Origin of the sequence: Paenibacillus sp. Soil766 (assembly GCF_001428105.1) — a bacterium.
Taxonomy (GTDB): Bacteria; Bacillota; Bacilli; order Paenibacillales; family NBRC-103111; genus Paenibacillus_E.
This window is the reverse complement of record NZ_LMSJ01000002.1, coordinates 115,344-173,014: the sequence shown is the minus strand read 5'-3', so window position 1 is coordinate 173,014 and position 57,671 is coordinate 115,344. Positions and strand designations below refer to the sequence as shown.

Below are 57,671 nucleotides of genomic sequence, written 5' to 3'. Positions count from 1 at the left end.
CCAAACGCTTGATTCTTATGTAGGCTGGGTGAACGATACGAAGCTTGAGAAGAAGCTGAAAGTCGATCTTTATTGAGCAGTCTTCAATCGATGTGATGTTCGATGTTTAAAACGAGGGCCCCTGCATGGTGAATGCAGAGGCCCTTGTTTTATCTGCCATGCTTTCCTGTACACATCAAAAGCCCAGGAGCTATTAAGGCTCCTGGGCTCTATTATTACTTAATTCGGGTATGCTAGTACGGATACATGTTGTCTAAGTTAACGGAAGTTTGACCCAGACTGCCCCGCTAGCGTTTGCTCAGCGATTTGCACCAAGCGGCGAGTAATCGCACCACCAATGGAACCAGTGTCTCGGGTTGCCATGTTTCCATAGTAACCGTCTTGAGGAATTTGAATGCCCAGCTCTTGAGCTACCTCATATTTCAATTGATCTAAAGCTTGATTGGCTTGCGGAACTACCAGTGTGTTACTACGAGATTGTGCCATCAGGATCGTACTCCTTTCAGTCAGCTATAATCTTTGATGTATTTGCAAGCTTGCAAAGATAGTATGTGGAGGAAATGAATTTATATGCACGGCGCTCAAAAAAGTTTAATATAAGAAGGTATCATGAACTTCAAGAAAGTAGGTCGCCCAAATGAGTAAACCACTTGCTCTTCTATTCGCAGTTGTTGGAACGCTGCTGCTCGCTAGCATTTCCCTATTCATTGCTCTACGCGAGCCTTGGATGGCACTCCTCTTCACCCTTATTTCGTTAGGATTTATCGGTTACGGTTTTGCAATGAAAGCCAAAATGCGTCGAAAAAACAAACCTACCGAATGAACAAAAAGCTCAAATCCCCAATCATTGGGATTTGAGCTTTTCGTATGTGTAGCGTTATACTTAGCGAACAATAAAGCCCATCCGCTTCTTTACCTCAAGCAACGTTTGATTCGCCACTTCGGCAGCTTCGTCCGCACCTTTTTTCAAAATGTCAAAAATGGCGCCCGAACTGCGAATCTCACGATAACGCTGCTGGATAGGCTCCAGAACGGCAACAATGTGTTCCGCCAGTTCCTTTTTGAAAGGACCATATCCTTGCCCCTCATACCGAGCCTCAATCTCCGCTAAACTCATCTCTGCAAAGTGGGAGTAAATCGACATTAAATTACTCACCTCAGGTTTATTCTGAGGATCATACTTCACCTCACGCCCAGAGTCCGTAACAGCACGACTTAGCTTCTTACGGATGACATCTGGCTCGTCAAGCATCGCGATGTAACTGCCGGCATTCGGACTGCTTTTGCTCATCTTCTTGGAAGCATCATCTAGTGACATAATGCGTGCGCCCACTTCAGGCATATAAGGCTGTGGCATGACAAACATATCGCCAAAACGGTTATTAAATCGGTTAGCCAAATCACGCGTCAGCTCCAAATGCTGTTTCTGATCGTCTCCAACTGGAATAAGATCTGCGTTATATAACAAAATGTCAGCTGCCATCAGAGATGGATACGTGAATAAGCCTGCACCCACAGATTCTTTGCCTTCGGACTTATCTTTAAATTGGGTCATGCGCTCAAGTTCGCCCATGTGTGTCAGCGTCGTCATAATCCAGCCTAGCTCTGCATGTGCGTGAACATGGGACTGCAGGAAGACAGAAGCCTTATTCGGATCTAGGCCCGAAGCAATGTATAACGAAGCGATAGACTCCGTTTGTTCCCGAAGCGCGGCTGGATCCTGCGGCACTGTGATCGCATGCATATCGACCACCATGAAATAACAGCGATGAAGTTCTTGCAGTTTCACAAAGTTACGAAGTGCGCCAATATAATTACCAATCGTCAGCTGACCGCTGGATTGCATGCCGGATAGTACACGTTTCATCCGAAAAAACCTCCTATGATCTTCACTTTGTCATTCGTTTTGGTAAAAAAGACAACAAAAAGGCCTCCCTCCGCAAGGGACGAGAGACCGTGGTACCACCCTAATTTGTCTACTTACATAACCGTAGTTATGTGCATGTAAACCTTCAGGCTCTGATAACGGAGAGCTACCGTTTAGCATAATTTACTGTGGTTGGAATCCGGCCTAGGTTCCGGTGATTCTACACAGTGTTCAGCTTCAAGCTCAAGGATCCATTCGGTCTGCTTGTTTCACCGGTTCGCACCAACCACCGGCTCTCTGAGAAACGGGAGACAAACGTACTTGTTCCTATCATCGCAATTGATTTCCTATTATTATACACGCTTAAGTATCAATGTCAATCCAGGACATTGTCCTAGATAGCCCAGCATGTACATAAGATAGTTACATACCAATTCCTTCTGCAAAGGGGTGTCACTGTATTGTCCTCAACTCTATACCGCTGGAGCCTTCCTGCCTCCACGGTGATTTGCGTGTTTCTATTGTTTCTGATCGTAACAACTAGACAACTTCCCCCAATGGGGACAGTCATGGAACCTATCAGCCATGTCTTTATGGCTTTTATGGACATCTTCTTGGATGCCCTACCGTTCATGATTCTCGGTGTCCTGTTATCTACGATCGTCGAAAACTTCATTCCTGAGGGTGTCATCAAACGACTGACCCCCAAACACCCACTCGGTGGTGTGTTATTCGCCTGTGTGTTGGGAATTATGTTCCCACTGTGCGAGTGCGGCATGATCCCTTTCGTACGCAGGCTGATGCGCAAAGGCATGCCGGTCTACATCGCCGTCATTTTCATTCTTGTGGGACCTATTCTAAACCCCATTGTCTTCGCCTCCACCTGGATGGCATTCCGCGGCAATCCAGCAATGGCCTATTCACGCATGGGACTAACCTTCGGTGTCGCGCTAGTCATTGGCTTGCTGCTCACGCGTTTCCTTAAGAGCAACCCTTTGCGGCATCCTATTGAGCCTGCAGTAACAAGCCTGACACACCAACATAACCATGCGCATGGAGACCATCACATTGACCACCATGATCATCATCACAGCCACGATCATGATCACAAGCATGACCACGATCATCCTCATGATCATAGTCATAAGCATCACGATCATGGACATGACCACCATGGCCACAACCACGCCCACGGAGGCAGTCGGCTCATGACGATGGTCAGCCACGGCTCCTCCGAGCTGTTCGAGATGAGCAAGTATTTGATGCTAGGCGCCTTGCTGACAGCCCTAATACAGACATTCGTGGCACAAGACAGCCTGAGCACGATCGGCCAGGGAGCCTTCACCTCTCATGTATTCATGATGGGTTTCGCCTACCTACTCTCCTTATGCTCAACGACAGACGCCTTCGTAGCTGCCTCCTTCGCCAAGTCATTCTCACCTGGCTCTCTGCTCGCTTTCCTCGTATTCGGGCCTATGATCGATGTGAAGAGTACATTAATGATGCTATCGATTTTCAAAGCTCGCTTTGTATTAACGCTTTCCGTTGTTGTTGCAATAACCGTTTTGAGCGGATCGCTTCTGTTTATGCATTTATTTCTGACTTGAATAGACTCACTACCAAGTTACGTGGAGAGTCATGATAACTGAATCTATGGCCACTATCCCTTTTGCTCAGGATGTCGTTCCCCATGTGCTGAACTGAGCTTAAGGGATAGTGATGATAAGATGGATGCGTCGGTGACCTTTATCATTCCCTCACAGGTTCTCGTTCAAAAAAAACTGACTGAACTGAGCTCAAGGGTTAGTGATAATAGTATATCTTTTGAACTTGCATCCAATAATTGTACAAAAGGCCCTACCCGAACAAGTCGGATAGGGCCTTTATCTTGTAATAAATTAGATTTTCAAAATCGCACCAGCACTTGCGTTGGTTACCATTTTCGTATAACGAGCTAAGTAGCCAGAAGTAATCTTCTGTTGGAATCCTGCCCATGACTCACGACGTTTGGCAAACTCTTCATCGCTAATTTGCAATTCGATTTTGCGTCCATCCATGTCAACGTCGATGATATCGCCATCATGTACGAAAGCAAGTGGTCCACCTTCAGCAGCTTCAGGTGACATATGACCAAGCGAGATGCCGCGGGAAGCTCCGGAGAAACGTCCATCTGTAATCAAGGCTACTTTCGCGCCTAGACCCATACCAACGATTTGGGACGTTGGTGCCAACATTTCTGGCATACCAGGTCCACCCTTCGGTCCTTCGTAACGAATGACAACAACGTGTCCTTCTTTTACTTTACCGTTTGCGATACCGTACAAAGCTTCGTCTTGGGAATCGAAGCAGATCGCTGGACCAACGTGACGTCCGCCAACGGACTTATCAACGGCACCAACTTTTACGATACTTCCTTCAGGCGCTAAGTTACCGAACAGAACAGCTAGACCGCCGCGCTCACTATGCGGGTTCGTCAATGGACGAATAACGTCCGTGTTCTGAATCTCACGGCCAGCCACGTTCTCGCGAAGTGTTTGCGCTGTAACGGATAGACAGTCACCATTGAAAGCACCTGGTTTTTTGAGCAACTCATTGATTACCGCACTCACACCGCCCGCCAAATGCACATCTTCGATGTGGTAATCGGAAGCTGGAGCAATTTTGGCAAGGTGAGGAACACGCTCTGCTACTTCGTTAATACGAGAGATCGGATACTCGATACCCGCTTCAGCCGCGATAGCCAATGTGTGAAGAACGGTGTTCGTGGAACCGCCCATCGCCATATCCAAAGCAAATGCGTTATCAATCGCATCAATCGTTACGATATCACGCGGCTTGATGTCTTTCTCAATTAGAACCATCAATTGCTTCGCGCAATCTTTAACGAATTGCTTACGCTCTTCCGCAACAGCAAGAATAGTTCCGTTACCTGGCATAGCAAGTCCAAGACCTTCAGCTAGACAGTTCATGGAGTTCGCTGTGAACATACCAGAGCATGATCCACATGTAGGACAACCGTATTGTTCCAACTCTTCCAGACCTGCTTCATCCAATTTACCCGCTTGGAAAGCACCAACGCCTTCGAATACGGAAGAAAGGGAAATGGATTTACCGTTTTTATCTTTACCGGCTTTCATCGGTCCACCGCTAACTAACATCGTTGGGATGTTAACGCGTAGAGCACCCATGATCATACCCGGTGTAATTTTGTCACAGTTAGGAATACAAACCATACCATCAAACCAGTGTGCATTTACTACGGTTTCCAAGGAATCCGCAATAATCTCACGGCTTGGCAAGGAATAACGCATACCGATATGACCCATCGCAATACCATCGTCAACACCGATTGTGTTGAACTCGAACGGAACACCGCCGGCTTCGCGAATCGCTTCTTTCACAAGCTTACCGAATTCTTGCAAATGAACATGTCCAGGAATAATGTCTATATAAGAGTTACAAACCGCAATAAACGGCTTGCCGAAATCTTCCTCTTTAACGCCGGCTGCACGTAGTAAGCTACGGTGTGGAGCGCGGTCGAAACCTTTTTTAATCATGTCACTGCGCTGTTTTGGATGTGCCATACTTTATTCCTCCTAGAATTCATATCTGTTATGAAAACAATGAAACTATCATACCACACTTCTCGCAATATTTCTCCCTTTAGTGTGATAACGCATCAAAGTAAGTGCGAACCAACTTATACACGAAACGGCACGTTACGTTTGTCGACTTATTTTCTGCCGAAATCGGCCTTAATCTCGCCCCATTTTTTGGTATCCCACTTGACGATCTTATTGGTATACGTATTCGTATGCAGCCATTTCAGCGCACGATCCACCAAGGTCCATATTTCCGCAGTAGACGCATCTCGAGCTAAATTCGTAGATACTTCCTTCTTTCGAATCCAACTTAGTGCTGTAACCGAATCGGTATAAATGGTTTGTTTACTTCCTTTTTTCTGCAAGTAAGCTAGTCCATGTACAATGGCTAGAAACTCGCCTAGATTATTCGTTCCCTTTGAAATCGGTCCTTGGTAGAAAATGATTTCACCAGTCCGCGTATCCACGCCCTTGTACTCCACGATCCCTGGATTTCCGGAACAGCCAACATCCACTGAAATACTATCATAATCAACCTCAGGCGCAGACTCTGGAGTCGCCGACTTTTTAGCAGCACCTTGAGCTCCTCCGGTTCCTTTTGCCGCAAAATTAAGTGACTTCTGCCACCCCTTCTCAAGTGCTTGCCGCGCTTCACCTTCGGATTCATAAGACTTGAACTTCGCTTGTGGATAGCCATTGGTCTGGGCCTGGCATTCCGCCCACGAACGATACACACCTGGCTTGTGCCCGACCCAAACCACATAAAATTTCGATGCAGCCATATTATTCACTCCGTAATGTTAGTTGTAATTGTTTTACCAGCTCTTCGACGACCTTCACCGTATCTTGAAAATACGGCCGGTAATCCAAATCTGCAACAAATCGCAAATAGGTTTCCCCAATGTCGACAAGTTGTTCGCGATATTCGCGAATCGGGATGACATGCGTCTCCAGTTCGCGATACGAACCGTTCGACCGTTCTTCTACAGAAGAAAGTTCAAGCTGTTCCTCTGCAAGATGTCGTACAACGAATGAGAACCCCCTGCACTCCGGGTCACCACATCCACATACGAAGAACGGCATCCGCTCCCACTGATCGGCAGGGGCGAAGCGATTCGGAGCTGTATCATGCAGCGCACTGTATAATAAAGCAGGCAGACCAACATCAATGCATAGAGGTTCTTCAATAATTAGACTATCTTCTACAGACAAATGAACATCTGCTTGAATAATTTGCAAATCTTTATCTAAGGACCAGCCCTTAATCGCTAGTTCAAACATGCTTTCTCCCCGCTTTCCCGACGTCCATTATTCCATTATAACAAAGTCGAAACATTCCTGCTTTTACGCTTTTTATAAAAGGTTAAAATTCCCAATAAAAAAATGAGTAATATTAACAAAACTGTTCATACTACCTATTACTGGAGGTGATATCAGATGGCTACAGGACAATCTCGCAACAGTAACAGTAACAACAATAGTAGCAGTAACTCCTTACTAGTTCCGCAAGCATCATCAGCCCTAGACCAATTGAAGTATGAAGTAGCTCAAGAATTGGGCATCCAAATTCCTCAAGATGGCTACTATGGTTACATGACGTCTTATGACACAGGATCTATCGGGGGCAGCATCACTCGTCGTCTCGTTCAAATTGCTGAGCAACAACTTGCTGGTTCAAGCAATAACTTCAGCAGATAATGTGGATCCAAAATACTTAAGCAACAAAAGGGCCTTCTTCCGGGTAGATACTCGGAGAAAGCCCTTTTTTCACCCTATTTAATGTCGTAGATTTTGTACAAATCATCCAACATGATGTTAGCCGATCGAACTCCGCCGCCTGTATTCCAAGTAGCATCGTTAACCTTGACTAATTTATTTTCTTTCACCACTTTTAGATTTTTCCAAAGCGGATCATTCATCCATTCTTGTTCTTGTTTATTCCCTTTGCCATCGCCGATTTCATACGTAAAGTAGAATACGCGATCTGCGGTATCCAGCTCAGTTAAACGTTCTTTCGTAATATCTTCGAACGATTTCTCACTACTTTTTGCATCAGAACGAGGGAAGCCTAGCTGTTTGAAGACAACTCCTGAGAACATATCATCAAAATAAAATCTCGTTTTACCACCCATAAACCGGATGACAGCTATTTTTTCTTTTAGCTTATCGCCTGCTTTTGCTTTGAAATCATTAATACGTTTATCGAAATCAGCGATCACTTTGTCGCCTTCTGCCTTCTTATTCACTGCATCTGCATACAGACTGAAGTTGTTTTTCCATTCACCACGCAGCGTTTCCGAGAAAACCGTCGGCGCAATGGCTTTCAGTTGCTCATACACTTTCTCTTGGCGAAGCTTATTACCAATAATTAAATCCGGCTTAAGCGATGCAATGACTTCCAGGTTCGGTTGGCCCTCAACTCCCAGGGTGGTCACGCCTTGCATATCCGCTTTAAAATGGTCGTACCACGGATTGCCATAGAAGGATTCTACAGCCCCTACGGGCTTAATCCCAAGTGCAAGAAGGGCTTCTGTTCCTTCATTGGTCAATATAACGACACGTTTCGGATTCGCCGATACAACGGTCTCCCCCATTGCGTGCTTAATTGTGCGTGGAGCTTCTGCTTTCGCAGTTTCTTGCGGTGCTGCAGATGCAGACGACTTCGTTTCTGCTTTTTCTCCACATGCCGTTAAGACCATACTAAAAACAAAGAGACATGCTACAAGAGCCCACGCTCTTCCAAACGTGCGGGATTTTTGACTAAACATAATAATGGTGTTCCCCCTATGTTGTTCGTTATTGTGATAACGATTCTCATTTATTAGCACATATTACTAGAATTCCACCTTACTTGTCAACTTTTTTTTGATAATGATTCTCATATTCATTGACTTCAATACCTGATATCTTTAGAATAAATGAAGCAAGAAGGTAGGAAGGAAGAGGGTAAACAGCGTGCATACACGAACAACAGAACGTCTCTCTCATATTTACAAAAGTATAGGGCTACTAGCAGCCATTTGTGTTCTTCTTATACTCATACTTAGCAGTGTCAGATTCGGCCTCAAAACATACTCCTGGGATCAAATCCTTACATCCTTTGATCCTTCTGACAAACCAACGAATGAATCGATTATTATTCAAACCGTCCGAATACCAAGAGCTTTGATTGCTGCACTAGTTGGCGGCAGTTTAGCCGTTGCTGGTGCACTTATGCAAGCAATGACTCGAAATCCACTGGCTTCGCCGAGTATTTTCGGGATTAATTCTGGGGCTGCTTTTGCTATTGTTGTAGCTGTTAGCTTTTTCAACATATCCAGCCTAACGCAATTTACATGGATTGCTTTTATGGGAGCTGCCGTGAGCGCTTCATTGGTTTATGGGCTTGGATCGCTAGGTCGCGACGGCTTAACGCCGATGAAGATCACACTCGCGGGCGCTGCGATGACGGCTTTTTTCGCTTCACTCACACAGGGAATATTATTAGGTAATGGCAAAGCCTTCGAGCAAGTACTCTATTGGCTTGTAGGTTCTGTCGAAGGGCGTACGATGGCTATGCTGCAATCCGTGTACCCTTATATGCTGCTCGCTTGGATCGGAGCGATCCTGCTATCCCCCCATATCAATGTCTTGTCCATGGGTGATGATATTGCCAAAGGATTAGGACAACAAACGGTGTACATTAAACTTATTACTGCACTCATGATTATTATTCTTGCTGGTGGATCTGTAGCCGTTGCGGGCCCGATTGTGTTCGTCGGCCTAATGATCCCTCATATTGTTCGCTTTCTTATCGGGATTGACTATCGTTGGGTTATTCCCTATTGCGCTGTACTAGGCGGTATTTTATTGGTAAGCGCTGATATAGGGGCTCGCTTCATTATTATGCCGAAAGAAGTCCATGTCGGTGTTATGACGGCTATTCTTGGTGTTCCTTTCTTCATTTACATCGCACGCAAAGGGGGACTCTTGAGATGAGTACTTCTAAGCGAGATATTATGATTCGAAGCAAAAGTTACTCTTTTTTAATAAGCAAAAAAGCCATTATCGTTACGCTATCTCTATTACTTGCCCTCATCCTCATGATGATTATAAGCACAGGTGTCGGCAGTATTACGATCAAACCTTTGAATGTCATAAAGGCCGTATTCGGCTATGGATCGGATTCAAGTACGATGATCGTTCGAACATTACGTTTACCTCGTGTTATTGTAGCTGTTCTAATCGGCGCATCTTTAGGTGTAGCCGGCGCTATTCTACAAGGGATCGTGCGCAACCCGCTCACATCACCAGACACGATTGGAACAACAGGCGGTGCAACACTAGGCGCTGTATCTTTCTTCTTCTTTTTCTCAGATAAACTCAGTATTCATTGGCTGCCTGTAGCAGCTATACTAGGGGCATTCCTTGCAACGTTGCTGGTGTACCTCTTTTCTTGGAGAAATGGCATTACACCGTTGCGTCTCGTCCTCATTGGGACAGGGCTCACAGCTGCAATGAGCGCAGTATCCTATCTCATGATGCTTACCGGTCCTATCGTACTCGCCCAACAATCACTAACTTTTATGACTGGCAGTATCTATGGCGTATCTTGGGCCAAAGCTGTTTACCCCTTACTCCCTTGGGTGGCTGTGCTGATACCTGTTATTTTCTTCTATGCGCGGCACATTACCATCCAGTCACTTGGAGAGGATATTGCCCAAAGTGTTGGAAGCCATGTACAGCGTCAGCGGTTTCTGTTAATTATGCTTAGTGTTGCCTTGGCTGGTGCTGCTGTCGCTTTTGGCGGTGCGATAAGCTTCATTGGGCTTATGGCCCCGCACATTTCACGTAAACTTGTCGGTCCTAGCTTCGGCTCCTTGATTCCTGTCTCTGCACTCACTGGCTCTCTACTATTGCTGCTTGCAGACTTATGTGGTCGTTTCCTGTTCAAACCGCTCGATATCCCAGCAGGTGTATTCACGGCAGCCATTGGTGCACCTATTTTCATCTACGTCCTATATCGCAGTAGGAATCGCGGATAACCCTATGTCTACGAAAAAGGAGAACTAACTTATGACAACCTCAGACCAAGCACTTGAAGCCCAATCGCTTCAATTGACATATGGAGATACAACGATTTTCCAAAGTTTACATGTGCAAATCCCTAAGGGCAAAATTACCGTCTTTATCGGCAGTAACGGCTGCGGAAAATCCACACTGCTGCGCTCACTTGCTCGGCTTATGAAACCAACCTCAGGCAGCATTCTATTGGACGGTCATGAGATCGCGAAGCTCTCGACCAAAGAGATCGCAAGGCGAATGGCGATATTGCCCCAAGGCCCTACAGCTCCAGAAGGACTCACGGTCAGACAACTCGTCAAACAAGGGCGCTATCCTTATCAAAGTTGGCTGCAGCAATGGAGTCAAGAAGATGAAAACAAGGTCATGAAGGCACTCGAACTTACCGATATGCTAGAGGTTGCTGATCGCACTGTAGATTCACTCTCTGGCGGACAACGCCAGCGCGCATGGATCGCGATGACTTTAGCGCAAGACACACCTACATTACTCCTAGATGAACCAACCACCTATCTCGATCTTACCCATCAGATTGAAGTGTTGGACTTATTATTCGATCTGAACGAGCGAGAACAGCGCACAATTGTCATGGTTCTACATGACATTAATCTAGCTTGTCGTTACGCGCACCACATTGTTAGCATCAAGAAAGGTTCTATTTATGCGGAAGGAAAGCCAGAGGACATTGTCAATACACCTTTGTTACGTGAGGTGTTTGATTTGGATTGTCAGGTAACAACCGACCCGATCTTCGGGACACCGATGTGCATTCCGTATGGCAAAGGCCGCATAGTATTAGCGAAAGAACCCCAATCACAATTGTGATCGGGGTTCTTTCAATAGGATTAGGTATGAGTGCTAAATCGTACGTGCATATGTAGCCATATTATAATTACTTTCGAACATAACACTTATGGAAATAACATTCTTTCTTATCGTAAAGTCGAACATGATTTCTCCATGTGTCCAGCTCTTCTTGCGCTTGAGTGATTCGATCGCCATTTGACGAAAAGTTTGAAATTGCAATTCAGTCAACCCCGCGTTAGCAACTGCAGGCAATACACCCTCTGAGCTTTCAAATGGCAAATGTTTAATGCCAAATTTGCCAATATCATTGTTGCGAATATGTACAAAAACTGTGCCTGAATTCACATGAGAAAGCTCATCTTTAATCTTACGAAATACCACATCAATTTGTCTCGCGAGTGTCAACTGTTCCAATTTTGTATTACTCCTCCTTAAATTATGTTTATTTACTAATTATGTTAAATTCGTGACTGTAGACCTATTATACCTAGACAATTTACATAATTCAACAGTTTATTTCCAATATTTGAATAATTCACTAAATTCTTTGTATTCAACTTATATGATTTCCAAAATTCTTGTAAATACCGAACGATTGTTGTCGAATAACTGTAGAATGTTTCCATGTTCAGTGATATAATTTTCAAATACACCTATTATTTTTCTCCATAAGTAAACAAATTTTGCAGAGGGGTCGATCGGATTGGAACAAATCTCATCGTTATCGTTTAGAAAGAAACTACAACTTGGTTGTTTTGCACTAATTGGTTTAAACTCGCTTTTCATGTTAATTGTAACTTTCGCCTCAGACTGGAACCGCTTACTTGGCATTATTTTCCTGGTTATTATCCTAGCTGGAAGCTTCCCTTTCATCCGTTGGTTTGAAGGACAACTTACTGAACCTATCGATGGTATCTCCCGGATTGCCCTTAACATTTCCAAAGGGGACTTTTCTCAAAAGGTGGAAATCACGTCTGACGATTCACTCGGTCAACTAGGCCAATCCTTCAATAAAATGATTGATAAACTCCGCGATATTTTACGCGATACAGGATCTATTTCGAAGCAAGTTTTCCAGACAAGCCGTGATATCTATGTAAAGAATGAAAGCTTCCGTAACGTTCTTGAGCAAGTGAGTATTTCGGCCCATGAGTTGGCTGCTGGTGCAGGACAAATCTCCGAGGAGATTTCTGGCGTATCGATCACTTCCAAAGATATTGAAGTAAAAATCGTGAATTATGCCGGATCGGCTAAAGAAATGAAAAACCGTTCCGATCTGATGATGACCCTCGTTGAAAAAGGACGCACGTCGGTTGAAAGTCAAGGCGTCGGTATGAAACGAAATGTAGAAGTAACGAGACAAGTATCTGATACAATTGATATGCTCGCTCGCCAAGCCGCAGGAATTAATAGCGTTACACGTTCCATTTCCGAAATTGCTGAGCAAACGAATCTATTGTCACTTAACGCATCCATTGAAGCCGCAAGAGCTGGTGAACACGGCCGAGGCTTCGCTGTCGTAGCGCAAGAAGTACGTAAGCTTGCTGAAGAATCAACTTCCTTAACACGTGAAGTGTTCGGCTTCGTAAAGAGCATTGAGCAAGGCATTCAAGATGCGATTCGCAGCATTCAAGTCAATGAAGATGTCGTTAAGAAACAAACGGTCTTAATCGATCAAACTGAAATTGTATTTGCTGAGATTGTTGGCAGCGTTGGCTTCATTTCAGAGGAAATTACAAGGTTCGCTGAAGAGAGTGAAAGTATGCTTCAAAGCTCCGGACAAATCGCTGCAGCGATGGAAAATATTTCAGCTATCACAGAAGAGTCTGCGGCTGGTACACAAGAAGTGTCGGCTTCCATGAATGAGCAAATTTCAACCGTACAAGGCATCGTAACACAAGCGGAAGAAATGACGCGGGTTGTGACTCAGTTGCAGCAAACGATTCAAATATTTAAGCTGTAAATTTTGAAGTGGAATTGAAAAAGGACCGTCAGGATGTTCATCCTGACGGTCCTTTTTTTGCTTGTCTGCATATAGCATTACCTATATTCAAACCCGGAATGTCTTTGTAGGCGCCGAATTCTATCGAGATAGTCGAATTTTTCGACTATCTCCCCCCTCGGACGACGTTTTCATCGAGATAGTCGAATCTTTCGACTATCTCACCCCGCGTGTACGCCGTTTTCATCGAGATAGTCGAATYTTTCGACTATCTCCCCCCGCGGACGCCGTTTTCTATCGAGATAGTCGAATCTTTCGACTATCTCGCCCCCGTGGACGCCGTTTTCATCGAGATAGTCGAATTTTTCGACTATCTCCCCCCGCGGACCCCCACGTGCTGCCCACTCAGTCCCTCATCCTACACACGTACCTTCGATTCGGTTAGCTCCATGAACTCCTTTACGTCTTGCGCTGCCATGTCGACAGCACTTTGCCAGAAATCTGGCTCCGTGAGATCCACACCTAAATGTTTCTGCGCCAGCTCTTCAACATTCATGCTTCCTGTATCTCGAAGCAAAGAAATATACTTGTCTTCGAAGGTTGCACCTTCCTGCACAGCTCTTGCATAAATACCGGCACTGAACATGTACCCGAACGTATAAGGGAAATTGTAGAATGGAACATCTGTTGCATAGAAGTGCAGCTTCGCTGCCCAGAAATGCGGATGGTAGCTGCTCAAAGCATCCTTGTAGGCAAGCTTTTGCGCATCAACCATGAGTTCATTAAGGCGCTCCACACTAACTAAGCCTTGACTGCGTTCCCCATAGAAGTTCGTCTCAAAAATAAACCGCGCATGAATGTTCATGAAGAACGCGATTGCTCTTTGAATTTTATCCTCGAGCAGCACAATGCGCTCTTCATCTGTTGAAGCCTGCTTCACGACAGCGTCAGCGACGATCATCTCAGCAAACGTAGAGGCCGTTTCCGCCACGTTCATCGCATACTCCTGCGCGAGTGCCGGCATATCCGTCATCACATGCTGGTGGTAGCCATGGCCCAACTCATGAGCAAGCGTAGAGACGTTATTCAGCGTCCCACCATACGTCATGAAGATACGTGTCTCACCTGCTAGCGGGAATGAGGTACAGAAGCCGCCAGGGCGCTTACCAGGGCGATCCTCTGCTTCAATCCAGCGCTTCTGGAAAGCTTCCTCCGAGAACGCAGCAAGCTTCGGACTAAACCGCTTGAACTGGTCAATGATGAGACTAGCACCCTCGTCGTAGGAAATCTTCTTGGAGGAATCGCCAAGCGGCGCATCCACGTCAACCCATGCAAGCTTGTCAACGCCAAGCAGTTTCGCTTTCCGATTTAGATATTCCACAAAAAGTCCCTTATTGCGGTCAATGACGTCCCACATCACGTTCAAGGTTTTTTCTTCCATACGGTTAATGGCAAGTGGTTCTTTATGTATACTTTTCCAGCCTCTAGCCTTGTACACTTGAAGACGGAAGCCAGCCAAGTGATTTAAGGCTTCTGCACAGTATTCTTCTTTATCCGTCCATGCTTGTTCCCATTTATCAAAGAGGTCTAGACGTTCTTCACGATTCTCGGTATGCAGCTTATTGAAAGCTTGGCCTGCGGATAATTCAATGGGCTTACCGTCAACTTCCACAGCCATGCTAAATTGACCTACGGTCGAATTATACAAATCGCTCCACCCATGATAGCCATCAACGGCCAAATCATTAATTAGTGCCTCTTGCGCCGGTGGCAGCTTTTCATTCGCAAGCGAACGACGTTCATTCAATGAAAAGGCGATAGCTTGAAACGGCTCTTGTTGAAGCACCGCTGCCCAAACCTGATCAGGGACACCTGTTAGAATCTGATCAAAATGAGTAAGTGAAGATAAATGCTCAGCATATAAACTTTTGACTTGTCCACTTAATACAGGCGCTTTCTTATCCTTCTGATTGTCAGCTTGCAAACAACCGACGAAGGAGTCTGCCTCGTGAATATGCATCACATTATGCTGAAGCAATTCAATCAACTGTGCTAGCGCTGAGGCATCCTCTACGCTTTGCGGAGGAGCTGTACGTCGAACTTGCTCTTGAAAAGATGCAATGGACTCCTGAAGCTTCTTCAGGTGTGCAGCGAATGCAGGAGAATCACTTCCTCCAGGGAAAAATGTTTCAAGATTCCATGTTTGATTAAGAGGTAATGTTAACAATGCGATCACCTTTCCTTTCCACTTTTAATTAAATCATATCCAGTAGCCATTCGCCAACTATCCGCATCTTCCTCATTGCTTCTCTTCACAAAGTATGATTCAATTATATATAGTTCCTTCGGACTAAATCGGAACAGGATGGGTGATTTCTCAATAATGAAACCGTTACAAATTTCTCCTGAAACCGCTGTTAAGTTAGCTGAGCAGCTTAAAGTACCTTTAGAACATCTCATGCATATGCCACAACATATTCTTCTTCAGAAATTAGCAGAGCTCGCGAAAAGCACATCGTCCGACACGAGCGAACCGGAATCGAAGTAGCCCTTTGATCCCTTTTGCTAACACCTGGCCTTACGACATCATCATGAAGGACATTTATGTGGCCCAATGTCCATTCTGTCTAAGCTCAAATGTCTTGCTGCCGCTCAAAATTCATGAGCTCGATTCCATCCACGAAGGTAAGAAGAAACTGCTTGTCTTCCCTTGTTGTCATAACAAGTTAACACTTGTGGATACAGATCGAGATTATTTACTAGCGGACACCGCGGTACGAAATAAACATAATTCGTAGTTCATTGCAAGGAGCAAACGACCCTTTATGAATGAGTACCTCATTCCTTTGACAAGCGCATGTACATTAGTGACCTTAAATTATTTAGCCTTGAAAGTTCATAGCAAGATGTTAATTGTTTCGCACGAAAATCTATTTGCATCATTGCTTACAGGGTTAGCCAGCATCATCATGATGCTGGTTCCGCTTCCAGAGACATTCGGCTTAATCGATCTTCGCTCGTTACCTATCATCATGGCCGGATTGCGATATGGATTACCTGTTGCCCTCTTCGCGACCATATTGCCTGCTGGTTCAAGTCTTATCTCTCAAGAAAATCAAGCCTGGTTCATCATCGCACAAGACCTCATTGCCCCAGCCTTCATTAGCTCCTTTTTCCATAACAAAGAATACCGGAATGGCTTTTTGGACATACCTATTCGCCTTGCCCTACAAATATGTGGATTCGTATTCATTATGCGTTTACTTACCCACAGCTTCCTAGAACGCGGCTTATCTTGGTCATATACCCTTGATCAATTGTTCATGTTTGCCATTACATCCGCCACCCTGTTCATGATCATCATTATGGTGAATGACGAGAACAACAATTGGCGCCTCCAACGCAAGCTCGAAATGCAAGCGAACCAAGATGGTTTAACCAAGTTGCCTAACTTAAGAAGTTTTATGCCCATCGCGCAAAGTACCCTACATAAGCGTAACGTATCCATCATGATGATTGATCTCGATAATTTCAAACTATATAACGATCGATTCGGACATTTAGAAGGCGATCAATTACTCCAAGAAGTAAGCTCTGTTCTACGCCATTTGATTCATGAGCAAGATTACCTCGCGAGGTACGGGGGAGAAGAGTTTATTCTTCTCTGTACAGAAACAGATCCTGAGCGTGTCCTTAGCTATGGCCAAACCTTATGTACCTCCATAGCGGAATTATTTCTCTACAAAAAGAACGGCATGGAAGCGGCCCCCATCTCTATTTCCATCGGGATCTCAACAGCAGACTCTTCTCACATGGATCTCAAAACACTGATTGCGGAAGCCGATCACGCCCTTTACCAATCCAAGCATACCGGCAAAAACCGTCCCACACTATTCAAACATTCACAAGGAATCGTACAAAAAATGAACGCTTAACCATCCGGTTGGATACCGTACCCTGGCTAAGCGTTCATTTTATTTTCTTACCGATCTATTCTGCCTTTAGGTAGCTTGTTTCATCTCATCCGGCAATTCTAGACGCATAGCGAGCATATCTTCACGCGTTGTCACCCATTGTTCGCGACTAGCCCTAATCATCCCGGCGTCCATAATCTTACGATCGTTAATGATCCGTGAAAACCATTTAACAGCATCTGAAAAACGTTTCAATCTCCGGTTCAGCTCACCCATAAGATACATGAGCTTCGCATTATTCAAATCCATGCCTTCAGTTTCAAAAACATTCACATACGCATCTAATGCAAATGAGAGGAAACGTTCTTCTTGCTCCCGGTCGCCTTTGATTCGGTAAAGCCAAGCCAAATGATGCAATAGTCCAGCCACCAGACGTGACTTCTCGTTTTTGATTTGAGCACTCAGAAGCGCTAGCTTAAAGCAATGAAGGGAATCTTCCCACGTTCTCTCCTTGCAATAATCGCGTAACGACCAGTTCTTAGCCACTTTTTCATGGAACAAATCTCGTTCCGCAGATGTCCATTTATCCGAGAAGTTCTCCGTATGTGCATACCCACAAAAAGGACAGATTCGTACAACGTAGAAATCAGGATTAATATCTTTGTAGTGAATACAAAAATCTGAATCTGATTTACTAGCCTTCTTGAAGCTTGGTCGAACCTTCTTCGACTTAAACGTATTGGTACAGTAGGTGCATGTCACTGATATCTCATACAAGGGTTCGACCACTTAGAATCCCGCCTTTTCCCAAAATTATAGTGTATAGGAAGAACGAACTAGTCTTCCTCAGGTGTGTTGATGAAATGGTAGGCAGATCCTTTAAGCCGTTCTATGAGAAAAACCTTTAAATCATCCGGCATGCCTATGTCAATCATTGCTTCTGTCATACAAGCTAACCATGCATCCGCATGCTCTCTTGTAATCGGAAAAGGCATATGCCTAGCTCGCATCATCGGATGACCATGGCGATCGGAGTACAAGGTTGGCCCACCGAAAAATTGGGTCAGAAACAACGTCTGTTTCTCAATAACTGGGGCTATATTAGCTGGGAAAAGCGGCGAAAGTAACGGGTGCTGTTGTACTTTCGGATAGAAGGCCTCAACCAACCGACTTACCGTCTCCGCCCCTCCCATTAACTCAAATATGGTTCTGTTTTTGCTCTCTGACATACCAAGGAACCTCGCATTTCGTATTCAATAGTTCTCTAAATCCTCGTCCCCTGCGTGCATGAGCGTTTCTCGAATGACAAACACGAACATACAGACAACCAATCCGGCAATGACACCTGTCATTTGAATCACTCCCGATGCATAGGATTAAGTTTTACTAGTTCTATTTTACCATAAAAACAAGGACTGAACAGTCCCATAAAGCAAATAAACGACTACATAGACCTACTTGTACATAGGCCTTCAACTAGACAGCCTACATTTTCAAGAAACTTGAAGACGGTATGTATGTCCAAGCTTATTCATATAGTTGAATAAGAGGAGGTATCTACCCGTTATGCCGAAACAAAACTTCACCCCTGCCTTACTTATGTCATTCGTTATCATAGCCATCATTGTATGCCTGGTCCTGTTCCCGCATGACGGGTTTCAAGCCGCATTACGCGGCGTTTCCATTTGGTGGGATGTCCTCTTCCCAGCCCTATTCCCATTCTTCGTTATCTCCGAAATTATGCTTGGCTTCGGGATCGTTCATTTCTTCGGCACACTGCTTGACCCGATGATGCGTCCCGTCTTCCGTATTCCTGGGATTGGCGGATTCGTGATGGCAATGGGGTTTGCTGCTGGCTATCCTGTCGGTGCCAAGCTAACGGCGCAGCTCTGGGAACAGAAGCTGGTCAACCGGGAAGAAGGTGAACGGCTTGTTGCCTTCACAACAAGTTCGGACCCCATATTTCTGATCGGAGCTGTTGCGATCGGATTTTTCCATGACGCGTCATTAGCTTTTATTTTAGCCATCGCCCATTATGGAGGTTCTTTCATTATTGGTCTCGTCATGCGGTTTCATGGCAGGAAGGCGATACCCACACCTCAACCAGTAAAGGAGAGAGGTCCCGTATGGAAGCAAGCCTTTGAGACCATGCACAACGCGAGATTACAAGATGGAAGACCCCTAGGGACATTGTTAAGCCAATCTATTTTGCAATCTCTGCGTTTAATGTTCGTTGTAGGAGGCCTTGTTGTCTTCTTCTCGGTCGTTCTTGAGGTTCTCACATCTGCTCAGGTGATGAATGTGTTCTACATGCTGATTACGTCCCTCTTAACCATCACAGGCTTACCGCATGAGCTCTCTCAAGCCATCATGAATGGATTGTTCGAAGTGACACTCGGCGCGAAAGCTGCAGGCAGTGCCCCGGCTGCGATTGCTCTTTCCAGTAAAGTCGCGATAGGCGCCTTCATCCTCTCCTGGGCCGGCATGTCTGTTCATGCCCAAATTGTCAGCTTGTTAAGCCACACGAACATGCGCTATCTCCCTTTCCTTTTTGCCCGCCTCCTTCATGGCATTCTATCTTCTGCTATTGTTCTCCTGATTTGGGAGCCTATGCAACGATTTCAAAGTCCTCAGGCCGTATTCTTGCCGCACTATGAGGCGAATTCACCCGTATTGAGCTATCTAAAACTTATTTTCCCGATAAGTGCGATGGTCTTTGTTGGTGCTTTTGCTGTCATCATGAGTCTCTTCCTCGCATATTCCTTACTTAGACTGGTGTATGAAAAGGTTGGTGGAACAAGATAATATGGGTAACTACGATCATGTTTATAAAGGGAGAGATTATTCAGATATGATAGCAGCCGACCCCCAAGAGGCAAAAGGTTTACCGCCGGCGATTGCACGACTTCGCGAGCTGGCTTTTAATTTATGGTTCAGTTGGAACCATGATGCGCTGCAGCTTTTTGAAAGCATGGACCCTGGACGTTGGAAAGATCTCGGTCACAATCCTGTTCGACTGCTTCACGAGCTAGAGACTCCCCAGCTTGAAACGTTAAGCCAGAACACTGATTTTGTTGAGCGATATCACCAAGTTATGCTTAGATTCGATACGTATATGAATGAACCTAGCTGGTATTCAAATAACTATGCCACCGAAGATAATGTGCAAATTGCTTATTTCTCTGCTGAATTTGGATTCCATGAATCGCTTCCGATTTATTCAGGCGGCCTTGGCATTCTGGCCGGTGATCACATCAAATCTTCCAGTGACCTAGGAATTCCGCTTGCTGGCGTGGGCCTACTCTATAAAAAAGGCTATTTCACGCAAAAAATTGATGCGAGCGGCAGTCAGCAAAGTGAATTATTCCCCTATGATTTTGAGCAATTACCGATTCGTCCTGTACCTCAAAATGACCAACAGCTCACGGTCTCGCTCGATATCTCGGGTCGCACTATCACTCTCTTGGTTTGGGCTGTTAAGGTCGGACGCAATCTGGTCTTCTTGCTGGATACCGACCACGAAACGAATAATGACGGGGATAAAGCGCTAACTGCTCAGCTGTATGGCGGCAATCAAGATATGCGGATCGCCCAGGAAATGGTACTGGGAATCGGTGGTGTCAAAGTACTCCGTGCACTCGGCATTTACCCGAATGTGTACCACATTAATGAAGGTCACGCAGCTTTCCTGACATTAGAACGGTTGAAGGAACTGCTTCACTTAGGCCTTCCTTTTCATGTTGCGGTTGAGACCGTACGCTCCGCCACCGTTTTTACGACCCATACACCTGTTCCAGCAGGTCATGATACGTTCTCTGTCGAGATGGTGGAACACTATCTCAGTCACCTTTTCAGCGTGCTGCCTAAGCATAAACAAAGCATTCTTTCACTGGGGCTTGATCATAAGTCCGGTCAATTCAATATGACACATTTGGCGATGAATACGGCGGGACTGCGAAATGGTGTCAGCAAGCTGCATGGGCAGGTTTCACGCGAAATGTTCAAAGAATTCCATGGTCATATCGATGCCAGTGAGGTCCCGATCAGCTCTATCACGAACGGTGTTCACTTGGATACTTGGACCGCCCCTGCTTGGAAGGAGCTCTTCGATCGATTCCTCCCAGGCACATGGCGAGCGGAGCAGTCCAACGAGCATCAATGGGCACAAATCGAGGTTATTCCGGGCGAATCCATTTGGAAAGTTCATCAGCATTTGAAGGAAGATTTAGTACGTTACGCTCGAAATAGTCTTATGGAGCAACGCAAACGTAACGGGGAATCCGAAGAACGGATTGAAGAAGTTAGGCACTATTTAAACCCTAAAGCCCTTACAATTGGGTTCGCCAGACGCTTTGCTACCTACAAACGGGCCAATTTGATTTTCAATGATCTGTATCGCCTCAAGAAACTAATCAACGATCCCGATCGACCAGTGCAATTTATTTTTGCAGGTAAAGCCCATCCTGCTGATTACCCTGGTCAAGATCTCATCCGAGAAATTTACCGCATCTCACAGCTAAAAGAATTTCTCGGTAAAATCGTTATTCTCGAGAATTATGATATCAACATGGCTCGCTACCTCGTTCAAGGCGTCGACGTATGGTTAAACAACCCGCGCCGCCCCCTTGAGGCTAGCGGAACCAGCGGCCAGAAAGCCGCCATGAACGGCGTTCTTAATTTCAGCGTGCTGGACGGATGGTGGGAGGAAGGCTACAACGGTATGAATGGTTGGGCCATCGGATCCACAGGAGCCGCAGACTGGGCCGCGCAGGAGAAAGAAAATACCAAAGCGATTTATCACCTTTTAGAGAATGAGATTATTCCTCTTTACTACAATCAAGGTGAAATCCCTTATCAATGGATTGAACGCATGAAGCGATCCGTTCAGTCACTCAGCCCGGTCTATAATACGCACCGAATGGTGCAGGACTACACGAATCTTTCGTATGTACCTACAGCCAAACGCGCTCGACTTTTTGTCGCGGACAATTATGATGTGGCTACCAAAGTTGCCGATTATAAGCAATTCATCCGCAGCAATTGGCATCAGGTCCGAATTATGAATATTGATGATCACGCGAGTAAATCGACTTCCGAAGTCCCTCTAGCTGAGATTCCGCCGGGGACGAAAGAAATTTCGGCTCAAATCCAATTCGGGCCCATTTGGCCGCAGGATACGGCAGTAGAAGTCATATACTATGCAGAAAATGGCGAAACGTGGGAGCAGAAAATCATTCTCATGGCCCCCATTGGGGAACTTATTGAGCAATCGCAACGTTTCCAAGCTACCATTCCATCCCATCTTGTTCATGGGCCTCACTTCTCGATTCGTGTGCGTCCCATCTCAACCAACTTTGCGCATTCGTTTGAACTCTCCCTCGTTACGAGCACCTTGTCTTCATAATAAAATGTGATAACCTGAGAGAAAGCCCCGTTTGGGGCTTTTCTTATTGACTTAGATAAATTATGATGAGAAGAGAATTTACAGGATGTACAGGCAGATGTGAATGTAAATCTAACGACTTGGTGATGCTATGGATTGGAATAAGGTACTAGAATTGGCTTCCTTTTCGCCAAATCAGGATTGTCATATTATCATTGTTGGTGAATGTAAAGATGGTCAGCCTTTCTGTTTTGAAGATAGCTTTGCTATCGACAAAATAGGCGAAGATTCGATAACCGTATGTCTTGAACAATTGGGTGTATATCCCTTCGACAAGCTCGAACATGTTTCTCTCGTTGAATTTTCTTTCAAAGATGGTGCCATTTTATATTACGCTTATGTCGATTTGATTGGGCTTGAACTCAAAAAGACGATCTGTTCCCTGACATTATCTCTTCCTGAGGAAGTTTTTCAACATCAAAACCGAAGACATCCACGTGCAAAGCTTACACTGCGCACACCGATTACACTGCGTGTCGCTGGTATACGAAGCTTATCTGCTCAGAAGGGTGTCGCTTTTACCGGACAACTCCTCGATATCAGTGTTGGCGGATTATCCTTTGTCACATCCAATCGACTTTTCTTTCCGTTGATTCTGGAGTTCAGCTTCATTCTCCCGAATGTATCTCAGCCTATGACTGTCTATGGTGAAATTGTAAGAGTTACGCATTTCAGCAACGATAGCTATCGAGTTGCCGCCGAATTCCGGCATACACCTGAATCCATTCTCCAAGAGATTGATGCCTACTGCTCTAATTCTTAAGAAGACAATTCTACGAAAACTCAGTCCACGCTTACGAAGCAAGTTTTGCTAAAAGCAAAACTCTTAGGAGGAACAAGATTGAAATATAACGTCATTGAACGAGGCGATGACATCTCCAAGGGGCTGACCGAACGCTTCCACTCTCTCGCCGCTAAGCAAGGCATGCCAAGGGATGAAGATCATCCCGATATCGTCCTGTCCATTGGCGGGGATGGCACGATGCTCCAAGCTTTTCATAAATATGTGGACAAGTTAGATCATATTGCATTTGTTGGGATCCATACGGGGCATCTTGGCTTTTTTGCAGATTGGAAGCCAGACGAGTTAGATCATCTAGCTTCATTAATGTTTAGTGTTGCAACTCCAGAAGAGTTACAAGTCGTGCGCTACCCCGTTGTCGAAATCGAAATCACGACGGACAAGGGTGTTGAAACACATCTCGCACTTAACGAGTTTACGATTCGCGGGATCGAAGTTTCACTTGTCGCAAGGCTTCACGTGAACGATGAAATGTTCGAGATGTTCCGTGGTGACGGTATCTGTATATCTTCTCCCGCAGGCAGTACCGCTTATAATAAGAGCTTGGGCGGCGCCATGGTTCATCCATCGCTTGAAGCTATACAGATTGCTGAGATTGCATCAATTAACAATCGCGTGTACCGTACATTGGGCTCATCAATGATTTTACCGAAGCATCATCACTGTGACATTTATCCCAAAGCACAGCAGAATATGCTGTTGTCGCTGGACCACTTATATATGCAGCGCGCCGATGTCGTTTCCATTCGCTGCCGTGTCGCTTCCAATGTGAAAGTAAAATTCGCACGGTTCCGTCCGTTTCCTTTCTGGAATCGTGTTCGCGAGGCCTTCGTTGGCCTTGAAGTAAAATAAGCTTAAAACCAAGCATAACAAAACGCCATCTGCTCTCCACATTTGCTGGAGTTCAGATGGCGTTATTTGATTCACGCTGATTAAACCGTTGTTGAACTAATAACTTCAGTCGGTATTTGTTGCTTAGGCGCGTTTACTTTCTCGATAATAAAGTAAGCACACCCGAAGTTGCAGTACTCATTCAAATAATCTTGAAGAGCTGCGATGGAGGATTCTTTGGTCGCTTTTGGGTGGATTTCTTTGAAAAACCCTCTCAGTCGTAATTGACTATATCCCCAATCGCCCACAATATAATCGTACCGCTCCAATACTTCGCTGAAGCGTTCTTTGAACACTTCGAAATTCCAACCATTTTTGTGATCGGTAACAAGCTCGTATGTTTTATTGGCAATATGAATCATGGTGGTAGGAAGCTCTCCTTTCTATGATCCGTTCATTGAATTCTAAACGCTTGATGCTGCTTTGACCTGTTCATGCGCATGATAGGAACTGCGTACCAGCGGGCCCGACTCTACGTGCTTAAAGCCGCGTTTCATGCCCTCTTCCTTCAACATAGCAAACTGTTCAGGTGTATAATACTTGGATACTGATAAATGCGTCGTGGACGGCTGTAAGTATTGACCGATCGTCATAATATCACAATCCACTTCACGCAGGTCTTCCATCGTTTGAAGCAGCTCGTCCCACTCTTCCCCTACACCAATCATGACACTAGATTTCGTTGGGATGTTAGGGGCTATCTGCTTAGAACGTTGCAACAGTTCAAGTGAACGACGGTATTTCGCTTTAGAACGAACGCGATCTGACATCCGCTCGACCGTTTCCATATTGTGATTCAGAATATCTGGTTTTGCCTCAAGCACGGTAGCTAATGATTCTTCTCGACCCAAGAAGTCAGGAATCAATACTTCAACTGTGCACATTGGCAGTTTACGACGGATCGCTTTAATCGTCTCTGCGAAAATCATGGCACCGCCATCTGTTAAATCATCACGTGCCACCGAGGTAACAACACAATGACGAAGCCCCATTTGTAGCGCTGCGTCTGCAACACGTTCCGGCTCTTCCAAATCAAGCTCAGTAGGGAGACCAGTTTTAACTGCACAAAAGCGACAAGCCCGTGTACAAATATCTCCTAATATCATAAAAGTCGCTGTCCGATTCGCCCAGCATTCATGAATGTTCGGACATTTGGCTTCTTCACAAACTGTATGCAACGTCTTGGAACGCATCATGGATTTAATTTCTTTGAAATTCTCATCGGTCTTAAGATTGATCTTTAACCAGTCTGGTTTTCTCTCTAATACTTTTCTAGGCATTGTAATTCCCGCCTTTTTATTTGGTTTCTCAATGATGTTATTATAACATGAATGACTGACAAAACAATCCACTTTGGGGGTCAGTTGTGATACACTTGTTTAGATAGACCAAAACAGCTCAGCTTACTACATAAAGGCTGTATGGGAGGATAGAAACATGAGCATACAAGAAGTAACTCGCGAGAAAGATCGCAAGCTTGGTGAAATTTTGAGAAACATGGGCCGTGTCATTGTCGCCTTCTCCGGAGGAGTTGACAGTACATTCGTCCTCAAACGTGCACAGCAAGAGCTTGGGGATCAAGTCCTTGCCGTAACCGCAGCATCTGAAACGTTTCCCACGAGGGAGTTTGATGCCGCAGCACAACTAGCCGAACAATTTGGCGTTCGCTTGCACGTAACAGAGGTAAAGGAATTGGAAAATGCGAATTTCGTTGCCAATAATCCTGACCGTTGTTATCACTGCAAGACGGGGCTTTATTCCCATTTGCAAGATATCGCGAAGGAACTGGGATATCCTTTTCTCTTGGATGGTTCCAATGTCGACGATCTAGGCGACTATAGACCAGGACTACAAGCGAAAAATGAGCAAGGCGTCCGCAGTACGCTGCAAGAAGCCGGCTTAACCAAAGACGAGATCCGAGCGCTTTCCAAAGAACTTGGTCTGAGCACATGGAACAAACCTTCCTTTGCCTGCTTATCCTCTCGTATACCATATGGTACACAAATCGAGAAGTGGAAGATTGACCAATTGGACGAAGGTGAATATTTCCTCTCCCAGCTTGGCCTCTATCAAGTACGTGTGCGTCATCACGAGAAGATTGCTCGAATCGAAGTCATGCCAGATGAGATTCACAAAGTTGTTGAACACCGCGATGCGATTTACGAAAAATTCAGCAAGCTTGGCTTTACGTATGTCACGTTAGACCTGCAAGGCTACCGCACGGGCAGCATGAATGAAGTGCTATCTCAAGAAACGAAAGATAAGGTGAAAGAAGCTTCCTTATGATGGACTTAGAGAAGATCTTAAAACTCGTCCAGGCCGGCGATCTGGATATAGACGAAGCCAAGAAGCAAATCATCAAGGAAGGCGGATCAGGTCCCGCCAACCTTGATCTTGGATTTGCGCAGCTCGACATCGATCGCGAGAAGCGTACGGGCTTCCCCGAGGTCATTTTCGGGGAAGGCAAGACACCCGAGCAGATCGAAGCCATTTTCCGGCGGCTGATGGAGCATACCGACCGCGTGCTCGCCACACGCGTCGACGCGGCCAAAGCCGCCTATGTCGTAGCCAACGTGGCAGGTGTCACCTACCACGAAACCGCACGGGCGCTCACTTGGTTTAAGCGCCCGCTGCTCAACGTCCACGATGGTTATATCGCTGTCGTGTGCGCAGGCACTTCCGACCTCCCCGTGGCGGAGGAAGCTGCCCTAACAGCTGAATGCCTAGGCAGCCACGTTGAACGTGTGTACGACGTGGGTGTCGCTGGCATTCATCGGCTCTTCCGCCGGCTCGAGCTCATTCGCGGTGCGAACGCGATTGTGGTTGTTGCCGGCATGGAGGGCGCGCTCGCCAGCGTCATGGGCGGGCTTGTCTCTAAACCCATCGTCGCTGTGCCGACGAGTATTGGGTACGGCGCGAACCTTGCCGGGATCGCACCTCTGCTGTCCATGCTCAATAGCTGCTCGCCGGGCATCTCCGTCGTTAACATCGACAATGGCTTTGGCGCTGGTTATTATGCGGGACTTATTAACAAAAATATGTCGAAACGAGCGTGAATTACGACCATGCGCATTTTATATTTGGACTGCTTCTCTGGAATTAGCGGCGATATGACTCTTGGTGCTTTGGTTGATGCGGGAGCAGATCGTGCTTATATTGAGGATGAGCTTTCCAAAATCAAACTAGAGCCCTACACCTTGGAATGGAAGCGTGTTGTGAAACGCGGCATTTCCGCCCTCAAGCTGGATGTCATACTCGATCCTGAACATCCTCCGAAGCAGCACAGACATTATTCAGACATTGTCAGTGCCATTCAAAAAGCAGAATTCAATGAGCGTGTTACAGCACTTAGCTTAGCAATTTTCAAAAAAATTGCGATTGCTGAAGCTAAGATTCACGGGATCGCTATTGAAAAAGTACATTTTCATGAAGTCGGTGCCATTGATTCCATCGTTGATATCGTAGGTGTTGCATTAGCCATCGACTCCTTACAAATCGAGCGTATTTTCTCCTCTCCAGTACCATTAGGATCCGGAACCATACATATTGATCATGGTATTTACCCAGTACCCGCTCCTGCCACACTGGAGATGATGAGAGGCTTACCAATCGCTTCAACTCCGTATAGCTTAGAAATGACTACACCAACAGGTGCCGGAATTATATCTGGCATTGTTGATGAATTCTCCAAAAGCTTCCCACCCATGGTAGTTGATCACATTGGCTATGGTGCAGGCACTAGGGACTTACCTAAGCAACCCAATGTGCTCCGCGTAGTAGTTGGTAAAATTGATCCGTTTATTGGTAAATGGCAAGTTAGTCATGAGCATCTGGCGCATGAGCATAATCATGAACATACGCATACGCACGATGACCATCACCACCATCACGATCATAAGCATACACACGATGACCATACACACAGCCATGATCATGAAGTCGATCATAAACACGATCATCATCACCATCATGATCACTCACATACTCACACGCATCATGGCGATGCCACCCCTGGCACCCCACAATAGCCTATATAAGACAAACGCCCTTCCATCACAATGGAAGAGCGTTTTTTTGTCTCTGTTGTTGAATAAATAATAACCTAACTTCCTCATAAACCATCTTCAAAGGTACTTCATGCATCCTTGCTACTTGTTCACATTCCTTAAATTCAGGAGCATATTGCACCAATTTCCCTGCGTGATAACCAACTTTTACCGTTAAGGGGCCCCAAGGTGTTTCCACACGCTCAAATTCTCTAGCTAATCGATGACAAGACGCATGCAGATATCGAATCCCAAGTGTGGTTGTTTCACTGAATATAATCTCCTCAATGGCAGACAACCGTCCCTCGTCCACTAATACATTCAACATGATACCAGGACGCCCTCGTTTCATGATAATTGGTACCATATATACATCATTTGCACCCGCATCAAAAAGCTTATCCATCACATAAGTCATCCACTCTGGATTCATATCATCCAAATTCGCTTGAACTAATAACATATGGTCGTCAACATGCTCTTCTCTATGGTTAAAAGTCACTATTCCCACCTCATATTGGCATCATAGCAAATATTCCGTGGCAACGAAAGATCTAAGGATAAACAACAAGACATCCGTACATCCTAAGAACTAACATTTCAGGAAGGATGATAGAGATGCAAAGCAGGGCATTTTGGTCAAAAGTTCTCGTCCTTAGCCTCCTCCTATCAACAATCTCATTACCACCTATTTCAAATATTGATGTATCACCAGCTATGGCAAATGGCCCAATTACCCTAACACCAAGCTCCCAACCGACCAAACCTTCACACGCGGAGCGAAAAGAGCTTTTTGAAAAAATAAGCTTACTCTCGGGTATCCCCTGGACGTACCTAGCCGCTGTAGATCAATATGAGAAATCTATGAACACAGCCAAAAAAAGAACCGTTCAACAAAGCATCACGAATATATATTTTTCTGAGCTTGTTTGGGCGGGCATGCTTAATCCAGATCCACTAGATTCCAATTTAAAAAGTGTTTCCTTTTTCCACGGCTTAGGGCGGGATGGATCGGGGGATGGCATTGCTGACCGCACCAACGATTTAGATGTATTAGCGGCTATGGCTGATATATTAGGTAAAAATGGAACTAAAGTTGATAATTTACAAATTAATCTTTGGAATTATTACCACAACGCACGTAGCGTAGAACGTATACGTCAATTCGCTGCAATTTATGAGTCTTTGGGTACATTAGAGGCAAATACTCACGCATTCCCGCTACCTATTTCGTCCAACTACTCTTATCGCAGCACATGGGGAGATAGTCGAGGCTGGGGTGGGCATCGTACCCATGAAGGGACTGATCTTTTTGCTGGCTACGGTGTTCCTGTTAGAAGCACATGTTATGGCATCGTTGAAATCAAAGGATGGAACCCCTACGGCGGCTGGCGTATTGGCATTCGTGATTTAAACAACATTTATCACTACTTCGCCCATCTTTCCGGCTTTCAAAAAACGCTCAAAATAAACGATATCGTCAAACCCGGACAAACCATCGGTTGGGTCGGCAGCTCCGGCTATGGAAAACCAGGTACATCTGGCAAATTTCCTCCTCATCTTCATTTTGGGCTATATCGCGATAATGGCACTACAGAGTGGAGCTACGATCCTTATCCATCTTTACGCAGATGGGAGCGCGAAGATCGTGGTAAAAAGAAATAAACCCGCCTACTCACGGTGGGTTATTTCTTTTTAGGCTATTATTTGGTAACGCCTTCCTTGGGAGTAGGACTCGTTGCCCCTGCGTGCGGAATTGTTGGTAAAGTTATACTTGGCGGCGGACTGCCATCCTTCGAACTCCCCACTGGATTTCCCTTATTGTCATAATAATAAGTAGGAACATCCCCCACAACAAGCGAATAGGAAATAGGAATTTCTGTTTCTACAATTTCTGTCTCTGAATCAAAAGGGATAATAACAGAAACTTCTGCAACAATGTGCACGTATACTTCGAACATGACCATATTAATACCTACATTTTGAGTACGTGTATTTATATCCACCTTCACACTTCCAACTGGAAGTAATCTTATCGGGATATCTGGTCCAAAAGAGGCGAGAATAGCACTATTCATAGCCTGCCCAAGGGGGATATGATCTGCAGTACTTTCCAGATTATTCAACTCACCTTGAACCGTTTTAATAGCCTCCGAAGTAATTCTCATATGCTCATTATAATTCAACATAAAACCTGTAATTTTATTGTTTTTATCCATTTTCCAATCAATTAATTCCTCAGCATTTGTTCCTCCTGCCACATGATCGGCAATTGCACTATTTATCGCTTGGGTTGCGATCTGTTTAACCCTAACCTTCGCCAGATTCATCAAAGGCGGTCTAAGGTTTCGCTCTAAAAAAATAAAAAACTGTATGCAAAACAGGACTAAGATGAGCAGACCAATCCACAGTACCTTTTTACGGCTTGTTTTCACAGTTGGCCTGCTTCTCCATCGTCGACTCTGCAGCATGCTTCTCCCCCTTCCTCCGTGACCAAATCCTACTTATTCGCCATAATTTCATTAGTACTACCTTATGCGGACATGTTTTGAAAAAGACGATCCAATCCTCGACCCGTCTCTATTTACATTCCCCCATTTAAATCGACTACATCATCCTAATTTCACACACTCCCCTTCCCAGCCCCACTATCCCCTATTCCACCTACAATCCCCCTATCTACCCCTGGCCCACACTACTTCCTCTCGTCAAACCTATCCCAGCTATCCCCTATTTCACCTACATTTCCCCTGCCTACCCTGGCCCACACTACTTCCTCTCCCCGTTCGTCAAACCTATCCCAGCTATCCCTATTTTACCTCCACTTCCCCTGCCTACCCTGCCCCCACTACTTCCTCTCCCCGTTCGTCAAACCTATCCCAGCTATCCCTATTTTACCTACACTTCCCCTGCCTACCCTGGCCCCCACTACTTCCTCTCGTCAAACCTATCCCAGCTATCCCCTATTTCACCTACACTTCCTCTGCCTACCCTGCCCCCACTACTTCCTCTCGTCTAATCTATCCCCACTATCCCCTTCACTCAGGCAAAAGAACGAACATTTTATCCAAATTATTGAAAATAGATCATATGTTTGGTATAATAAAAGAAAGAACAAACGTTTCCATCTCGCTATATTGAGGAGAAAAATCATGGACCTTTCAAGTTTGTCATACGAGCAATTTCATACTTATTTTTCCTCCGAAGATATCTGCATCAACTTTCTATACCAAGCGAAATGGCCTGAAGGCTTCCTCTGCCCACGTTGTGAACATCGTCATGCCTATGTAACTACAACTCGACGGTTACCCTTATATGAATGTTCCCGTTGCCGTTTTCAGGTCTCTTTACTCTCAGGTACGATTATGGAAGGCTCCCGAACTGAGCTTCGCAAGTGGTTATTGGCAATTTTCCTGATTTCACGTACTCATATTGGTACAACCGCCATGGAGCTTTCAAGACTGATTAAAGTTACTTACAAAACAGCCTGGTTAATTCTCCACAAAATTCGCACTTCCATTCTACAGGCGGATAATCAAAGTCTGCTTACAGGATCTGTTCAAATTAACTCCGCTATCTATGGAAAACCCTTCAATCCAACTGTCCACAAACATCATCAAGAACATCTCTTACTCGCAGGCTCTTCGATCAATGATTCAGGTGAACCTACGTATATCAAAATTAAGCATGTTATCCCCGCATATCCTAGGAGTAGACATATTTCTAAAAGCGACATATCCACCTTTCAGGAGCAACATATCGAACCGACAGTGAATGAGATTCACAAAATTACCGGATTTTATACACCAAAACGACAGCGCCCATTACTTGAAATCGCTAAACAAGCAAGCACTTGGATTAATACCACCTTCCATGGCATCGGCGCCCGTCATCTTCAAAGCTATTTAGACGAGTTCTGCTACCGAATTAATCTCATTGCCTCTAAAATGCCTGTATTTGATAACTTGTTTAAACTCTGCATTGGTAATATTAATGCGGTCACTTAACCTATACTTTCTAAATATACTATTCGTTTTTTAGACTTGATTGTTCTTCAGAGTACCTTTAATTTATACACTTCTCATCAACTCACCCTGATTTTTAAGCACGTACAATTCGGATGGACGGATCCATGTGGTCTAGTTTTATATTTCGATTTATTTTGGGTTGGATTGTTCTGGTACTTCAATTCTGAACTGTTGCAAAAACCTGTTACATCGATCTATTACATTGATCCGTTACATCAATCTGTTACTTTGATTTGTTACATCAATCTGTTACTTTGATTTGTTACATCAATCTGTTACTTTGATCCGTTACATCGATCTGTTACTTTGATCCGTTACATCGGTCTGTTACTTGATCCGTTACATCGATCTGTTACTTGATCCGTTACATCGGTCTGTTACTATGACCCGTTACATCGGTATGTTACTATGATCCGTTACATCGGTATGTTACTTTGATCCGTTACATCGATTTGTTACTATGACCCGTTACATCGGTATGTTACTATGATCCGTTACATCGGTATGTTACTTTGATCCGTTACATCGATTTGTTGCTTTGATTTGTATGCCCAATTCGTTAGTTCAATCAAAATCGGTCTGGGGTTCCCAGTTCGATATAATTCAGTAAGGGGTCAAGTTTAGTCTAATTGGTCATGATTTATAAGTAGCGAAGTACTTGCACCTTTCTGAGCTGAGGGGATAGTGGGGATAGAGAAGTGGGAGTGGATATGGATGTGAAGTAGATGTTGTTGTTGTTGTTGTTGTAGATATAGTTGTGGATGTGAAAGGAAACGTATGGTGAATGGTGAGGTGTCTTGAAGCTTTTTCGCACTAGGACACAGCGAGATAAATAAAAAACTTTCATCCCCATCACTTGGATGGTTTTGAAAGTTTAGAATTCAAATTCTATTTTAACTCTTCATAAGCTCATCTAGCTCATCCCAAGACGTAATCCGCGGCAACTCCAGATGTCGATTATAGGATCTGTCCTTCACACAAATACGGACTGGCAAATGGGCTAACGTCTCCAGAACAGCCGGTTTATCATCAAAATAATAATCCAGCTCTAGTGCTTCTATGATATGTACTTTCTCGGAATCACTCATCCCACAGAAGAAATGCCCATCTGCGACAGGAAATCCATGGTTGAGCAACCATTGTCGTGTGCGTTCTGTATGCTCTTTGGCTCGGGCGGTAATGTAGTACACCTCATGGCCCTGCTCCACCAACCTGTTCAACACCTCGCGCGCATGGGGGAATGTCGCACAGTCCGAATAGTAAATCTCATCGCGGAGGCTGTACCACAGCTTTCCTCCTTCTTCCTTGGATAATCCAAACGCACTGTGAATTTCCATTGTAGGGAGGGCGTGGAACACCTCTAACTCAATGTTCTTCTGCAGCGTCTGATTATAAATATGAAATGCATGCTCTCTTAGATTAATGAGGGTATCATCAATATCAAATCCAAGTTTCACCGTCTAACCCTCCATTCACTTTGCCTCTATTCTTTTAATTTGATCCCAAAAAGGCTTACAAATACCGAAGCCTGTCCTCTAGAAATGATGCATCCGCGCAAATCTTCAATACTAACTCCTAAGTTTGCAAATTCACATGTGCTGAGGTCGATTCCTTCTAGTTTCACACCTGTAAATTGTGCTTGTTCTAACTGACAAACCTCAAATTGTAGCTTTTGCAAAGTCGCTTCATAAAAATCAGAACTGTTTAAAGAACACGTGTGAAACGTGATTTGTTTGAGATTTGCCATCCGGAATGTCGTAAAATCCCCTAAGCAATCTTGAAAAAGTATATTTCGTAGTGTGGCGCCGGTGAGATCCATGCCGATAATTTTGCAATTCCGAAATTCCGTTCTATGTATCGTTGCTTCTGTAAAGTCGACGTTCGACAAATCACATCGATCAAATATAACATCTGTGAACTCAATTTCTTTCATCGCAATTCGTGTAAAGGTCACGTTGCGAAAAATAATTTTATCAAACGCGACTTTATAAGCAGACTGATTATCAATAACGCAATCACTTATGATACCAGTATGAAAGCTGTCCTCAGGCTCAAATTTCCCCTCTTGCAAGGTAATAACGGGCAATTCTTTAGGAATTTTGGGTACATCTAATTTAGGAATACTCATGAGAAGCTCCTTTATCATAAGGTAATGGGCAAAAAAATAAGCCTTAACGGCTTACCTTTATAAAATGATCATAGTAGATAAGCTATGAAGCATGAAGAATAAGGATCCCCATTTTCTTTTGATATAATTCCGGCCACGGAAAAGCCTAGTTTTAATCGTAGAAACAGGTAAATTAACTTCGCGGCTGATGTCTTCTAAGGACATATCCAAATAATATTTATAAACAATGAGGTCTTTATATTTATCTGGCAGATCTTGAATCATTTGTTCCACCTGGCTGTAGGTTTCTTGTTCAATGAGTTGAAGTTCAGGTGTCTTCTCATGACTCACTAACTTCTCAATCAAGGGGCGTTCATCTTGGGATGGGAACCCGCTTGTATCCATGGAGAGTTCTTTTTTCTTCTTCCTCATCAGATCAATCGTGACATTTTTGCCAATGCTAAAGATCCAACTGGAGAAGTTTTTAGTAGCGTCAAAGCGATGAGAATTCAAATGTGCACGCAAAAAAGTCTCCTGAACAACATCTTCGGAATCTGATTTATTTCGAAGCATACGAAAAGCTAATCGATAAATTCTGTCTTTATACAGCTCCAGAAGTCGATTAAACGCATTCGCATCTCCTTGACTCCACATTGTTGCAAGTTGACTATCGCTTAATTGCAGCATGTTAAATCTCCTTCACTTATAAAACTACCTATCTTCTATTCTACCAAATCAAAGCAAAAAAAAGAAACCTTTTCAGGCTTCAAAGATGACTATTTATCGATAAAATTGGACACATATTCCGCTTTCTCTGCACTTGCTATGACGATTACCGTTACAATAATTCCGAATAAGATAAACCCGCCTACGATCATAACCGCGCACCCTCTTTGCTGATTGATACGAATGATCATCTCTTATCAAAGATATGATGCGCGGCACTTATTATTCACCAAGATTCATAATAACATATTGCTCAATATGGCTTGCCAATAAGCCGAAGGTCGGCTTTTGGACCTCTACGTGCTCTCCAAGCAGTGATTTCACAGCTAAATACGGGAAGTTAATGCCCGATAAACAAGTGACATGTAACCCGCCTGACATGCGAGGATTAATCTCCAACAGCTTCGGTACACCCTGATTATATTTGACTTGAATATTATAATTATAAGGAATGCGGTAGGTAGCCGCTACCTGATTAGCAAGCTCAATTAACTCTGGCACTTCTTCCAACAACCTCAACCGTCCATCTGCCTTACGACGCGGGACTGCGGCAAGGAGTTCGCCTGAAGCAGAAGCTAAACAATCTATGCTGTATTCATGACCATTTAACAACTCCATGACCATAAGATCTTCAAACCGCTCTACACTTGATAAATTCTGAACCACTTGCTCTTTCGTGAGATACGGCATGACCGGTCCAAACATATCAGTGAGCGCATTCCTCTTATTGCTGACAATCCGAAATCCATTGCCACCCTCACCATTCGTTGGCTTCATGCAGACGCCATGACCAGCTGCCGTGAGCGCATCATGCGCCCCAAGAAACTCCTCAGCGGTATTCACCACATGATAATCGGGAATCGCGACAATCCCTTTAGGCCTAATGGATTCGTAGAATTTTTGCTTCTCCATGAGATTTTCTAAGAGCTCCAGATCACGACAAACCGTTACACGTGTACCTATTTTCTCAAACTCATCGATATGCTTGGCAATCGCGTACATATGCAGCCTAGGAATAAACACATCAATCCCATGCTGTTTACAAAAATTCAATGCATATTCCACATAGTCGTCATCGCCGAGAACAGGTTCTGTGTCTGCAAAGTCCGCCGCTTGTAGCGCCATATGGCTACGATCTGGATGTGTAGCGTACATTTTAAACTTAGCGCCATCCTCATTATTACGAATGCTGTTCATGTAATGATAAGCGACTGAGAACCAACGGTTAAACCATACTTTTTTCATGAGGGCTCCTTTATGAGCAGCTTTCGGTGCTCGCTATGTGTGGAATGTACAAATGACGTGATATCATCAGCTGCAAAAATGCCGGATTCCTCAGTAAATCTATATTTCCCCGTCTGTCCTATCTGCTCTTGGCGGAATAGCTCTCCATGACCTGGAGCAATGGCGTAATCAGCGATGTCTAACAAGCTCTGATCCAGTAGTGAGTCACCGGAAGCAATGACTTTCCGTCCACCAAGTACTTGCTTCAGATGTGCAACCGCTGCTCCCTTGCTCACGGCCTCAGGGACGATGTAGACCTTTCTTCCTTGCACGGAAGTGCGCCAACCCATCCCACTCAAATGAACGCTGAGATCAGCTATTTCCTGCAACGGCATGCGGTCACGCTCAATGATATGAGAATAGAAGAGATCATCACACCAACTTGAGCTGGTTACCCAGTCCTGACGAAGTACACTATCCATCACGGGTAAAATGTCCTCGACAGGGACACTCGTCTCACTAAGACGGGTCCTGACGAGATTTCTCCACTCCGTATCCACCTTTCCATCGATCAGCATATTACCCCCATTGCTTGTCACGGCATATTGGGGTTTCAGAATTTGACTGATGAGATGAATTCGCTCATATTGTGCAATCGTTCGCGTTGTCACAGGGATGAATGTAAGTTCATTCATCAGCTCTTGTAATCGTTGATACGTGCTTGAGGACATATAGGATCTCACTTTACCATCTATCAGCTCGGCAACCATGATACGATCTCCCCAGTGCTCTGCTCGCTCTGCAGGCTGGGAGTAAATTAATGTCTGATCTAGATCACTGGCATAAATCATTCGGCATCCCCTTTCACAGATTGTATGAGGCCGCAACACGAGTATGTGAGACCTGGATACACCTCAACAGGTACACCACGCGCCTCAGCTAACAGCAAAATATGCCGAATATGCGGATTATCCATGCGATCTACCAAGATCCGCCAAGGTACTCTCCTAAGCAGCACACGAGTCGTTTCTCCCACTCCGGGCTTAATCAAATTGATATCAGCCATCTGATAGGATGTCTGAATCGCTTGAATATCTCGTAAGCCGTGCCAGGAAATCTCAGGCGGATGAGTCACTAAAGTTTGCGCCTTCGCCTGAGCATCTTTGGAAACTTTGTTGAAGAAAGGCACAATCGATTCAATAAAATGATTAGACTGATCGTGATCCAGCCATTCCTTGTAATATTTGGAGCCATGAAAATCATGGGGCCCAATTAAATCGTCGCGCAGCACTGTACGACTCATTAAACCAGAGACCGTCGAGTTCAGGCATGCACTCGGTATGAGAAAGTCCTCACGGGTTCCGAACATATCCGTACAATACCCCGGATCGGCAAGCACAGCTATATCATCGTCCAGGATGATCCCGTAATCCCTTGCCATTTTGCCACAAGCCTGGGTAAGCACTTTACGAATGGCCCCCTTGCCTGTCCACCCATCCATAAATTGCAGCCTTGCTCCAGGATGTTTCTGCAAAATATACAAGAGAGCGTTCTCATCAATTCCCTTGCCTCGAATAATCGAGATACTATAGTGCGGCAGGTTCATCTGGTGGATATCTTGCAAGTATCGCTTGATCAAAATGCCAACAGGCGTACCCGCCCTAGCCAAAGAAACGAGGATCGTATTTGGCCCCTTCTTTGTTCGAATGATCTCAGCTACCACACCTACGGATACGGCTACTTTCTCAGCAGACAGCTCGAGGGTTTCTTGATACAGGTTCAAATAATCCGAGGAAGGCAAATGCTCTTGCGGAAGCATTTCGGAATAGTGTGTTCCGGATTGAATAGCCCGCTCTCTGGCATCTAAGGCGACTTCCAACTGTATATTGCTGATATTCTTCAGTAGAAATGTCACATCACCAGGTGGATAACTCCCCATTGGTTCGGGTTCATCTATTCGTCTGGATTGCCAAGATTCCATATCTCAGTCTCCTTCCAATCAACCGTTTGGGGAGAGAAGAAGACAATATGCAGTGCGTGCAGTCCCTTCGCTTGGAGAATTCGCAAAATTGGCTCCATAGATGAAGGTGAAGCTTCTCTCTCCATAAAAAGGAAGAGATCCTGATACATGCCGTACGGAATATTGTAGAAGAAGTGCACGACTTGTTCATCCTCTGGAGAAGGAAAAGCATGTCCATATTTCACCGCGTAGTCACCTTGTTCAATGACATGAATAGGACTGCGTGTCGTCGATTGATAAGACACCCCTGTACCCATTTCAGCAGCAATTCGCATAGGGATATACATAAACTCACCCGTGCCCACACAGAGCGTCTTGCTCCCAGTACGCTTACGCTTGAGCAGCTCTGCCGTTTGCGTGATGGAATGATCCAATTGTTCCGTATTGGAGGGAGTAAGTCCGAACCTTCCGCTATGTTGTAAATAAGGGCGGTTGCCTGCATAAGGAGCATGCGAGAATAGTCGATTCACATAGCAAATTTGCAGCAGTTCCGTGCGCTCCTCAGGCAATGGGCTAGGGGCTTGCAATGACAAGCTCTCACTAGAGCCAACTACCTTCGTTTGCCCGCGAATTAATGAGATGACGTGAATCGTAATGTGCAGTTCCTTCTCTAGCTGAGCAAATTGCACAATATCTTCCTCTGTACGCCAATCCAGCAGTGCTAACACGTAGTAAATTTTCTTTGGAAATTTCCCTTGCAGGTCGCGAATGATATTAAGCGATGTTCGGCCAGTCGTAATTTCATCATCGACGAGAACGAGAATCTCAGGCAGCGCAAGAATTGCAGGGTCGTCGGAATACCCATAGTGAGCCGTTGCATGCGAATGTTCTTCTTCGAATTGCAGGATGGACGGTGATTCTTCAATCACCTCGCGTGTCGTGTGCAAATAATGGCTTCCTTGCCCAAAAGCTTCATATACCGCATGACCAATGGCCGTAGCTGTTTCCGCAAATCCAATAAAAGCAATAGGCTGCTTTAATGGTAACCGCTCAGACATGATCGCTTTATAAGCCGTTTCCGCTTTCTCCGGGTGTACAAGCCCCTCAACAGCCTGCCGTACCTTCTCTTCTGAATCCTTTCCTTGTAATGCTTGTTGCAATAATAATGCTAGAGTAGTTCCACTTAAGAGTGACGTATACGGATTCACCGGGATATGTTTGCCTAATACCTTACTTACAAATAAAAAAGATCGTTTCTTATTAATTCTCGCTGCCATTGCGAATAACGCATCTAGCGGGATGTTATAAGGATTAGAGGTCACATGGACGTGAAGCTCCAAATCACCTGCGATTTTATACGTACGCTCGGTCAGGCTTGAAGAATAATCCATCAAATGTTTGTTGTTCATGCAGCACCCCATAAATTTGTGATCGCATTAGAATACGTTTTGCCCAATTAGAATGGGGTTTAAATTCATTCATTTTATTCCCATACGCGCTCTTCATGACCCCGAGGTCACCATGGTTGTTGGACAGAATACTCGTGGCATCCGTATATTCCTCATGCGTGACTGTATAAAGCGATTGAACTGGTTTAATGTGAGTGGGATGAATAATGGTTTTGCCAATCATGCCATTCTCCTTATCCATCTTCACTTCGTTGATGAGCCCTTTCGTGGGGAAATATTCCCACACAGGTCCAGAGATCACGTTCGAAGCCTCCATACGCCCAAAAATATTAAGGATATCAGCTACACAATCCCGAATTGGTACTATGTCATAGATCGTCCTGTCAGGGCTGCGTCTCAGCCCAAATAAGCTTGAGAAATCTGTAGCCCCAATCCGTATGTTCAAAACCAAATCCTTAAACTTCGTTATGATTTCATTAATCGCTAGTAAAGTAGAAGTACGACTTTCTTTATAAATAATCGAGGCAGATTCCAGAATCGGTAATCCGTACAAAGTTGGTGCCGTTTCCGATTTCTCATCATTGTAATTTTCTAGAATTCGAAAATAGTCCTCGCCATTTTCCACAGTAAATTTCGGGAACATGATACCCGTCAGAAGCGCTACGTTGTCCTCCAACCGCTCCAATAAATAATTAAATTGATTTACACTTCTTACTCGCAGGAAAATCAGTGGCAGATTATCTGCATTCAAAATGCCTACATCAATCCAATGAGCAATCCGGTTCATTTGCCCGATGAGCGATTCCTCTGCAGCATGCACTTCGTTATCCCCGACCGCATCCTCCAGATCCAAGACGACCGATACGAGGCCTTCAATTTTACCAAAAGCGATATCTTCTGCAAACGTAAGTCGTGTCGCTGGCATATACAGTGCGGCACCAATGGAATGAGCTAGAATGTCTTTGTGTGAATGATTATGGAAGGAATTCGGCGGTAAATAAAATAAAGCTTTCTCTTCATCCGCTGTTAAATAATTGAAATATCGCATGCCGATTCCTCCCTTCTTATTTGAAAGAACAATCCCTCCTAGGCGGAGGGATTGTCCATGTTTACACGTATGATGTGATTTAAGATCCTTTAACAGATCCAGATTTTCTCTTACGAAGTGAGCTCAAAATAATTGTTCCTCCGAACAAAGCAATAATGACGGAGAAGAAGATAACATGTGAAATGTGGAAACCGAATGCTCCAGCAATCATTTTGAGACCGATGACGATAATTAAAATAAACGCTGTTTTCTCCAGTTCTGGAATCTTGTCAATGAGCTTCAAGAACACTTGCGCCACACCTCTCATCATGAGGACGCCTAAGATTCCACCTAAGAACAATACCCACACCTTATCGCTCACACCAAATGCGGCAAGAACACTATCGACACTGAATGCAATATCCATGATTTCTACTGCAAGAACGGTACGCCAGAAGGAAAGACCTTTATTCTTAACTTCCCCTCCATCATCGCCATGCTTCTTCATGAAGAGGTTACTATAAGCAATCCACAGGAGATACAACCCACCGGCTACCTTAATCCAAATAATCTGTACTAAGAACGTACCCACACCAATGGCGATAAATCTAAATATGTAAGCTCCTAATAAACCATAGAATAAAGCTCGCTTCTGCTGTTCCTTCGGTAAATGCTTAACCATGACAGCAAGCACGAGCGCGTTGTCTGCCGAAAGTAAGCCTTCGAGAAGAACAAGTGTACCGATAATCCCCCAGTTTACGGGATCCGTTAGCGTTGCTGAGAGCACGTCCCAACTAAAGAAATTCATGAAATTGTCTACAAAACTACTGAAAAATTCTGACATTAAGATGGACCCCCTGTTTAATTGCTATTCGTCTTTGTGCGATCTATCCTCATCTATCTCATTCACCGATTACACAATTCGTATTCTCGGATCATTGAATTCCAATCCATAACGCAACAAAGCTGGTCAAGAGAAAACCATTTCATGAGTTGAATTGATTAAGAAGAGTAGGGAAGGTGATGCATCTGAAAACATCCAGAAAGCATCACCCTATTATGCTAGACTTCCATCTTAAGAAGTTTGCAAACCGTAATCGCGTGCCAAACCTGCTAGTCCATCTCTATAACCACTGCCGATTGCACTAAATTTCCACTCACCGTTATTGCGGTAAAGTTCACCGATAACAACGCCTGTTTCAATGGAGAAATCTTCGCCAAGATCGAAACGAATTAATTCAGCGCCTGATCCTTCATTTAGCACACGCACATAAGCATTGGAAACTTGTCCAAAGTTTTGCGCTCTTGCTTCCGCATCATGAATTGTAATGCAGAATGCGATTTTCTCTGTTTCAGTAGGTACTGCGCTAAGATCAATGTAAATAACTTCATCATCGCCATCGCCTGCACCTGTACGATTGTCACCTTTGTGCTCGATGGAACCATTCGCATTTTTGGTGTTGTTGTAGAAAATAAAATCGGAGTCGTTGCCAACTTTACCAGCAGCATTCGCAGCGAAAATGGAAGCATCCAAATCGAAATCCTTACCTCCATCATATTTGTTCGTGTCCCAGCCTAAGCCAACAAGAACTTTCGTCAAACCTGGGTTTGTTTTCGTTAAATCGACTTTCTGACCTTTAGATAATGAAATAGACATGTGAAAAACCTCTCTTTATATAGGATTTGGCTGTGCCATTATTGATATCTTTTGACCAATTGTCCAATCGTTGTATCTGTACTGCCTTCACCAATTGCACTGAATTTCCATTCGCCGCCGTGTCGGTAAATTTCACCAACAATGAGGGATGATTTGCCTGAATAGTCATCCGTTAAGTTAAACTTAACCAACTCCTGTTGATTAGAACCATTCAATACACGAATATAAGCGGATTGAATGAGACCAAAATCCTGCTTTCTGTTCACACAGTCATAAATATTCACGACGAATACGATTTTACTCACATCCGCAGGAACTTGTCCTAAATGAATAGAAATCGTCTCATCGTCACCATCACCATCGCCGGTACGGTTGTCACCAGAGTGAACGACTGAACCATCAGGGCTTTGTAGATTAGCAAAATAAATCACATGCTTCTGATTCGTTATTCTTCCCTTTTCATCCAATAAGATCACGGAAGCGTCACAATCGATCTCGACTGCCGATTTCTTTGAGCCGAAGAACCCCTTTTTCTCAACAACAGCAGGATCCCAACCCAATCCAACCACAACTTTAGAAAGACCTGCGTTACCTTTAGTTAAATCAATCTTTTGACCTTTGACTAAACTGATTGTCAACGAGGTCACCTCCCTTCGCTTACCTGTTTTAGTGAACTCCCTTATCTGATACGCATGAAATTCAATCACGTTTCACTTTCCTGGGTAAATTATTTGTGAATTCGACTTTAGTAGTCATAATCCCCCAGAATTCAAAAGAAAAACAGCCACAGGACGATCCTAGGCTGCGTTTTATCTTATTATAACATCTTACAACTTATGGTATTCAAAAAATTTCCATTGAGAGGACTCCGACATTTCCTTCTGATCCGCGCACGCTAGTTGATCCAAGTGTGGTGTCATAACAAGATGTATGGCATCAGCTATCCCAAGGCAATCGAATCGTTGCTGGTCTGTCGTGAGGCACTGCTCAACCAATGATTAGCTTTTCTTCTGGAAAGCGGATTAGAGGTTTCTTCTTCCCGTTCCCGTTCGTAAATAAGGAGTAGAATAGAAACAAACCGATCCTTCCGATAAACATGAGCACGATGAGCGAGATTTTGCTAACGGTACCAAGATCTGCCGTGATTCCCGTGGATAAACCGCATGTTCCAAATGCTGATGCCACCTCGAATAGGATCGCAGATACCCCCCAACGGTCCGGCTCAGCTAACAGCAGAACGAAAATTCCTCCGATAAGCAGTGCTATACCCGTTAGGAAAAAAACAAAGCTTTTGAGCGAGTCCTCTTGGCTTATCGTCCGACCGAAGACCTTCGGTTCTTTCTCCCCGCGCGCATAAGCAATTAGGGACAGTACAATAACGGCTACAGTCGTTGTACGAACACCGCCCCCCATACTGGATGGGCTTGCCCCAATAAACATTAAAATTGATACGATCAGCAAGCTTGCCTCAGTAATGGTAGACATATCAATTGTTGTAAGTCCAGCACTGCGTGATGTGACGGATGTGAAGAGTGCAGTAAGTATTTTCCCGTGCCAGCTCATCCCTGCCAATGCATGTGTTCGCTCCGTCAACCAGAAGCCAATTGCCCCGGACAGTAACAATACCGATGTCGTAACGAGTGTCAGCTTGGTAAACAGGGAGAATCGAAAATTCTTATGCCCGCCCCACCAATATTCTCGCAACTCCGCCAGAACTGGGAACCCAATCCCGCCTAATACAATCAAAAACATCGTAAGTGCTTGAACGAAATAATCACTCGAATAATTAAGCAGAGAGTTACCGAACAGATCAAATCCAGCATTCGTAAACGCCGAAATGGTATGAAACATCCCGAAATACAATGCACTCCAAAACGATCCGTATTCACCTGTCCAATAGAAATACAAGCCAAATGCCAATGTACTAATCGCCTCTAGTATCAGTGTAAAGCCCAAGACAAGCTTCATTAACTGAACCAATCCAGATAAATTATTGCGATTCTGATCAATCATAATCATCTTCCGTTGCAGCAATCCGATTTCCTGCCCGAACAATAGCCAATAGAAACTCCCCAACGTCATGACGCCGATCCCACCGAATTGAAAAGCAACGATAAGTACGCCAATGCCGAAACTGCTAAGTGTATCATTGATACCAACCGTGGTTAGCCCTGTTACACTGACAGCACTTGCAGATGTAAAGAGGGCGTCCACAAAGGAGATTGTGGCGCCCGCTTTTAAACTGATAGGTAATTTAAGAAGGATAGCGATAAGAAAGATGCCAATCAGATAAGCGATAACAATAAGTCTTGATGCAGGCATCTTCTGAAGTTTATTAAGCATGATTATACCTTCAACTGAGAGTAGTAGGATTAGTTACTCTTATAGTGTCCTTTGAAATGATTTCCCATCCAAAGGCATACATCCCATAAATCTGCAACAGGCTGGTTCGTAAATGGCAAGGTGTGAAGATAACCCGGAGGGCCGAACTCTGGTGTATACGTAATTGCTGTTACGCCTGCCTCTTGTTTCGCTTGCACGATGCTGTCCCACCAGCTCATATGCCGCCGCAATTCGTGTGCATACTCCGGAGCTCTTGGATCTGGTACTTGAGGTCCTTGCGCATAGCCTACTCGGCCATGAATATGCTGGACACGGGAGAAGGATTTGTGCAAATTCTCCTCTTGGTTCTCTAAGGTGGTCTCGGTTACACAGCACCAGTGGCTGTAATCCGCTGTTAGGTTGATCCCAGGCACAGCATCTAGCAGCTTGCCCGTCTCCCAAGGATTATACAAGGCTCTGCCGCGGTGTGTCTCATGGCCGATGGCAATTCCGTATTTATTCTCAATATCAGCCGCTTTACGAAAGAATTCGACTTGCTCTTCAAAGGGCATCGAATCCTTGGCGCTATGTGAAGTAATGCTAATAGGTTGAAATGATACAGCACGTACCACTTGCTCAGCAAATGAGGTTACATGATCAGGGCCCTGGGTAAATACCATCGCAATGTAGTCCAATTGATGTTTCTCCAGCAGCTTCCGGAACAGCTCTTCTTCCGCAAGTGCCGGCATTGGCGCTTCAATTCCTTCGTATCCCGCTGCTGAAATACGCTCAAACTGAGACTCCAGCGAACCCTCCATGCCCCACAATGCTTTAAATAATTTGATTTCCATCTTAAAAAGCCCTCCTCATCACATTACATCACAACAATGAGTCAAGCTTAATGCATCTTACATTATTTGACTAGTGCAAATTTCTAACCTTCTCTAATGATAAAACAGTCAATCGATCCACGTTCAAATAGGTCGTATTCCCTTTCGAACTGGCCTATAACCTATATGTCCCATTGAACTGCAGGACCGCATACGCCTCCAATAACATAACGCCGCTTAGCATAACGCTTAGCTGAATAGGACCTTCCGAAGGAGCTATTCGCCAGTCCGTTCCAACGCGTCCTTTGGGGTCAATCCCCTGCTTCATCAGCATGTAAGCATTATTCGTAATCAGTCTAGCCGGCAATTCAAAATCAGGGCAGCACTTTGCCATTTGCATCAAGTAGCGAGTTAAAATCCCTTTAAAGAGCCCTGTATCGTCGATCCCTTCATCCGGCATAATCCCTGATCCTGGATCGCACAATCGCGTATCTACAGCATGTGCAGTTCTACGCGCATCCGCTTGATACATTGCCTCGCCGGTGCAGGTATATAATTCTAAGCCCGCACCAATGAATACCCCTTGGCAATACGTAAACTGCCAATCCTTATCTAGCTGCCCATCCCCTTGACGATTAATCCCATCCCAGACAAAACCATCATTTGGATCCATTAACGTCGCTTTGTTCCACGCGTAAATTTTTTGGGCCATGGCCAGGTCGGCCGCATCACCAAAGCGTTGAAATAACCGAGCACCCAGAATGGCTGCTGGCGCATTAGCTGGTGTGTTTTTGTAATCTAATTGACTCTTCCGCCACGCAATACCGCCGCCCATCTGCTCATTCCATCCGCCTTGAATATCCTCCCACAAATCAGCAACAGCCTCTCGATATTTCCGATCCCCCGTTAGGTCATAGGCTCGCAGCCAAGCTAGTGCCAACCATTCCATATCGTCATAGTAGTGATGACGAAACGTCCCCCCATTGGATTGGCGTATCCCGTGAAACAGTTGCTCCATGCGCTCCGCATACTCCTGCTTCCCAGTTCTTACGAAGCCATCGATACAGACATCTACCGCGTGAGCCTGCCACCAATAATAGTAGTTTTCATCGGGTCGATTGACTGTACTACTGTCATCCCACTGATGCATTATACTTTTCTCTGGATTCCAATATAGCTTCCATAGGGCTCCTTGAACATGATCTACAAACGCTTCCGCATTCATCTATTCCTCCGCTCCTTCGTTTAAAAAAGGTAGAGGCAGAATCTCCTGCCCCTACCTCCTTATTGCTCGATGATCAAGCCCATCTTCTCTAACACAGCCATTCTTTCCAACAGCATGACACCGCTTAAATTAACGCTTAAGTCCTCCGCTGGTTCTGGCGTGGTTGCCCATGATTTACTGAACATCTCACGCTCCTCATCCCGCCCGTAAGACCAGAGGCTGTTCGCGTTCGTTACTAGCAGGTCTAGTGACTCCTTCTGACTCGGGTCTGCTAACACCAATTCAGCCAAATAGCGTACAAATATGCCTTTGAACAAGCCGCCATCTCCATTGCTTTCGCTTGGCAGCATACCCGTGATTGGGCTGGTCAGCCTTGCTTTGGATGCATGAGCCGTCCGCTCAGCGTCAGCCAAATAGCTTCGATCGCCCGTTGATCGGTATAGCTCAACGCCCGCTCCTATGTAGACCCCTTGGCAGTAAGAGAACTCCCAGCTCTTATCGATCTTACCGTCACCCTCACGGTTCTTCCCATCCCAGACGAAGCCTGACTCAGGATCCACAAGGTTCGCCTTCTGCCAATCATATATCTTCTTCGCCCAGACCAGGTCTTCCGCATCGCCGAACTTTTGGTACAATTTCGCCGCTAGGATAACTGCTGGGGCATTCGCCGGCGTATTCTTATAATCAAGCTGCGGCTTACGCCATGCAATGCCTCCGCCCTGCTCCTCGTTCCACCCTGTCTTGATATCTTCCCAAAGGAGCAGTGCCGTTTGTTTATACTTGTCTTCACCCGTTGCCTCATAGGCTCGGAGCCACGCAATCGCCAACCATTCCATATCATCATAGAAATCATTAGGCCAAGCACCGCCATTGCGTTCCAACATGCCTTGATACATATTCGCCAGGTGATTTTTCACTTCCCTATCTCCCGTTCTTACATATGCATCCACCAACGTATCTACACCATGGGCCTGCCACCAATAATGAAACTTCTCATTACACAAGTCGTTACAAGGCGATAAATTATCAAATAAGTTCAGCTTGCTGTTCCAATACTGCTTCATCAAGCCCTCTTGTGCTAGATCGGCTCTATTCGCCCATGTTTCCGTCTTAGGCGCACTTACTTGAGCATCCGATGTTGCGTTGTGCTCGTTCCCCATGCTCATCACTCCCCAGGTAGCCACTATAATTAATCCTATCCCGACAGCCGTTAAGGCCGCTCTCATGCTCCATCGTTTGTTCAATCGGATTCACCTTCATGTCTGACGTGCTATTACCCCTTGGTCCCCGTAAAAGCAATACCCTGCACGAAATACTTCTGTAAAAGCAGGAACAGAATCAATATGGGAACGACTGCGATCAAAGCCCCAGCCATCAAAGGTCCGAAATCAACCTGCTTGTTATACGTAAATGCGGCCAAGCCTAACTGAATCGTTTTCTTAGCGGGATCGTTCAGCATAATGAGCGGTCCGAGAAAGCTATTCCAGCCTGCTTGAAAAGTGAAAATACCTAATGTGGCTAAAGCTGGCTTCGCCAGTGGCATATAAATGTTCCAATAAATACGGAGCTCACCGCTCCCCTCAATGCGTGACACCTCTTGCAGATCACTCGGTAGGGATACGAAAAACTGCCGCATAAAAAATACTGCAAATGATCCCGATGCTCCTGGTAAAATAACAGCCCAGAACGTATTCAACAGACCATTACCGCCACCGCCAAGCCAATCATTCCCGCCTACAAAAGGGATATGCTTGAGAACGAAAAATTGCGGAATCAAAGTGACGACACCAGGAATCATCATGGCGGCGAGCAAAATTTTGAACATCGTGTCTCGACCTTTAAATCGAAGCTTAGCGAAAGCATACCCGCTTAATGAACCTAACAGCAGGTTAAACATGACGCCCATGAAGGCCAAGTAAAAGGAATTTTTGAAATATAGGCCAAATGGAACTAACTCGAATGCCTTCACATAGTGCGAAAACGTCAAGCTAGAAGGAATCCACCTGATCGGCAGCATGAAAATCTCTTCATCCGGTCTGATCGAGGTGATTAGACTCCAAACAAAGGGGATCACCATGACCAGGCAGAGCGCGATGGATATGACATACAACATCGTCGTATACAAATAGTTTTGTTTCATTGTCCACCTCTCCTATATCATGGCATCTTCTTCTTTATTAAGTTTCATATTAATGAGCGAGAATATCAGGATTAGAAGCGACAATGCGAATGCCATCGCGTCCGCGTATCCCATTTGCAACTGCCCGAACCCTTGCTGATAGATGTAATATACCGTCGTCTTGGTCGAGTTCGCAGGACCGCCTTTGGTTAAAACATAGGCTTGATCGAAGAGCTGAAGTGCGCCAATGATCGCCATCGTGCTTACGAAAAAAGTCGTCGGCCTTAGAACAGGCCATGTGATGTAGCGGAACGATTGCCAAGTATTCGCGCCATCCAGTTTTGCCGATTCATACAGATGATCGGGTACACCGTTCAGTCCGGCTAAATAGATAATCATGTTCGCACCCACGGATTGCCATAAGGTGACGACTACGATGGAGATCATCGCATAGGGCATCTCTGCTAGCCACGAAGGTCCTGTTATGCCTATTTTGCTCAGCAGCTCATTCACAAGTCCAAATTCTGGATTCAGAAGCCAAATCCAAACGGTTGCTGCTGCAACGCCTGATGTTAACGTTGGTAAATAACCTGCGGTACGAAAGAGTTTCACACCTATCCGTTTACGCATAAAGAGAACAGCCATGGATAAGGAGATGGCAATGTTCAGCGGAATATACAGCACTGAATAGAACAAAACATTTTTTAATGTCGTCCAAAAAGTCGGATCATCCACTAGTCGCTTGTAGTTATCCAAGCCAACCCAATCATTTTTGCTCACAATGTCATAATTCGTGAAGCTTAGATATAGCGCCATGATCACGGGAATTATGGTAAATATGACAAACAGAACGATTGTCGGCGTAATGAACACGTATCCCATCCTAGCTTGATGCCGGCTTAGTTTGCTGACCGATGCCATAGATTTCCTCCTTACAAGAAAGGGGAAGAATCCTCTTCCCCTTGGCGTCTATTTACTTGCCTGCCGCGTTCTGATCGAGCAGCTTATCCCCTTGCTCTTGCCCCTTCTTCAAGGTTGTTGCCGCATCCTGCTTGCCTTGCACGAATAGATCCAAGTTCGGCATCAGCCCATCCACTTCCATAACGGAGTAACCAGGATGCTGTGGACGAATCTTCGCGAACTCCAACGTATCCATGAACGGCTTCCAGTTCGGATCATCTTTGAAGAATGGATCCTGTAAGGCTGGCTTGAAGCCAGGAAGGTTCATACTTGTTTTGGCCCACAGGAGTGCATTATCCTTATTCGCTAACCACCATTTCTCGAATTCCCATGCTTCCTCTTTGTGCTTGGAGCCAGCAGGAATTACGAGACCGAAACCACCCATAACGCTTCCTTTACCACCGCCAGGTCCAGTTGGTGGAGGAACAACGCCGAAATCAAGTTCTTTGCCATATTTCTTATACGTAGACAGCATCCAAGGACCTGTGTAAGTCATCGCCACTTTCCCTGTTACGAAGGCATCTGTGCCTTCCCCTAAACCTTTTTCAAAACCAACTTTATACACCTTATCTTTGTTGATCAGTTTATCCCAGAAATCAAGCACCTGCTTGCCTTGGTCGTTATTGAAGTTCGTTTTCTTCAAATCGCTGGTTACCATGGAGCCGCCTGCTTGCTGCAGCCACATATTGAACAGACCATTATCGTTCATTGACATCCCAGAGCGAACCAGCTTATCGCCTTCCCATACGGTTAACTGCTTAGCAGCATTCTCCAGCTCTTCCCATGTTTTCGGCGGTTGAAGTCCTTTTTCAGCGAATAATTTTTTATTATAAAAGAGTGCTCTCGCATCAACTGTTAAAGGAAGACCATACAATTTATCGCCGGAAGACAGTTCTTTCAATGCTTCATCATAGTAATCGGTACGCTTAATGTTATCTCTCTTCATATAGTCATCAATAGGATGAAGGACATTTTTGGAGGCATAGAGGGAGGTCCGCCATCTATCCCAAAACATTACATCTGGTGAGCCGCCTGAACTCGCAGCCGTTAGAAATTTCGTAATCATATCTTCCTGCAATACGTATTTCACTTTGATTCTATCTTGGGATTTATTAAAGGCATCTGCCATCATGACGAACTGCTTTTCACCTTCACCGCCCCAGTCACCCCAGAAAGTGATTTCTACAGGAGCTTTGGCTGCTGGCGCAGTCGTTGCCGCTGTTGTCGATGCTGCTGTTCCCTCAGGTTTCGTACTTGCTGCTGTATCCGTGTCTGTTTTCGTTGAACAAGCTGCTAGGCTGAGTGTTAAGGTTACAGCGGTTATGACAGTCATCCATTTTTTCATGATTCTTCCTCCCTTTTATATGAAACAAGTTTACTTTTCCATGCCTATGTTAAACGGGGTTGCCCCCATATAACCTAGCATCACGTCCGAACTATTTTCATAATCGAATGCCCGCAAACATCTAACACTAGCTCACTAAACATGGCGTTGGCCCATGAGAACCACGGACGCGTAAACTTCGCTGGATCGTCTACGTGAAAGCCTTCGTGCATAAATCCCGTTCCCGCATCGGTATCGGCCAATAGATCCAATAAGCGAAGCTTTTCTTCACGGCTAGAAGCCGTAAGCCCTTGAACGGCAAGCGAAATCGGCCAAATGTAACGCTCTGGTGTATGCGGACTGCCAATGCCTTCAGCAACTTTACCCTTATAATAGTAAGGATTCGCTTCACTTAAAACGAAGTTCCGTGTGCGCTGATACATTGGATCTGATATGTCCGTGTAGCCTAAGTATGGAATGGAGAGCAGGCTCGGAACATTGGCATCATCCATCAGATGATAAGCTCCGAGACCGTCCGTCTCATATGCATACATGGCGCCTAACGTAGGATGCTGGATGATCCCGCTGGTCTCGATGCCATTTCTAATTTCAGCTGCCAGCCGAAGAGCTTCCTTGCTGACTTCCGTATCTTGCCAAACCTCATTTGCGATCTCGACCAAATACCCAAGCACCACAACCGCGAACATGTTCGATGGAACCAAATAACCATACGTACAAGCATCATCACTCGGGCGAAAACCAGACCAGGTCATCCCGGTATAGCTAACTTCACTGCCGAGTCCTTCTCTTGTTAAGGTATCTGTAGGCGGACAATTCAACCGTTGGAAGCGATAAGGAGATTGGGTTTCATGTTCTTGTTCTACCCGCCAGAGATGAAGAATCGAAAGAGCGGCAGATCGAAAATCGTCCGTGAATTGGGTGGTACGGCCCGTTACCTTCCATAACAAGTAACTAAGTTGAATGGGGTAGCAGAGAGAATCAATTTCGTATTTACGTTCCCAAATCCAGGGGCTCATTTGTGTGATATCTTGCTGATGACCTGCGCCATGGGGTTCTTTATTGAAGGCATTCGCATACGGATCAAGCCCAATGTACAGAACTTGTCGCTTAACGACACCCTCAATCATGTCGGCAATCTGAGGATCTTCTTTCGCTAGCAGCAGATACGTCCGAACTTGGGCTGAAGAGTCGCGGAGCCACATAGCTGGTATATCACCTGTTATAACGAACGTTGAATCATCTTCCAGCTGTTGAATCGTAGTTTGAAATGTATTTGCGAAGCATTCGCCGAACATCGCTGCGAGCTTCGGCCGTTCAACCTTATGTAGCTCGTTACTTACATGATGAATGAGATTGCTCATTGATGTCGGCAACACTGGAGTTTTCCTCATCGGGTGAATCAGCTCCCTTACTCGGAAATGAAACGCTTACATTTATGATTATAGGCGACAGTAAAACATTATGTCAATATGTATTTATTATATTATTCACATATCATTTAATCCATTTAATATATCAACTATAAAAAAAAGAAGATTGCTAGGTTAGCAATCTTCGATGCAGGCATTGTTTATGAGTTGTAGGGGTTACCCTCATTTAGCTGGACCTGTTGACTCTCCAATGATCAGCTTAGCATCCAACGTCGTTTTATTGGACACTTTCTCGCCTCGCTTAAGTTTCAGCACGTTCTCAACAGCCAGTTTGCCAATTTCATCTTCATTCTGAATCATGTGCGTAAAGCGATAACCGCTGCCCAATGTAGTTGATGGACTGTCGAAACAAAGAATAGAAATATCCCCAGGTATGTGAAGTCCCATTTGCTCTACCGCCGCTTTAGCGAGTAAGGCTATATTGTATTCAATCGCGAAAAGAGCAGTAATGTGCGGATTGCTCCGCAAATGTTCCTTGATCATCTCGATATCTTGATCGATGTTGGGTTGATGGAACGAATTCGGAAGCGTAGACGTAATTTCGTCCAACCATAGAGAGCGATCCACGAGAACCCCGCGTTCCGCATGAGCACGTACGAAGCCTTCGATCCGATCTTCAATCGCCGTGGTATCCATTGGCGGAGGGGTAAGTAAGCAGATCTGCTTATGTCCCAAATCAAGCAAGTAATCCGTACCTGTACGTGCAGCACTGATATTATCCGTACTAATCGATGCCGCAGCAACCCCTTTAAGATGTCGGTCTACTAGCACTAATGGAAACTGCTGAATTACAAGTTTCAATATTTCCGCATTGTAGAACTCGCCTTGTGCAGGAAATACGATGATGCCATCCACGCCTAATTCGAGAAATGAGCGAATTGCTTTCTCTTCATTCTCAGGTATGCCGAAAGAGCGGCGCAGCACAAGGAAGCTATCATTATCGGCTGAAGCACGCTCCATACCATAAATCATTTCCGTCCCGAACGTATTGCCGAAATCGGTGATAACAAGACCAATCAACGTATGTTTGGCACGATCCTCGGAAGACAATACTTCCGCAGAAGGTTCGCCTTCCTCCGCAACAAAGGAACCTTTCCCTGGCTTCCTAACGATCAATCCTACTTCCGCCAGCATCTCCAGCGCCTTTTTACTTGTGATCCGGCTCACGTTATAGTCGTCGGCCAGTTCCTTCTCGGAAGGAACGCGGTCGCCGATGTTATATTTGCGTTGTAGAATCTCTTCACGTAGCGTTTCATATATTCGCTCATATATGGGTCTTGAATCTGTCGACATTGCTCCCCACTCCCTACACCCAACCAAATGTTATATCATATTTTGATATTAATATATCATGTTATACTCGTTTTGGAAAGATGGGAGTTTGGGGCGGGACTAACAAGAAATTTACTCCTAGGGATAATTTCCTGTCCCCAAAGCCTCTATTTTTCAGTCTGATTACTCTGCCGGCTCATAAACCATAAGGTCAACCAGATGAGTATAAAACCGACCAGCTGACCTATCGTCAGCTTTTGACCAAATACAAGCCAATTCACACAGACACCTACCGCAGGGAAGGCAAGTTCAGCTAGCGTTGCAAAGAACGCTTTGGTGGTGGACAAACCTTTATAATATAGCAGCATGCTAATTAGACCTGGAAAAAAGGCTTGGAACAGCAGATTTACCGCGATAATTGTCAGTTCACTACTCGAACCGTTCAGCTGCCAATGGTCCCCACTTGCTAACAGTACAATCGTCAGTAGTGGAAGTGCCAGCAAGAAGCGAAGTGAGGTCACGACTGGGAAATCCAACTTCTTCTGAAGCAGGAATTTCCCCATCACCGTGGAACCGCCCCATAAAACAGCTGCCAATATGGAAAATAAACAGCTTATTGTACCTAAATCCTTCAAACCCATGCCAGGCAATTTGAGGCCGAACGTAAGCAGATAGGTACCTAACAGGGCCACCCCGATATAGGCGAAAAACTTTGACGGTAATGTCTCTTTGAGCAGCACACGAGCTAGAATAATAGCGAATAAGGGCTGTAGTTTCTGTAGAAGCAAGATCGCATTAGCGTTGCCATGAGAGAACGCCGCGGTAAATAGAATAGTGGCGATCGCCGAGCCACCCCAAGAAATGAAGAGCATCGCTCCAATAACAGCAAGAGAAAGCTTGCCTGCTAAAGTTCGGCGATACTTCATCAATACGGGCACCGCGTAAATGGCCAATAGGACATGTTCGATGAATACAATTTGCGCTGAGGTAAAACTTTTCAATAATAAGATGCGAAACAGTGGATCCAGTCCCCACAGGGTTGCCCCAAGTGCAACATACCAGATCCCGCTCATCCCACGTGTACGTAAGGATTGCGAAGTCGCACCCTTACTGCCAAACTTAATAGCATTTTCCAATTCAAAAACCTCCTAAGAACGTTTTGAATTGAACCTTCTCGAAGAACAATGCCCCCGCTCAATTGATGGCGGGGGCATTGACAAACAGACCTGTTAAATAATGAAATTTAACAAGTTTGTTCTTCACCTTCTCTCATCCGGACTATACCGTCGGCCCTGGAATCACACCAAGTCAGTCCCAGCCATTACTGGCTAGGAGTCGCGGGCTGGAGATACACGCATGCATGTATCCTCACCGCCGGTAGGGAATTGCACCCTGCCCCGAAGGTTCACATTCGATTAAGTGTATACTATCAGGTTACAGTTTAATTGGCAACCCTTTTTATCTGTTATTGTATCTGTCCCAACCGGACGATTTCCATGTCTACATGAACATCATAGGAGGCAGATTTATACATCTCATGCCATGTATCACTCTTTAGGTTCGAGTGGTACACTCGACTCCTATATAATTCTCCAAATCCAACCGGATCCGAGTTTAAAGCCGTTAATTTCTTTAATAAATCTTGTATATGCGCTTCCGACTTTTTATTCATTTGCTTTTGGAGGGCTTGAATAACTTCGGCTTGACCGAGATCAAACTGTGCAGACGTTTCTGTCAGCATGCCCTTCATTTTAATATCAACTTGAAATTTAAGCGGGTCTTGGCTAATTAGCTTTTTCGTGCTGTCACTAGCTATATTCTCGACGACCACTCGCACGGTCTTTTCTTGGATATTCTTCGCGATATCTCCCAATTGATTCGTGTCCAAGGACAATTCGATATTCCCCGACTTATATCGATCTCGTATCGTCTTAAGGAAGAACGCTTCACTCGGGTCGATGGTGCCGACCATTTTATCACCACTGAATACAGCCACATCTTTCAGCTCTACGGCATCTCCTTTTCTTTGCAGCAGCGGTACCATGGGGTCTGCCGTAGAATATAGGGCTGAAAGGAATTCATGAAGGGTGCCTGACACCATCTGTTCGTCCATAATATTCTGATGGATACTGTCTACAATAAAGGTTCCGACATCCGGGAACTGCAGATATTTATGCTTTAATAGTTCTTCTGTACTGTCTTTACTGACAGCCATATAAACCGTGCTGGCAATGGAGGCATCCCGAAATAAGGTATCTACCAATGGTAAAAGTCCTCCCTGGGCGAGCTTATAATCATAAATAGCGACCCGCAGTTGACCTGAAACGACCTTCTTATTCGATTTGCGATTCGCCGCTACACGAGCTCCTTTACTAGTCAGCCCCTCACCAGTAATCGTCATAACAGAGGATTTGGAATTCGGGTCGATCTGATGGATCACATAGGTAGATTTTATTTTATCGCCTTCCCCATGGTCATACCCGATTGCAATCGCCATGCCTAGTTTCTCCAACACATTTTTCTCCAGACGCAAGCCGGTAGCCAGAACGAATACGAGCAACACAAAGAAAATGAGATTGAATCTTTTCATGTAATCACCTCAGGTTGTCTCCTGTTCTTATGTCTCCACGAATAAAAATGGGCCATTCCAAAAAGGATCACAGGATAGACATAAACAATATAGACGGCCCACTTTGAAAAAAACTTATTCATATTATCCACCTGAATTCGGGAGTCAATGAAAGAACAAGCGATACAGACAATGCCCATGAATACATACAACCAATATTTTTGCTTCCAGAAAAAAGTACGTTTGAGTCCTTTCGTCGCGGCCCAGCTATACATCAGCAGATTCGGAAGAATCACTAAGAGCCACAGACTAACTCCGATATATTCAAACCGTTCTAAAAACGGAAATTTAATAATTTTCAGCATGGTAAACGTAGCCCAATCCGTCTTCAGAAGCTCACCACCACTGAAGAACACAGTAGAAACAAACATGACCGCTGTGTACACAAAGGTGACACTCATAATACCAATTTGGGTATATCTTTGGACTTTGGACTTATCTTTGGCATAGGCATAAATAAAATAGATGATTTCGAACCCGGCCATCGTTAAAGACATGGAAAGCACCCCCTTACTCAGATGCTTCAGATCTGTATCTAATAAGGGTAATACACCGGTCCACTCTGCATACATCAATGGAAAGTATAGAAGAAAGAGCAGCCAAACCGTTAACAGCACAAACATGACACATGCGCCTACAATCGTTCGCAAGCCCCCATTTACCCCATAAAACACGATACTTGTAATTAATAAAGTAAGTAACCATTGTGAAGCGTTGGGAAATAACCAGACCTGAATCATTTCGACATAATTGCGTGTCACAATAATAGTGGCAACTAAGAAATACATCATATAGATCAGATTCGCGACTTTGCCTATTACTTTTCCATAGATCAGTAAATGAATGTCATAGAGGTCCTTATCTTCGAATTTCGCCAACGTTTTAATCATCAACCAGACCACGAGCTGAGTGAGTAAACCAGCAATCAGGGCCGCAATCCAGGCATCATGGCCTGCTATACCGAACACAACTCTTTGGTAACCAGGAAGCCCTACTCCCACCTGAGCATCATGCATAATAAACACG

58 protein-coding genes, 1 riboswitch and 1 other annotated feature (2 of these 60 cut by a window edge) are annotated in these 57,671 nt (G+C 44.9%); of the genes, 20 read left to right on the top strand and 38 right to left on the bottom strand.

Annotated elements, in window-relative coordinates; all coding sequences use genetic code 11:
* Positions 1 to 76, top strand: partial view of a metal-dependent hydrolase gene (locus ASG89_RS02640; RefSeq protein WP_057308744.1) — the final stretch only. Its footprint begins 908 nt before the window's first position; 76 of the gene's 984 nt are visible here — the last part of the coding sequence; its start codon lies beyond the left edge, outside the window; it ends in the stop codon at positions 74 to 76.
* A 182-nt stretch (positions 77 to 258) separates the two neighbouring features.
* Here ASG89_RS02640 and ASG89_RS02635 read toward each other — a convergent pair whose 3' ends face one another.
* Entirely contained in the window at positions 259 to 486 is a 228-nt protein-coding gene (locus tag ASG89_RS02635) for an alpha/beta-type small acid-soluble spore protein (protein WP_056613405.1), read from the bottom strand.
* 151 nt (positions 487 to 637) lie between these two features.
* On the opposite strand from ASG89_RS02635, the gene ASG89_RS02630 reads away from it, so the two are divergent.
* Complete coding sequence (locus ASG89_RS02630; protein ID WP_057308743.1) at positions 638 to 823, top strand: DUF5325 family protein; 186 nt, start codon at positions 638 to 640, stop codon at positions 821 to 823.
* A 60-nt stretch (positions 824 to 883) separates the two neighbouring features.
* On the opposite strand, the gene trpS is transcribed toward ASG89_RS02630, so the two are convergent.
* Positions 884 to 1,867 carry a tryptophan--tRNA ligase gene (gene trpS / locus ASG89_RS02625; RefSeq protein ID WP_057308742.1) on the bottom strand — a complete coding sequence of 328 codons (984 nt, stop codon included), beginning with the start codon at positions 1,865 to 1,867 and terminating at the stop codon, positions 884 to 886.
* A gap of 72 nt (positions 1,868 to 1,939) precedes the next feature.
* Positions 1,940 to 2,210: a binding site (T-box leader), on the bottom strand.
* 226 nt (positions 2,211 to 2,436) lie between these two features.
* On the opposite strand from trpS, the gene ASG89_RS02620 reads away from it, so the two are divergent.
* The gene (locus ASG89_RS02620) at positions 2,437 to 3,474 is read left to right on the top strand and encodes a permease (protein WP_235549569.1); all 1,038 of its coding nucleotides are present in this window, start codon (positions 2,437 to 2,439) and stop codon (positions 3,472 to 3,474) included.
* A gap of 291 nt (positions 3,475 to 3,765) precedes the next feature.
* Here ASG89_RS02620 and ilvD read toward each other — a convergent pair whose 3' ends face one another.
* The 3 genes from ilvD to ASG89_RS02605 form a co-directional block, all read right to left on the bottom strand.
* Positions 3,766 to 5,451, bottom strand: a complete 1,686-nt coding sequence (ilvD, locus tag ASG89_RS02615; RefSeq protein ID WP_057308740.1) for a dihydroxy-acid dehydratase — start codon at positions 5,449 to 5,451, stop codon at positions 3,766 to 3,768.
* Between the two features lie 149 nt (positions 5,452 to 5,600).
* A complete protein-coding gene (rnhA, locus tag ASG89_RS02610) occupies positions 5,601 to 6,251 on the bottom strand; it encodes a ribonuclease H (protein WP_057308739.1) in 651 nt (216 codons plus the stop codon).
* A 1-nt stretch (position 6,252) separates the two neighbouring features.
* Entirely contained in the window at positions 6,253 to 6,750 is a 498-nt protein-coding gene (locus ASG89_RS02605) for a hypothetical protein (RefSeq protein WP_057308738.1), read from the bottom strand.
* A gap of 156 nt (positions 6,751 to 6,906) precedes the next feature.
* On the opposite strand from ASG89_RS02605, the gene ASG89_RS02600 reads away from it, so the two are divergent.
* Positions 6,907 to 7,167, top strand: coding sequence for an alpha/beta-type small acid-soluble spore protein (locus tag ASG89_RS02600; RefSeq protein ID WP_057308737.1), 261 nt, complete (start codon positions 6,907 to 6,909; stop codon positions 7,165 to 7,167).
* 74 nt (positions 7,168 to 7,241) lie between these two features.
* Here ASG89_RS02600 and ASG89_RS02595 read toward each other — a convergent pair whose 3' ends face one another.
* Positions 7,242 to 8,237 carry an ABC transporter substrate-binding protein gene (locus ASG89_RS02595; protein WP_057308736.1) on the bottom strand — a complete coding sequence of 332 codons (996 nt, stop codon included), beginning with the start codon at positions 8,235 to 8,237 and terminating at the stop codon, positions 7,242 to 7,244.
* Between the two features lie 187 nt (positions 8,238 to 8,424).
* Between ASG89_RS02595 and ASG89_RS02590 the strand changes: the two genes are divergently transcribed.
* From ASG89_RS02590 to ASG89_RS02580, 3 genes are read left to right on the top strand one after another with little or no spacing between them, the layout of a single operon-like run.
* Positions 8,425 to 9,447, top strand: coding sequence for a FecCD family ABC transporter permease (locus ASG89_RS02590; protein WP_057308735.1), 1,023 nt, complete (start codon positions 8,425 to 8,427; stop codon positions 9,445 to 9,447).
* Entirely contained in the window at positions 9,444 to 10,493 is a 1,050-nt protein-coding gene (locus tag ASG89_RS02585) for a FecCD family ABC transporter permease (RefSeq protein ID WP_057308734.1), read from the top strand. Before ASG89_RS02590 ends, ASG89_RS02585 begins: the two co-directional genes overlap by 4 nt.
* Before the next feature lie 31 nt (positions 10,494 to 10,524).
* On the top strand, positions 10,525 to 11,355 hold the full coding sequence (locus tag ASG89_RS02580; RefSeq protein ID WP_057308733.1) for an ABC transporter ATP-binding protein: 831 nt from the start codon (positions 10,525 to 10,527) through the stop codon (positions 11,353 to 11,355).
* A 33-nt stretch (positions 11,356 to 11,388) separates the two neighbouring features.
* Here ASG89_RS02580 and ASG89_RS02575 read toward each other — a convergent pair whose 3' ends face one another.
* Entirely contained in the window at positions 11,389 to 11,751 is a 363-nt protein-coding gene (locus ASG89_RS02575; RefSeq protein WP_057308732.1) for a hypothetical protein, read from the bottom strand.
* Positions 11,752 to 12,121: 370 nt separating this feature from the next.
* Here ASG89_RS02575 and ASG89_RS02570 point away from each other — a divergent pair, with 370 nt between their 5' ends.
* Complete coding sequence (locus ASG89_RS02570; RefSeq protein ID WP_321166466.1) at positions 12,122 to 13,300, top strand: methyl-accepting chemotaxis protein; 1,179 nt, start codon at positions 12,122 to 12,124, stop codon at positions 13,298 to 13,300.
* A gap of 397 nt (positions 13,301 to 13,697) precedes the next feature.
* On the opposite strand, the gene ASG89_RS02565 is transcribed toward ASG89_RS02570, so the two are convergent.
* Entirely contained in the window at positions 13,698 to 15,506 is a 1,809-nt protein-coding gene (locus tag ASG89_RS02565; RefSeq protein WP_057308807.1) for a M3 family oligoendopeptidase, read from the bottom strand.
* A 156-nt stretch (positions 15,507 to 15,662) separates the two neighbouring features.
* On the opposite strand from ASG89_RS02565, the gene ASG89_RS35350 reads away from it, so the two are divergent.
* From ASG89_RS35350 to ASG89_RS02560, 3 genes are read left to right on the top strand one after another with little or no spacing between them, the layout of a single operon-like run.
* Positions 15,663 to 15,827, top strand: a complete 165-nt coding sequence (locus ASG89_RS35350) for a YycC family protein (protein WP_082592644.1) — start codon at positions 15,663 to 15,665, stop codon at positions 15,825 to 15,827.
* Between the two features lie 4 nt (positions 15,828 to 15,831).
* Positions 15,832 to 16,077, top strand: a complete 246-nt coding sequence (locus ASG89_RS37405; protein ID WP_082592641.1) for a hypothetical protein — start codon at positions 15,832 to 15,834, stop codon at positions 16,075 to 16,077.
* A gap of 27 nt (positions 16,078 to 16,104) precedes the next feature.
* A complete protein-coding gene (locus ASG89_RS02560; protein WP_057308730.1) occupies positions 16,105 to 17,214 on the top strand; it encodes a diguanylate cyclase in 1,110 nt (369 codons plus the stop codon).
* Between the two features lie 66 nt (positions 17,215 to 17,280).
* Here ASG89_RS02560 and ASG89_RS02555 read toward each other — a convergent pair whose 3' ends face one another.
* Complete coding sequence (locus tag ASG89_RS02555) at positions 17,281 to 17,982, bottom strand: DUF2225 domain-containing protein (RefSeq protein WP_057308729.1); 702 nt, start codon at positions 17,980 to 17,982, stop codon at positions 17,281 to 17,283.
* A 47-nt stretch (positions 17,983 to 18,029) separates the two neighbouring features.
* Positions 18,030 to 18,422, bottom strand: coding sequence for a globin (locus ASG89_RS02550; RefSeq protein WP_057308728.1), 393 nt, complete (start codon positions 18,420 to 18,422; stop codon positions 18,030 to 18,032).
* Positions 18,423 to 18,759: 337 nt separating this feature from the next.
* On the opposite strand from ASG89_RS02550, the gene ylbJ reads away from it, so the two are divergent.
* From ylbJ to ASG89_RS02530, 4 genes are all read left to right on the top strand, one after another.
* A complete protein-coding gene (gene ylbJ, locus ASG89_RS02545; RefSeq protein WP_057308727.1) occupies positions 18,760 to 19,998 on the top strand; it encodes a sporulation integral membrane protein YlbJ in 1,239 nt (412 codons plus the stop codon).
* A gap of 1 nt (position 19,999) precedes the next feature.
* The gene (glgP, locus tag ASG89_RS02540; protein ID WP_235549568.1) at positions 20,000 to 22,597 is read left to right on the top strand and encodes an alpha-glucan family phosphorylase; all 2,598 of its coding nucleotides are present in this window, start codon (positions 20,000 to 20,002) and stop codon (positions 22,595 to 22,597) included.
* Between the two features lie 130 nt (positions 22,598 to 22,727).
* Positions 22,728 to 23,399, top strand: coding sequence for a flagellar brake protein (locus tag ASG89_RS02535; protein WP_057308726.1), 672 nt, complete (start codon positions 22,728 to 22,730; stop codon positions 23,397 to 23,399).
* 78 nt (positions 23,400 to 23,477) lie between these two features.
* Positions 23,478 to 24,290, top strand: coding sequence for an NAD kinase (locus ASG89_RS02530; RefSeq protein ID WP_057308725.1), 813 nt, complete (start codon positions 23,478 to 23,480; stop codon positions 24,288 to 24,290).
* Between the two features lie 80 nt (positions 24,291 to 24,370).
* On the opposite strand, the gene ASG89_RS02525 is transcribed toward ASG89_RS02530, so the two are convergent.
* Together ASG89_RS02525 and lipA are read right to left on the bottom strand one after the other, a co-directional pair.
* The gene (locus tag ASG89_RS02525) at positions 24,371 to 24,691 is read right to left on the bottom strand and encodes a YutD family protein (protein WP_057308724.1); all 321 of its coding nucleotides are present in this window, start codon (positions 24,689 to 24,691) and stop codon (positions 24,371 to 24,373) included.
* A gap of 42 nt (positions 24,692 to 24,733) precedes the next feature.
* Positions 24,734 to 25,681 carry a lipoyl synthase gene (gene lipA / locus ASG89_RS02520; protein WP_082592631.1) on the bottom strand — a complete coding sequence of 316 codons (948 nt, stop codon included), beginning with the start codon at positions 25,679 to 25,681 and terminating at the stop codon, positions 24,734 to 24,736.
* Between the two features lie 85 nt (positions 25,682 to 25,766).
* Between lipA and larE the strand changes: the two genes are divergently transcribed.
* Genes larE through larC (ASG89_RS02505) form a run of 3 tightly spaced genes read left to right on the top strand, consistent with a single transcriptional unit; the run spans position 25,767 to position 28,357 of the window.
* Entirely contained in the window at positions 25,767 to 26,615 is an 849-nt protein-coding gene (gene larE / locus ASG89_RS02515) for an ATP-dependent sacrificial sulfur transferase LarE (protein WP_057308722.1), read from the top strand.
* The gene (gene larB / locus ASG89_RS02510) at positions 26,612 to 27,385 is read left to right on the top strand and encodes a nickel pincer cofactor biosynthesis protein LarB (protein WP_057308721.1); all 774 of its coding nucleotides are present in this window, start codon (positions 26,612 to 26,614) and stop codon (positions 27,383 to 27,385) included. The genes larE and larB overlap by 4 nt, the downstream gene beginning before the upstream one ends.
* A 9-nt stretch (positions 27,386 to 27,394) precedes the next feature.
* The gene (gene larC / locus ASG89_RS02505; RefSeq protein WP_057308720.1) at positions 27,395 to 28,357 is read left to right on the top strand and encodes a nickel pincer cofactor biosynthesis protein LarC; all 963 of its coding nucleotides are present in this window, start codon (positions 27,395 to 27,397) and stop codon (positions 28,355 to 28,357) included.
* 25 nt (positions 28,358 to 28,382) lie between these two features.
* Here larC (ASG89_RS02505) and larC (ASG89_RS02500) read toward each other — a convergent pair whose 3' ends face one another.
* A complete protein-coding gene (larC, locus tag ASG89_RS02500) occupies positions 28,383 to 28,877 on the bottom strand; it encodes a nickel insertion protein (RefSeq protein ID WP_057308719.1) in 495 nt (164 codons plus the stop codon).
* Positions 28,878 to 28,993: 116 nt separating this feature from the next.
* Here larC (ASG89_RS02500) and ASG89_RS02495 point away from each other — a divergent pair, with 116 nt between their 5' ends.
* Positions 28,994 to 30,040 (top strand): M23 family metallopeptidase, encoded by a 1,047-nt coding sequence (locus ASG89_RS02495; protein ID WP_057308718.1) that lies wholly within the window; start codon positions 28,994 to 28,996, stop codon positions 30,038 to 30,040.
* A 38-nt stretch (positions 30,041 to 30,078) separates the two neighbouring features.
* Here the strand turns inward: ASG89_RS02495 and yunB are convergent, their stop codons facing one another.
* On the bottom strand, positions 30,079 to 30,810 hold the full coding sequence (gene yunB, locus ASG89_RS02490; RefSeq protein ID WP_235549567.1) for a sporulation protein YunB: 732 nt from the start codon (positions 30,808 to 30,810) through the stop codon (positions 30,079 to 30,081).
* Positions 30,811 to 31,527: 717 nt separating this feature from the next.
* On the opposite strand from yunB, the gene ASG89_RS02485 reads away from it, so the two are divergent.
* Positions 31,528 to 32,382, top strand: a complete 855-nt coding sequence (locus ASG89_RS02485; protein WP_063867644.1) for a transposase — start codon at positions 31,528 to 31,530, stop codon at positions 32,380 to 32,382.
* Positions 32,383 to 33,296: 914 nt separating this feature from the next.
* Here the strand turns inward: ASG89_RS02485 and ASG89_RS02480 are convergent.
* From ASG89_RS02480 to ASG89_RS02370, 24 genes are all read right to left on the bottom strand, one after another.
* Complete coding sequence (locus ASG89_RS02480) at positions 33,297 to 33,860, bottom strand: 5' nucleotidase, NT5C type (RefSeq protein WP_057308716.1); 564 nt, start codon at positions 33,858 to 33,860, stop codon at positions 33,297 to 33,299.
* Positions 33,861 to 33,886: 26 nt separating this feature from the next.
* Positions 33,887 to 34,531 carry a pentapeptide repeat-containing protein gene (locus tag ASG89_RS02475; protein WP_057308715.1) on the bottom strand — a complete coding sequence of 215 codons (645 nt, stop codon included), beginning with the start codon at positions 34,529 to 34,531 and terminating at the stop codon, positions 33,887 to 33,889.
* 57 nt (positions 34,532 to 34,588) lie between these two features.
* Positions 34,589 to 35,197, bottom strand: coding sequence for a sigma-70 family RNA polymerase sigma factor (locus ASG89_RS02470; RefSeq protein WP_057308714.1), 609 nt, complete (start codon positions 35,195 to 35,197; stop codon positions 34,589 to 34,591).
* A gap of 89 nt (positions 35,198 to 35,286) precedes the next feature.
* Positions 35,287 to 35,427 carry a hypothetical protein gene (locus ASG89_RS37400; RefSeq protein ID WP_157276491.1) on the bottom strand — a complete coding sequence of 47 codons (141 nt, stop codon included), beginning with the start codon at positions 35,425 to 35,427 and terminating at the stop codon, positions 35,287 to 35,289.
* 31 nt (positions 35,428 to 35,458) lie between these two features.
* On the bottom strand, positions 35,459 to 36,481 hold the full coding sequence (locus ASG89_RS02465; RefSeq protein WP_057308713.1) for an ATP-grasp domain-containing protein: 1,023 nt from the start codon (positions 36,479 to 36,481) through the stop codon (positions 35,459 to 35,461).
* The gene (locus tag ASG89_RS02460; protein ID WP_057308712.1) at positions 36,478 to 37,311 is read right to left on the bottom strand and encodes an HAD family hydrolase; all 834 of its coding nucleotides are present in this window, start codon (positions 37,309 to 37,311) and stop codon (positions 36,478 to 36,480) included. Before ASG89_RS02460 ends, ASG89_RS02465 begins: the two co-directional genes overlap by 4 nt.
* A complete protein-coding gene (locus ASG89_RS02455) occupies positions 37,308 to 38,441 on the bottom strand; it encodes a cysteine protease StiP family protein (RefSeq protein ID WP_057308711.1) in 1,134 nt (377 codons plus the stop codon). The genes ASG89_RS02460 and ASG89_RS02455 overlap by 4 nt, the downstream gene beginning before the upstream one ends.
* Positions 38,414 to 39,829, bottom strand: coding sequence for a phosphoribosyltransferase family protein (locus ASG89_RS02450; protein ID WP_057308710.1), 1,416 nt, complete (start codon positions 39,827 to 39,829; stop codon positions 38,414 to 38,416). The genes ASG89_RS02455 and ASG89_RS02450 overlap by 28 nt, the downstream gene beginning before the upstream one ends.
* Positions 39,774 to 40,877 carry an HpcH/HpaI aldolase/citrate lyase family protein gene (locus ASG89_RS02445; RefSeq protein ID WP_057308709.1) on the bottom strand — a complete coding sequence of 368 codons (1,104 nt, stop codon included), beginning with the start codon at positions 40,875 to 40,877 and terminating at the stop codon, positions 39,774 to 39,776. The genes ASG89_RS02450 and ASG89_RS02445 overlap by 56 nt, the downstream gene beginning before the upstream one ends.
* Before the next feature lie 79 nt (positions 40,878 to 40,956).
* A complete protein-coding gene (locus ASG89_RS02440; RefSeq protein WP_057308708.1) occupies positions 40,957 to 41,700 on the bottom strand; it encodes a TerC family protein in 744 nt (247 codons plus the stop codon).
* A 231-nt stretch (positions 41,701 to 41,931) separates the two neighbouring features.
* Positions 41,932 to 42,513, bottom strand: a complete 582-nt coding sequence (locus ASG89_RS02435) for a TerD family protein (RefSeq protein ID WP_057308707.1) — start codon at positions 42,511 to 42,513, stop codon at positions 41,932 to 41,934.
* 38 nt (positions 42,514 to 42,551) lie between these two features.
* Complete coding sequence (locus ASG89_RS02430; protein ID WP_057308706.1) at positions 42,552 to 43,151, bottom strand: TerD family protein; 600 nt, start codon at positions 43,149 to 43,151, stop codon at positions 42,552 to 42,554.
* Between the two features lie 349 nt (positions 43,152 to 43,500).
* Positions 43,501 to 44,856, bottom strand: coding sequence for a TrkH family potassium uptake protein (locus tag ASG89_RS02425; RefSeq protein ID WP_063867642.1), 1,356 nt, complete (start codon positions 44,854 to 44,856; stop codon positions 43,501 to 43,503).
* A gap of 29 nt (positions 44,857 to 44,885) precedes the next feature.
* Entirely contained in the window at positions 44,886 to 45,686 is an 801-nt protein-coding gene (locus ASG89_RS02420) for a sugar phosphate isomerase/epimerase family protein (RefSeq protein ID WP_057308705.1), read from the bottom strand.
* Between the two features lie 154 nt (positions 45,687 to 45,840).
* Positions 45,841 to 46,890: a glycoside hydrolase family 76 protein gene (locus tag ASG89_RS37095; protein ID WP_057308704.1), complete on the bottom strand. Its 1,050-nt coding sequence runs from the start codon at positions 46,888 to 46,890 to the stop codon at positions 45,841 to 45,843.
* A 59-nt stretch (positions 46,891 to 46,949) separates the two neighbouring features.
* The gene (locus tag ASG89_RS37090) at positions 46,950 to 48,134 is read right to left on the bottom strand and encodes a glycoside hydrolase family 76 protein (RefSeq protein ID WP_235549566.1); all 1,185 of its coding nucleotides are present in this window, start codon (positions 48,132 to 48,134) and stop codon (positions 46,950 to 46,952) included.
* Positions 48,135 to 48,163: 29 nt separating this feature from the next.
* The gene (locus ASG89_RS02405; protein WP_057308703.1) at positions 48,164 to 49,030 is read right to left on the bottom strand and encodes a carbohydrate ABC transporter permease; all 867 of its coding nucleotides are present in this window, start codon (positions 49,028 to 49,030) and stop codon (positions 48,164 to 48,166) included.
* A 12-nt stretch (positions 49,031 to 49,042) separates the two neighbouring features.
* On the bottom strand, positions 49,043 to 49,930 hold the full coding sequence (locus ASG89_RS02400) for a carbohydrate ABC transporter permease (protein ID WP_057308702.1): 888 nt from the start codon (positions 49,928 to 49,930) through the stop codon (positions 49,043 to 49,045).
* A 52-nt stretch (positions 49,931 to 49,982) separates the two neighbouring features.
* Positions 49,983 to 51,317, bottom strand: a complete 1,335-nt coding sequence (locus ASG89_RS02395; RefSeq protein WP_414813238.1) for an extracellular solute-binding protein — start codon at positions 51,315 to 51,317, stop codon at positions 49,983 to 49,985.
* Between the two features lie 77 nt (positions 51,318 to 51,394).
* Complete coding sequence (locus tag ASG89_RS02390) at positions 51,395 to 52,675, bottom strand: glycoside hydrolase family 125 protein (protein WP_082592663.1); 1,281 nt, start codon at positions 52,673 to 52,675, stop codon at positions 51,395 to 51,397.
* Positions 52,676 to 52,906: 231 nt separating this feature from the next.
* Positions 52,907 to 54,037, bottom strand: coding sequence for a GntR family transcriptional regulator (locus tag ASG89_RS02385; RefSeq protein WP_057308699.1), 1,131 nt, complete (start codon positions 54,035 to 54,037; stop codon positions 52,907 to 52,909).
* A gap of 146 nt (positions 54,038 to 54,183) precedes the next feature.
* Entirely contained in the window at positions 54,184 to 55,089 is a 906-nt protein-coding gene (locus ASG89_RS02380; RefSeq protein ID WP_082592661.1) for a DMT family transporter, read from the bottom strand.
* Between the two features lie 184 nt (positions 55,090 to 55,273).
* Positions 55,274 to 55,425, bottom strand: a riboswitch (FMN riboswitch).
* Between the two features lie 56 nt (positions 55,426 to 55,481).
* Positions 55,482 to 56,606, bottom strand: a complete 1,125-nt coding sequence (locus tag ASG89_RS02375) for a Ger(x)C family spore germination protein (RefSeq protein WP_057308697.1) — start codon at positions 56,604 to 56,606, stop codon at positions 55,482 to 55,484.
* Positions 56,603 to 57,671, bottom strand: the 3' portion of a protein-coding gene (locus tag ASG89_RS02370) for a GerAB/ArcD/ProY family transporter (RefSeq protein ID WP_057308696.1). It continues 44 nt past the right edge of the window; the window shows 1,069 of its 1,113 coding nt (coding positions 45–1,113); its start codon lies off the right edge, out of view; it ends in the stop codon at positions 56,603 to 56,605. The genes ASG89_RS02375 and ASG89_RS02370 overlap by 4 nt, the downstream gene beginning before the upstream one ends.

Bases quoted from the DNA above. Each gene is read 5' to 3' on its own strand.
- ASG89_RS02635 (WP_056613405.1), bottom strand. From the start codon at position 486: ATGGCACAATCTCGTAGTAACACACTGGTAGTTCCGCAAGCCAATCAA.
- ASG89_RS02630 (WP_057308743.1), top strand. From the start codon at position 638: ATGAGTAAACCACTTGCTCTTCTATTCGCAGTTGTTGGAACGCTGCTG.
- trpS (WP_057308742.1), bottom strand. From the start codon at position 1,867: ATGAAACGTGTACTATCCGGCATGCAATCCAGCGGTCAGCTGACGATT.
- ASG89_RS02620 (WP_235549569.1), top strand. From the start codon at position 2,437: ATGGAACCTATCAGCCATGTCTTTATGGCTTTTATGGACATCTTCTTG.
- ilvD (WP_057308740.1), bottom strand. From the start codon at position 5,451: ATGGCACATCCAAAACAGCGCAGTGACATGATTAAAAAAGGTTTCGAC.
- rnhA (WP_057308739.1), bottom strand. From the start codon at position 6,251: ATGGCTGCATCGAAATTTTATGTGGTTTGGGTCGGGCACAAGCCAGGT.
- ASG89_RS02605 (WP_057308738.1), bottom strand. From the start codon at position 6,750: ATGTTTGAACTAGCGATTAAGGGCTGGTCCTTAGATAAAGATTTGCAA.
- ASG89_RS02600 (WP_057308737.1), top strand. From the start codon at position 6,907: ATGGCTACAGGACAATCTCGCAACAGTAACAGTAACAACAATAGTAGC.
- ASG89_RS02595 (WP_057308736.1), bottom strand. From the start codon at position 8,237: ATGTTTAGTCAAAAATCCCGCACGTTTGGAAGAGCGTGGGCTCTTGTA.
- ASG89_RS02585 (WP_057308734.1), top strand. From the start codon at position 9,444: ATGAGTACTTCTAAGCGAGATATTATGATTCGAAGCAAAAGTTACTCT.
- ASG89_RS02580 (WP_057308733.1), top strand. From the start codon at position 10,525: ATGACAACCTCAGACCAAGCACTTGAAGCCCAATCGCTTCAATTGACA.
- ASG89_RS02570 (WP_321166466.1), top strand. From the start codon at position 12,122: ATGTTAATTGTAACTTTCGCCTCAGACTGGAACCGCTTACTTGGCATT.
- ASG89_RS35350 (WP_082592644.1), top strand. From the start codon at position 15,663: ATGAAACCGTTACAAATTTCTCCTGAAACCGCTGTTAAGTTAGCTGAG.
- ASG89_RS02560 (WP_057308730.1), top strand. From the start codon at position 16,105: ATGAATGAGTACCTCATTCCTTTGACAAGCGCATGTACATTAGTGACC.
- ASG89_RS02550 (WP_057308728.1), bottom strand. From the start codon at position 18,422: ATGTCAGAGAGCAAAAACAGAACCATATTTGAGTTAATGGGAGGGGCG.
- ylbJ (WP_057308727.1), top strand. From the start codon at position 18,760: ATGCCGAAACAAAACTTCACCCCTGCCTTACTTATGTCATTCGTTATC.
- glgP (WP_235549568.1), top strand. From the start codon at position 20,000: ATGGGTAACTACGATCATGTTTATAAAGGGAGAGATTATTCAGATATG.
- ASG89_RS02535 (WP_057308726.1), top strand. From the start codon at position 22,728: ATGGATTGGAATAAGGTACTAGAATTGGCTTCCTTTTCGCCAAATCAG.
- ASG89_RS02525 (WP_057308724.1), bottom strand. From the start codon at position 24,691: ATGATTCATATTGCCAATAAAACATACGAGCTTGTTACCGATCACAAA.
- larE (WP_057308722.1), top strand. From the start codon at position 25,767: ATGAGCATACAAGAAGTAACTCGCGAGAAAGATCGCAAGCTTGGTGAA.
- larB (WP_057308721.1), top strand. From the start codon at position 26,612: ATGATGGACTTAGAGAAGATCTTAAAACTCGTCCAGGCCGGCGATCTG.
- larC (WP_057308720.1), top strand. From the start codon at position 27,395: ATGCGCATTTTATATTTGGACTGCTTCTCTGGAATTAGCGGCGATATG.
- ASG89_RS02495 (WP_057308718.1), top strand. From the start codon at position 28,994: ATGCAAAGCAGGGCATTTTGGTCAAAAGTTCTCGTCCTTAGCCTCCTC.
- ASG89_RS02485 (WP_063867644.1), top strand. From the start codon at position 31,528: ATGGACCTTTCAAGTTTGTCATACGAGCAATTTCATACTTATTTTTCC.
- ASG89_RS02475 (WP_057308715.1), bottom strand. From the start codon at position 34,531: ATGAGTATTCCTAAATTAGATGTACCCAAAATTCCTAAAGAATTGCCC.
- ASG89_RS02470 (WP_057308714.1), bottom strand. From the start codon at position 35,197: ATGCTGCAATTAAGCGATAGTCAACTTGCAACAATGTGGAGTCAAGGA.
- ASG89_RS37400 (WP_157276491.1), bottom strand. From the start codon at position 35,427: ATGATCATTCGTATCAATCAGCAAAGAGGGTGCGCGGTTATGATCGTA.
- ASG89_RS02465 (WP_057308713.1), bottom strand. From the start codon at position 36,481: ATGAAAAAAGTATGGTTTAACCGTTGGTTCTCAGTCGCTTATCATTAC.
- ASG89_RS02460 (WP_057308712.1), bottom strand. From the start codon at position 37,311: ATGATTTATGCCAGTGATCTAGATCAGACATTAATTTACTCCCAGCCT.
- ASG89_RS02455 (WP_057308711.1), bottom strand. From the start codon at position 38,441: ATGGAATCTTGGCAATCCAGACGAATAGATGAACCCGAACCAATGGGG.
- ASG89_RS02450 (WP_057308710.1), bottom strand. From the start codon at position 39,829: ATGAACAACAAACATTTGATGGATTATTCTTCAAGCCTGACCGAGCGT.
- ASG89_RS02445 (WP_057308709.1), bottom strand. From the start codon at position 40,877: ATGCGATATTTCAATTATTTAACAGCGGATGAAGAGAAAGCTTTATTT.
- ASG89_RS02440 (WP_057308708.1), bottom strand. From the start codon at position 41,700: ATGTCAGAATTTTTCAGTAGTTTTGTAGACAATTTCATGAATTTCTTT.
- ASG89_RS02435 (WP_057308707.1), bottom strand. From the start codon at position 42,513: ATGTCTATTTCATTATCTAAAGGTCAGAAAGTCGATTTAACGAAAACA.
- ASG89_RS02425 (WP_063867642.1), bottom strand. From the start codon at position 44,856: ATGCTTAATAAACTTCAGAAGATGCCTGCATCAAGACTTATTGTTATC.
- ASG89_RS02420 (WP_057308705.1), bottom strand. From the start codon at position 45,686: ATGGAAATCAAATTATTTAAAGCATTGTGGGGCATGGAGGGTTCGCTG.
- ASG89_RS37095 (WP_057308704.1), bottom strand. From the start codon at position 46,890: ATGAATGCGGAAGCGTTTGTAGATCATGTTCAAGGAGCCCTATGGAAG.
- ASG89_RS02405 (WP_057308703.1), bottom strand. From the start codon at position 49,030: ATGAAACAAAACTATTTGTATACGACGATGTTGTATGTCATATCCATC.
- ASG89_RS02400 (WP_057308702.1), bottom strand. From the start codon at position 49,930: ATGGCATCGGTCAGCAAACTAAGCCGGCATCAAGCTAGGATGGGATAC.
- ASG89_RS02390 (WP_082592663.1), bottom strand. From the start codon at position 52,675: ATGAGCAATCTCATTCATCATGTAAGTAACGAGCTACATAAGGTTGAA.
- ASG89_RS02385 (WP_057308699.1), bottom strand. From the start codon at position 54,037: ATGTCGACAGATTCAAGACCCATATATGAGCGAATATATGAAACGCTA.
- ASG89_RS02380 (WP_082592661.1), bottom strand. From the start codon at position 55,089: ATGAGCGGGATCTGGTATGTTGCACTTGGGGCAACCCTGTGGGGACTG.
- ASG89_RS02375 (WP_057308697.1), bottom strand. From the start codon at position 56,606: ATGAAAAGATTCAATCTCATTTTCTTTGTGTTGCTCGTATTCGTTCTG.